The 52,515-nt window shown below is 69.9% G+C and carries 40 protein-coding genes; 16 read left to right on the top strand and 24 right to left on the bottom strand.

What is annotated here, in order from left to right; all coding sequences use genetic code 11:
* Together ACIRDX_RS05000 and ACIRDX_RS04995 are read left to right on the top strand one after the other, a co-directional pair.
* On the top strand, window positions 1-1,143 hold a 1,143-nt coding region (locus ACIRDX_RS05000; protein WP_396624303.1), incomplete at its 5' end, for a peptidoglycan DD-metalloendopeptidase family protein.
* A gap of 212 nt (window positions 1,144-1,355) precedes the next feature.
* Window positions 1,356-3,008 carry a M20/M25/M40 family metallo-hydrolase gene (locus ACIRDX_RS04995; RefSeq protein WP_396624302.1) on the top strand — a complete coding sequence of 551 codons (1,653 nt, stop codon included), beginning with the start codon at window positions 1,356-1,358 and terminating at the stop codon, window positions 3,006-3,008.
* A 353-nt stretch (window positions 3,009-3,361) separates the two neighbouring features.
* Here ACIRDX_RS04995 and ACIRDX_RS04990 read toward each other — a convergent pair whose 3' ends face one another.
* Window positions 3,362-4,339 (bottom strand): sugar phosphate isomerase/epimerase family protein, encoded by a 978-nt coding sequence (locus ACIRDX_RS04990; RefSeq protein WP_396624301.1) that lies wholly within the window; start codon window positions 4,337-4,339, stop codon window positions 3,362-3,364.
* Between the two features lie 55 nt (window positions 4,340-4,394).
* Between ACIRDX_RS04990 and ACIRDX_RS04985 the strand changes: the two genes are divergently transcribed.
* Window positions 4,395-5,501 carry a winged helix DNA-binding domain-containing protein gene (locus ACIRDX_RS04985; RefSeq protein ID WP_396624300.1) on the top strand — a complete coding sequence of 369 codons (1,107 nt, stop codon included), beginning with the start codon at window positions 4,395-4,397 and terminating at the stop codon, window positions 5,499-5,501.
* Window positions 5,502-5,698: 197 nt separating this feature from the next.
* On the opposite strand, the gene ACIRDX_RS04980 is transcribed toward ACIRDX_RS04985, so the two are convergent.
* Entirely contained in the window at window positions 5,699-7,528 is a 1,830-nt protein-coding gene (locus ACIRDX_RS04980; RefSeq protein WP_396624299.1) for a DNA/RNA helicase domain-containing protein, read from the bottom strand.
* A gap of 380 nt (window positions 7,529-7,908) precedes the next feature.
* Window positions 7,909-8,469: a DUF7010 family protein gene (locus tag ACIRDX_RS04975; protein WP_396624298.1), complete on the bottom strand. Its 561-nt coding sequence runs from the start codon at window positions 8,467-8,469 to the stop codon at window positions 7,909-7,911.
* Between the two features lie 121 nt (window positions 8,470-8,590).
* Here ACIRDX_RS04975 and ACIRDX_RS04970 point away from each other — a divergent pair, with 121 nt between their 5' ends.
* From ACIRDX_RS04970 to ggt, 3 genes are all read left to right on the top strand, one after another.
* Window positions 8,591-9,580: an aldo/keto reductase gene (locus tag ACIRDX_RS04970; protein ID WP_396624297.1), complete on the top strand. Its 990-nt coding sequence runs from the start codon at window positions 8,591-8,593 to the stop codon at window positions 9,578-9,580.
* A gap of 225 nt (window positions 9,581-9,805) precedes the next feature.
* On the top strand, window positions 9,806-10,330 hold the full coding sequence (locus ACIRDX_RS04965; protein WP_396624296.1) for a YfiT family bacillithiol transferase: 525 nt from the start codon (window positions 9,806-9,808) through the stop codon (window positions 10,328-10,330).
* Window positions 10,331-10,350: 20 nt separating this feature from the next.
* Complete coding sequence (gene ggt / locus ACIRDX_RS04960; RefSeq protein ID WP_396624304.1) at window positions 10,351-12,045, top strand: gamma-glutamyltransferase; 1,695 nt, start codon at window positions 10,351-10,353, stop codon at window positions 12,043-12,045.
* A 108-nt stretch (window positions 12,046-12,153) separates the two neighbouring features.
* Here ggt and ACIRDX_RS04955 read toward each other — a convergent pair whose 3' ends face one another.
* The 4 genes from ACIRDX_RS04955 to ACIRDX_RS04940 form a co-directional block, all read right to left on the bottom strand.
* The gene (locus ACIRDX_RS04955; RefSeq protein WP_396624295.1) at window positions 12,154-12,576 is read right to left on the bottom strand and encodes an OsmC family protein; all 423 of its coding nucleotides are present in this window, start codon (window positions 12,574-12,576) and stop codon (window positions 12,154-12,156) included.
* Between the two features lie 113 nt (window positions 12,577-12,689).
* On the bottom strand, window positions 12,690-14,168 hold the full coding sequence (locus ACIRDX_RS04950) for a thioredoxin-like domain-containing protein (protein ID WP_396624294.1): 1,479 nt from the start codon (window positions 14,166-14,168) through the stop codon (window positions 12,690-12,692).
* A 177-nt stretch (window positions 14,169-14,345) separates the two neighbouring features.
* Complete coding sequence (gene malQ / locus ACIRDX_RS04945) at window positions 14,346-15,911, bottom strand: 4-alpha-glucanotransferase (protein WP_396624293.1); 1,566 nt, start codon at window positions 15,909-15,911, stop codon at window positions 14,346-14,348.
* A 7-nt stretch (window positions 15,912-15,918) separates the two neighbouring features.
* The gene (locus ACIRDX_RS04940; protein ID WP_396624292.1) at window positions 15,919-17,085 is read right to left on the bottom strand and encodes a pyridoxal phosphate-dependent aminotransferase; all 1,167 of its coding nucleotides are present in this window, start codon (window positions 17,083-17,085) and stop codon (window positions 15,919-15,921) included.
* Window positions 17,086-17,167: 82 nt separating this feature from the next.
* Here ACIRDX_RS04940 and ACIRDX_RS04935 point away from each other — a divergent pair, with 82 nt between their 5' ends.
* Window positions 17,168-17,989: a hypothetical protein gene (locus ACIRDX_RS04935; RefSeq protein WP_396624291.1), complete on the top strand. Its 822-nt coding sequence runs from the start codon at window positions 17,168-17,170 to the stop codon at window positions 17,987-17,989.
* Window positions 17,990-18,061: 72 nt separating this feature from the next.
* Here ACIRDX_RS04935 and ACIRDX_RS04930 read toward each other — a convergent pair whose 3' ends face one another.
* On the bottom strand, window positions 18,062-19,687 hold the full coding sequence (locus ACIRDX_RS04930) for an amidase (RefSeq protein WP_396624290.1): 1,626 nt from the start codon (window positions 19,685-19,687) through the stop codon (window positions 18,062-18,064).
* A gap of 39 nt (window positions 19,688-19,726) precedes the next feature.
* On the opposite strand from ACIRDX_RS04930, the gene ACIRDX_RS04925 reads away from it, so the two are divergent.
* Window positions 19,727-22,156 carry a prolyl oligopeptidase family serine peptidase gene (locus ACIRDX_RS04925; protein ID WP_396624289.1) on the top strand — a complete coding sequence of 810 codons (2,430 nt, stop codon included), beginning with the start codon at window positions 19,727-19,729 and terminating at the stop codon, window positions 22,154-22,156.
* A 77-nt stretch (window positions 22,157-22,233) separates the two neighbouring features.
* On the top strand, window positions 22,234-24,783 hold the full coding sequence (locus tag ACIRDX_RS04920) for a zinc-dependent metalloprotease (protein WP_396624288.1): 2,550 nt from the start codon (window positions 22,234-22,236) through the stop codon (window positions 24,781-24,783).
* A gap of 465 nt (window positions 24,784-25,248) precedes the next feature.
* Here ACIRDX_RS04920 and ACIRDX_RS04915 read toward each other — a convergent pair whose 3' ends face one another.
* The 14 genes from ACIRDX_RS04915 to ACIRDX_RS04850 all read right to left on the bottom strand — a co-directional run bounded on the left by ACIRDX_RS04915 (window position 25,249) and on the right by ACIRDX_RS04850 (window position 43,005).
* On the bottom strand, window positions 25,249-26,562 hold the full coding sequence (locus ACIRDX_RS04915; protein WP_396624287.1) for a hypothetical protein: 1,314 nt from the start codon (window positions 26,560-26,562) through the stop codon (window positions 25,249-25,251).
* A gap of 28 nt (window positions 26,563-26,590) precedes the next feature.
* Window positions 26,591-29,287, bottom strand: a complete 2,697-nt coding sequence (locus ACIRDX_RS04910) for a hypothetical protein (RefSeq protein ID WP_396624286.1) — start codon at window positions 29,285-29,287, stop codon at window positions 26,591-26,593.
* Window positions 29,284-30,408 carry a type II secretion system protein J gene (locus ACIRDX_RS04905; RefSeq protein WP_396624285.1) on the bottom strand — a complete coding sequence of 375 codons (1,125 nt, stop codon included), beginning with the start codon at window positions 30,406-30,408 and terminating at the stop codon, window positions 29,284-29,286. The genes ACIRDX_RS04910 and ACIRDX_RS04905 overlap by 4 nt, the downstream gene beginning before the upstream one ends.
* A gap of 9 nt (window positions 30,409-30,417) precedes the next feature.
* Entirely contained in the window at window positions 30,418-30,999 is a 582-nt protein-coding gene (locus tag ACIRDX_RS04900; protein WP_396624284.1) for a prepilin-type N-terminal cleavage/methylation domain-containing protein, read from the bottom strand.
* A 3-nt stretch (window positions 31,000-31,002) separates the two neighbouring features.
* Window positions 31,003-31,584, bottom strand: a complete 582-nt coding sequence (locus ACIRDX_RS04895) for a Tfp pilus assembly protein FimT/FimU (RefSeq protein WP_396624283.1) — start codon at window positions 31,582-31,584, stop codon at window positions 31,003-31,005.
* A gap of 141 nt (window positions 31,585-31,725) precedes the next feature.
* On the bottom strand, window positions 31,726-33,360 hold the full coding sequence (locus tag ACIRDX_RS04890) for an alpha/beta hydrolase family protein (RefSeq protein ID WP_396624282.1): 1,635 nt from the start codon (window positions 33,358-33,360) through the stop codon (window positions 31,726-31,728).
* A gap of 291 nt (window positions 33,361-33,651) precedes the next feature.
* Entirely contained in the window at window positions 33,652-34,341 is a 690-nt protein-coding gene (locus ACIRDX_RS04885) for a hypothetical protein (protein WP_396624281.1), read from the bottom strand.
* Window positions 34,338-36,032 (bottom strand): sodium:solute symporter, encoded by a 1,695-nt coding sequence (locus tag ACIRDX_RS04880; RefSeq protein WP_396624280.1) that lies wholly within the window; start codon window positions 36,030-36,032, stop codon window positions 34,338-34,340. Before ACIRDX_RS04880 ends, ACIRDX_RS04885 begins: the two co-directional genes overlap by 4 nt.
* 111 nt (window positions 36,033-36,143) lie before the next feature.
* Window positions 36,144-37,601 carry an argininosuccinate lyase gene (argH, locus tag ACIRDX_RS04875; RefSeq protein WP_396624279.1) on the bottom strand — a complete coding sequence of 486 codons (1,458 nt, stop codon included), beginning with the start codon at window positions 37,599-37,601 and terminating at the stop codon, window positions 36,144-36,146.
* 15 nt (window positions 37,602-37,616) lie between these two features.
* Window positions 37,617-38,330 (bottom strand): TVP38/TMEM64 family protein, encoded by a 714-nt coding sequence (locus ACIRDX_RS04870; RefSeq protein WP_396624278.1) that lies wholly within the window; start codon window positions 38,328-38,330, stop codon window positions 37,617-37,619.
* Window positions 38,318-39,790 carry an FAD-containing oxidoreductase gene (locus tag ACIRDX_RS04865; RefSeq protein WP_396624277.1) on the bottom strand — a complete coding sequence of 491 codons (1,473 nt, stop codon included), beginning with the start codon at window positions 39,788-39,790 and terminating at the stop codon, window positions 38,318-38,320. The genes ACIRDX_RS04870 and ACIRDX_RS04865 overlap by 13 nt, the downstream gene beginning before the upstream one ends.
* 169 nt (window positions 39,791-39,959) lie before the next feature.
* A complete protein-coding gene (locus ACIRDX_RS04860) occupies window positions 39,960-41,315 on the bottom strand; it encodes an NCS2 family permease (RefSeq protein WP_396624276.1) in 1,356 nt (451 codons plus the stop codon).
* A complete protein-coding gene (locus ACIRDX_RS04855; protein ID WP_396624275.1) occupies window positions 41,312-42,490 on the bottom strand; it encodes a glycosyltransferase family 4 protein in 1,179 nt (392 codons plus the stop codon). Before ACIRDX_RS04855 ends, ACIRDX_RS04860 begins: the two co-directional genes overlap by 4 nt.
* Window positions 42,487-43,005, bottom strand: a complete 519-nt coding sequence (locus ACIRDX_RS04850) for a hypothetical protein (protein ID WP_396624274.1) — start codon at window positions 43,003-43,005, stop codon at window positions 42,487-42,489. The genes ACIRDX_RS04855 and ACIRDX_RS04850 overlap by 4 nt, the downstream gene beginning before the upstream one ends.
* Window positions 43,006-43,138: 133 nt before the next feature.
* Here ACIRDX_RS04850 and ACIRDX_RS04845 point away from each other — a divergent pair, with 133 nt between their 5' ends.
* The 4 genes from ACIRDX_RS04845 (at window position 43,139) to ACIRDX_RS04830 (ending at window position 47,532) form a co-directional block, all read left to right on the top strand.
* Window positions 43,139-43,798, top strand: a complete 660-nt coding sequence (locus ACIRDX_RS04845; RefSeq protein ID WP_396624273.1) for a VTT domain-containing protein — start codon at window positions 43,139-43,141, stop codon at window positions 43,796-43,798.
* 187 nt (window positions 43,799-43,985) lie between these two features.
* Window positions 43,986-44,693, top strand: a complete 708-nt coding sequence (locus tag ACIRDX_RS04840) for a VTT domain-containing protein (protein ID WP_396624272.1) — start codon at window positions 43,986-43,988, stop codon at window positions 44,691-44,693.
* A gap of 137 nt (window positions 44,694-44,830) precedes the next feature.
* The gene (locus tag ACIRDX_RS04835) at window positions 44,831-45,997 is read left to right on the top strand and encodes a hypothetical protein (protein WP_396624271.1); all 1,167 of its coding nucleotides are present in this window, start codon (window positions 44,831-44,833) and stop codon (window positions 45,995-45,997) included.
* A complete protein-coding gene (locus ACIRDX_RS04830; RefSeq protein ID WP_396624270.1) occupies window positions 45,994-47,532 on the top strand; it encodes a peptide ligase PGM1-related protein in 1,539 nt (512 codons plus the stop codon). The genes ACIRDX_RS04835 and ACIRDX_RS04830 overlap by 4 nt, the downstream gene beginning before the upstream one ends.
* 88 nt (window positions 47,533-47,620) lie before the next feature.
* On the opposite strand, the gene ACIRDX_RS04825 is transcribed toward ACIRDX_RS04830, so the two are convergent.
* Window positions 47,621-48,007: a four helix bundle protein gene (locus ACIRDX_RS04825; RefSeq protein WP_396624269.1), complete on the bottom strand. Its 387-nt coding sequence runs from the start codon at window positions 48,005-48,007 to the stop codon at window positions 47,621-47,623.
* A 95-nt stretch (window positions 48,008-48,102) separates the two neighbouring features.
* Window positions 48,103-49,254 carry an alpha/beta hydrolase gene (locus tag ACIRDX_RS04820; RefSeq protein ID WP_396624268.1) on the bottom strand — a complete coding sequence of 384 codons (1,152 nt, stop codon included), beginning with the start codon at window positions 49,252-49,254 and terminating at the stop codon, window positions 48,103-48,105.
* An 85-nt stretch (window positions 49,255-49,339) separates the two neighbouring features.
* Between ACIRDX_RS04820 and ACIRDX_RS04815 the strand changes: the two genes are divergently transcribed.
* The 3 genes from ACIRDX_RS04815 to ACIRDX_RS04805 all read left to right on the top strand — a co-directional run.
* On the top strand, window positions 49,340-50,191 hold the full coding sequence (locus ACIRDX_RS04815) for a hypothetical protein (RefSeq protein WP_396624267.1): 852 nt from the start codon (window positions 49,340-49,342) through the stop codon (window positions 50,189-50,191).
* 140 nt (window positions 50,192-50,331) lie between these two features.
* Window positions 50,332-51,117, top strand: coding sequence for a 3-ketoacyl-ACP reductase (locus ACIRDX_RS04810; RefSeq protein WP_396624266.1), 786 nt, complete (start codon window positions 50,332-50,334; stop codon window positions 51,115-51,117).
* A 50-nt stretch (window positions 51,118-51,167) separates the two neighbouring features.
* A partial coding sequence (locus ACIRDX_RS04805) for a glycosyl hydrolase (RefSeq protein ID WP_396624265.1) occupies window positions 51,168-52,515 on the top strand: 1,348 nt, incomplete at its 3' end.

Here is a 52,515-nt window from a genome sequence, read left to right as displayed (position 1 = left end):
CTCGCCAGCCTCCTGCGCGCCCACCAGGTCAGCGACGACATCGTCCACCACTTTGTCGAGACCGCGAAGACGCGGTTCGACCTCCGTCGCCTCCGCGCCGATCGCCCGTATCGGCTGCAGGTCGGGCTCGACGGCGCCATTCGCGAGTTCACCTACCAGATCGACGCCGACAAGTTCCTCAAGGTGGTCGGTTTCGACGCCAAGGCGACGCCGGACGCCCTGCCCGAGTACGACGTGCAGGTGGTGCCGTACGAGAAGCACAAGGCGCTGATGTCGGTCCGCGGGGAGATCTCGAAGGAGACCCCGTCGCTCATCGCGGCCGTCAACGAGGCCGGCGAGAGCATCGGCCTCGCGCTCGAGTTCGCGAAGATTTTCGAAGGGGAAGTCGACTTCGGCAACGAACTGCAGCCGGGCGATTCCTTCGAGATCCTGTTCGAGAAGGTCGTCCGTCAGGGCGAGTTCGGCGGCTACGGCGACATCCTGGCGGCCCGGTTCACCACCGGCGGGCGCAGCTTCGAGGCCTTCCGCTACGAAGTGCCCGGCCAGAAGGCCGACTTCTACGACCGCGACGGCCGCTCGATGCGCCGCTTCTTCCTGAAGACGCCGCTGAAGTTCGAGCCGCGCGTCACGTCGGGCTTCTCGTTCCGCCGTGTCCACCCGGTGCTCAAGACCGCCCGCGCACACCGCGGCGTGGATTACGGCGCCCCGAGCGGCGCCCCGGTCCTCTCGGTGGCGAGCGGTACTGTCGTCCGCGCCGGCTGGACGGGTGGCGGCGGCAACTCGGTCTACCTCAAGCACGACAACGGCTACGAGACCCGCTACCTGCACTTCTCGCGCATCGCCCCGGGCCTCCGCGCCGGCATGCGCGTGGCGCAGGGCGAGCTCATCGGGTACGTGGGGTCGACCGGGCTGTCGACCGGCCCGCACCTGCACTACGAGCTCCTGAAGGGCGGCGTCCACGTGAACCCGCTCGACGAGCACCGGAAGCTGCCCCCGGGGCAGCCGATCCCGGCCGGCGCGCTCGCGGCTTACGTCGAGCACCGCGACCGGCAGGCCTACCGGTTCGCCGGCTCACCGGACCGCCCGCTCGGCCGCCTGGCCAAGGCCGTCGCGCCCGCCGCACCGGCCACCGCCGGCAACTGACCGCGCCGACATCTGGGCCGGGTTGGGACAACCGGCCCTACCGTTGCTCACAGGTAGGGCGCGGTGTCTCACCGCGCCGCTGTGCTTTGCGGCCGGATGGAACACCCTGCCCGGCCTTGATCCCATACCAGAGGTAACATCGTCCGTTCGTCCGTCGTCTTTCCGGGATGTCCCGGTGAGCGGGACCGCACGTGTTTCAAGGAGCTGCACCGATGATTAGCCGGACCTTTCTGGCCGACCAGCGCCGCGTGATGATCGCCGCGGCGATGGTGGCCACCACCCTCGTCTCGCCCGCAGCCGCGCAGACGCGTGACCAGGCCGACCTCGACGCCCTGTACCGGATCAAGCAGGAGGGCACCAGCAACTCCAAGGTGATGGAGACGCTGAGCTACCTGACCGACGTCCACGGGCCGCGCCTCACCAACTCGCCGTTGATGTTCCAGGCGTCGGAGTGGGCGCAGCAGCAGCTCAAGGCCTGGGGCCTGGCCAACGTCCACACCGAGAAGTGGGGACCGTTCGGCCGCGGCTGGGTGAACGAGCACACGTCGGTGCGCATGGACGCGCCGCAGCCCTTCGTGATGCTCGCCTACCCCAAGGCGTGGACGCCCGGCACCGACGGCGAGGTGAGCGGCGAGGCCGTGACCGTGTCGATCGAGAAGGATGAGGATTTCGCCAAGTTCAAGGGCACGCTGAAGGGCAAGTTCGTGCTCGTGTCGCCGCAGCGCGACATCGCCGCCTACTTCGAGTCGCCGACGCGCCGCTTCACCGACGAGGGCCTCGAGGAGCTCTCGGAGGAGCAGATCGGTCAGCGGCAGCGCTTCCCGGCGGGCATGAACTTCGGCGCCGCGGCGGCCCTGCGCAAGAAGCGCATGGCCTTCTACAAGGAAGAGGGCGTGCTCGCGGTCGTGGAGATGTCGTCGGGCATGCGCGGCGACAACGGCGCCGTCGTCGCCCAGGGCCCCGGGCCCGGCGAGGGTGACCGCACGGTGGAGGGCCAGGCGCCCCTGCCGCAGGTGGTGCTCGCGGCCGAGCACTACGGCCGCCTCCTGCGCGTGATCGACAAGAAGCTGCCGGTCAAGCTCACGATGAACGTGCGCAACCGGTTCGTCGACACACCGCTCGACAGCCACAACATCATCGCGGAGTTGCCGGGGACCGACAAGGCCGACGAGGTGGTGATGATCGGCGCGCACTTCGACTCGTGGCACACGGGCACGGGCGCGACCGACAACGCCGTGAGCTCGGCCGTCATGATGGAGGCGATGCGCATCCTGCAGGCGTCGGGGCTCAAGACGCGCCGCACCATCCGCATGGGCCTGTGGACGGGCGAGGAACAGGGCCTGCTCGGCTCGCGCGCGTACGTGAAGGAGCACTTCGCCGACCCGCTCGACATGAAGCCGAAGCCGGAGCACGCCAAGCTGTCGGTCTACCTGAACATGGACAATGGCGGCGGCGCGTTCCGCGGCGTCTACCTGCAGGGCAACGAGGCGGCAGCGCCGGTGTTCGAGGCGTGGATGAAGCCGTTCCACAACTTCGGGATGCAGGCCCTCACCATCCGCAACACGGGCGGCACCGACCACCAGGCGTTCGACGGCGTCGGCCTGCCGGGCTTCCAGTTCATCCAGGATCCGCTCGAGTACTCGTCGCGCACGCACCACACCAACCTCGACCTGTACGAGCGCGCGATCCCGAAGGACCTGATGCAGAACGCCATCGTGGTTGCGTCGTTCGCCTACCAGGCCGCCAACCGCGACGCGCTGTTCCCGCGCAAGCCGATGCCGAAGGCCCGCCCGGGCGGGATGCCGGGCATGCCGCCGACGGGCACGCCGGGGACCGCTGCGGCGCGTCCCGTGACGCAGCGCTGAGAATGCTGCGATGCTGCGATGCCGGAATGCCGGCAACGCATCAGTAGGGCGAGGCACAGAGTTCGTAGCCGTCGGACTTGTCCGACGGTCCGTGGCATCGAAGGGCGCGCTCATCACGGGCGCGCCTTTTCTGTTTCCTTGTAATGCCGCGATGCTGCGATGCTGCGATGCCGGGAATGACGGAGAACCAGGCTCGGCGCTTGGGGCTGGGCTGGAGGGCTGGGCGCTCGGCGCTTGGGGCTGGACCTCAGGCTCAGGAAGGTAGGGCCGGGTGTCCCACCCGGCCGCTATCGTGCAGGAGCAGGTCCCGCGCTCGCCCAGCGACTCCCCTCAGGTCGCCGCAGCCCGGGCACTCAGCGCGATGAGCCGATCGCGTCGCGGAGTTCGCCGAAGAGGCGCGTCACTTCCACGCGCGCGTCGTAGCCGCGCCGCCGCATCGACAGCGTCTCGATCGGGACGTACCCGCGATACCGCGACCGCTTGATGATGTCGACGAGCCGCCGCACGTCCGTGCGCGGCGAGTCCATGCTGCTGCCGAGCGTTTCCTTCACCTGCCAGTTCACCGCGTACGGCGCCGCGAGGGCGATGTCGGCGTACGGGTCGGGCGTGAGGTACTTGCCGGTGTCGACGAGGGCAGCACACCACTCGTGATTCACGCGGTCCAGCAGCGCGAGGTGCTGCGGGCCGGTGCTGATGAAGTCGCCGTGGTTCTGCACGGCGACGATGACGCCGAAGCGCTGGCCGTGCACGGCGCACTCGCGCAGCGCGTCGGCCATCCAGTGCTCCACGTCCTCGCGGGTCGCGTTGCCGGAGGCCTGCTGCCAGGTGCGGAACGGCGCCTGCGAGTCGGCGAATGCGCGCACTGTCGGCGCTCCGAGCTTGGCCGCCACCTCGATCCACGTCTTGATGCGCTGCACGCCCTCGGCGCGCACGGCCGGGTCGGCGGCAGTGAAGTCGTTGCGCACGCCGGTGCCGCTGATCGCCAGGCCGCGATCGAAGGCATGACGCTTCAGTCGCACCAGATACGCGTCGTCTGGCGCGGCGGGATAGCCGGGGAAGAAGTAGCCCGTCAGGTCGACCGCGTCGCTGCCCAGTTGGGCGCAGAAGTCGCACACGCCGAAGAGGTCGAGCCCCTGGCTCTTGTCCTTGGCGTTGGCGTTCAGCAGCTCGAGGAAGGAGTAGGCGTTGACGGCGGGCTTGAGGTGCGGTCCTCCGAGACGCGCGATGGGCGGAGCCGGCACGGCGGGCGCGCTGGCGGCGGGCAGACCTGTCGCCGCGGCGACCGGCAGCAGCGCTGCAGACTCGATGAAGGACCGTCGGGTGTGTAGCATCGGGATGCGCCAGTGTAGAGGATTGCGGCGCCGCACACCCGGAGACGCTCGCCCGATGCTGACCGAACGATTGCGTCACCACCTGCTGACCGGCCAGGGCCGGCCCACGCGGCCTGTCGACGTCGTGCGCTGGTTCGGCGCCATGCAGGCGCAGGATTTCGCTGGCGTCCTCTGGGCAATCGCGCAGCGCATGGACCGGCCGGTCACCGAGGCCGACCTGCTCGCCGCGTTCGACGAGGGCGCGTTCGTGCGGACGCACGTCCTCAGGCCTACGTGGCACCTGGTGGCACCGGAGGATCTGCGCTGGATGCTGGCCCTCACGGCGCCGCGTGTCCATGCGGCCAACGCGGCGCGCTACGTCGAACTCGGACTCGACACCCGAACGCGGGCCAGGGCGGAAACGGTACTCGCGAAGGCGCTCGCGGACGGCGCATTCCGCACCCGGCACGAACTGGCCGAGGCCCTGCGCGCGGCAGGCGTTGCGCCCGACGGGCAGCGGCTCCCCCATCTGCTGATGCACGCCGAGCTCGAAGGCCTGATCTGCAGTGGTCCCCGGCGCGGCAAGCAGTTCACGTATACCCTCCTCGACAGCCGCGTGCCCGCATCTGTGATGCCAGGCGCGCCCGGCGACGGGCGTGGTGCCCTGATGCGGCGCTACTTCACCAGCCATGGGCCTGCCACGGCACGCGATGCGGCGTGGTGGTCGGGCCTGACGATGCGCGACGTCCGCGACGGCATTGAGGCGGCCGCGGGCTTCCTCCGCCGCATCGAGGTGGACGGCGAACCGTGCTGGACGGCGAGCGACGACGCCGTTCCGGGGTCGGGCGGGCGCAAGCGCCGAGCCCCCGCGAGGGCCACCGTGCACCTGCTGCCGAACTTCGACGAGTACGCGGTGGCCTACCGCGACCGCACGGCGCTGCTGCATCCATCGACGCCGGTGACGACGGTGGCGCAGTCGGCGCTGCTCTCGCAGCCGCTGGTCGCGGGAGGCGTCCACGCGGGCCGCTGGCGCCGCACGCTCCCGACGCGCCAGGGCGCGCCGGTCGTCGTCGACATGGAGTGGCTCGAACGGCCCACGGAGGAGCAGGCCAGCGATGCGGTGCGCGCCGCCGAGCGCTACGCGGCGTATCTGGACGCGCCGCTGACCGTGTCGGCGCGGTGAGAATGCCGCGATGCCGGGAATGCCGAAAAGGGGGCGCGGGTGGCTGGGGGCTTGGGGCTTGAGGGTCGGCCGGGGAGGGCTAGCTCGTGCCTCGACACCATCAGGGCCAGTTCTCGCAGCCCGCCCGCGGACCTGCGTGGTCAGGTAGGGCCGGCTGTCCCCTTCGACTCCGCTCCGGGCCCGCCAACCCGGCCCCCCTACAGCTGCGTGAAGCCGATGTCGGTGAAGTACTGCCAGGTCTCGTCAAGGCCCTCGAGCGGCGGCACGAAGATTACACAGGCATCACGGCCGCGCGTTAGCAAGACACGGTACGCATTCAAACGAAGCTGCATGGCGTCCTTGACCATCGCGCGACGCTGATACCCGGACGCGAGCGCATTGGACCACATGCCGTCGTACAGGCGCAGGTCGGAGCCCCAGGCCAGCAAGGTGGCGTCGAGTTCCAGGCCCTGAGCCGCGAACTCCGTGACGCACTCTTCCATCAAGCGGCAGCTGCGGCTTGCGTACGCGTCCTCGGCGTCGCCGTACCACGGGCCCACGCGAACACGCTTGGTCGACTGGAAGTCGTTCATCACACCGAACCGCGTCAGGTGCTTGTCCTTTGATGATGCGAGCAGGCCGAACCGTGCCTCGCGGTCGTCTGCGTACCGCTCCCGCAGGTATGCCTTCGCCACGTCGAGCGACCGCGTGATCCGGAAGTTGAACCCGACGTGCTCGAGTCCAGCGGCCTCGGGCTTCAGCATGTCGGACGGAGTAGCCTCGAGGAGACGTGCCACGAACCTGTGCAGGTTCGACGCCTGGTGCTGGCGCAGGGCGTTGTCGAGATTGAGTCCCGGGTGCACCCGGAACGGCACCCGCCCCCCGTCGAACACAGGCTCGACGAGCAGCGGGCCATGCACAGTCCACTCGCCGCTCCGGCTCGAGCCCTCGACCGCGGACCTCCACTGCACGAGGCCGCCCTCCTCACCGACGTGGATCTCCTGGCCAGTGCCGATGAGGCCAAGGACCACGCACCACGTGTTGACGCGGTCCGCAAAATCGATGAAGTGCTCAGGCTCTGATTTGGCCGGCCCGTCATGTTCCGGGTGCTTGAACGCCACCATTTCGGCGTCGAACGCGCGCTGCGCCTCGTCGAAGATCAACACGTGCTCGGGCGGCACGAGGCCGGGCTTGCGTGAGTAGGTCTTCACATAGTCCTTCACGCCACGGACGAAGGTCTTGCCTCCACCTCCCGAGGAGCGGAACTCGTGCTGGAGGACCTCCACAAGAGGGCCGTTGCCACTGAGGAACACGGCCGGCGACGCTGGGCGTCCGTCACCGCGCGGGACGGCAAGGTCGTCAAGAAAGCGCGCATGCGCCGTCTGCAGGCCGACCAGGGTCTTGCCCGCTCCTGGTACGCCAGTGAGCAGCACCAGGTGCCTGGTGCCGGTTGCGGCCGCGTGGTGAATGATCTCGTTGATGGCGTCCAGTGCAGGCTCAGTGTCCGCGTGCGCCTTATGGATGCGTCGAAGCGTTCGCGACTCGAACAGCTCGCGTGCGGCCTCGATCAGGGTCGGCAGTGGACAATAGGCACCCTCGTCGAGGAACTGCTCGCGAGTGAGCACGCTGTCGCCGACGGCCCTTGCCGAGAGCTGCTCAACCAGCGTATCGACAGCGTCCGGCCCGGCCACGTGGACCGTCCCGGCCTCTCGCACGTAGCCGCGGGCCCGGGTAGGAACGAGCACGGCGACAACTTCGCGGTCCCAGCACTCCCGGTGATAGCACTTGAGATCGCGAGCGTAGGCCGCGGCCTGATCGATATCTGCCTGTGACGGCTGTTCCTTGCCCTTCAGTTCAATGACCAGGACGCCGTCACCCACCAGCAGCACCACATCAGGGCGACGAGACTCCAGGGGCAGTTCGTACTCGAGGATGGCTGAGTACTTCTCGGCCAGCCGATCCTTCAGCAGGACCTCGCCGACCTCACGCTGGAGCGGCGGGATTGAATCGGTCCAGGCCCGCATCTGCTCCGGCGACGCGTCTCTCACGAAGGACTGCAGTCGATCACGGATGAGGCCTGGCTCGGCCGCGGAGAACGCGGGGAAGTCAGACTCCCAGCCATAGCGCGCGCGTCGCTCTGTCATGTCGCGCCAGGATACTCACGCCGGACGCACGTCACCAGGAGGTATTTCTTCCCACCTGTGACGATAGGAGAACAGACTGGGTGTTCTACTACAGGGTCGAGGCCAACACCCTGAATTGCATCGTTGGGCCAGGCATGACCGACCGTCGGACAAGTCCGACGGCTACGGACGTCTCAAGCCCACGGAGATGTCCGTGACGAACATCCAGGGGGCGGACGCCTTGCGTGGATGGCTTCGCGGCGAGTGGGCGAAGCCCCTCGCCCGAGCATTTCGAATGTCCAATTTCAAATTGCCACCACACGCGCACGCCAGCGCTGCTCCAGCACCACCATCGTCACGACGTACACCGCGACGATGACGAGCGGGAGCACGACGAAACGCTGGGTCGGGAAGGCGTAGTGCGCGGCGACGAGCGCGAGCGTCCGCACGCCTGCGTGGAAGTAGCCCACCCAGTGCTCGATGAACCACGACACGGGCAGCCACATGAGGCCAGACAGGATCCCCACCGACAGCGGCAGCGACGAGGGCTCGACCATGAAGAACGGGATGGCGATGCCGTAGACGAGCAGCGACATGGCCACCGTGTGGAAGAACAGCGCATCGAAGGCGTTCTTCGGGCGCGTCTTGTCGAGGAAGTCCTCGCCGGTGAGCTTCGAGAGGCCGATGCCGAGGTAGACGATGGAGCCCGTGGCCATGAAGAGCACGAACCACGCCGCACCAGGGACGGCCAGCCCGGCCACGGCCACCACCAGCCACGCGATGGCGCCCGCCAGGGGCATCGCCAGAAAACGACGCGACGCGAAGTCGCGGCGCTGCTCGTCGAGGGACCGCTCGATCTCTGCCATGGAGGCCTCCCTGCACCGTCGCTGGACGGCGGCTCATCGGTAAGTATTGGCGTAGTTTATCGCGTCGCGGCGTCGCCGGTTCCCAACACCGGGTAGCGGCACGGGCAGGTACACTCCGCAGATGCACGAGCGCTCGCTCGGCCCGCCCAGGGTCCCCGTCTCCGCCCTCGGCCTCGGCTGCATGGGCATGTCCGACTTCTACGGCCCGCGCGACGACGCCCAGTCCATCGCGACGATCCATCGGGCCGTGGACCTGGGCGTGACCTTCTTCGACACCGCCGACATGTACGGGCCCTACACCAACGAGCGACTCGTCGGCCAGGCGCTCGCGCCCTACCGCGACCATGTCCTCATCGCCACCAAGTTCGGCATCGTCCGCGACCTGACGGACCCGACCAAGCGTCGCATCGACGGCACGCCCGAGTACGTGAAGGCGAGCTGCGACGGCAGCCTGCAGCGCCTCGGCGTCGATCACATCGACCTGTACTACCAGCACCGCGTCGCGCCGGGCACGCCGATCGAGGAGACGGTCGGCGCGATGGCCGACCTCGTGCACGCCGGCAAGGTGCGCTTCATCGGGCTGTCGGAGGCGAGCGCCGCGACGATCCGTCGCGCCCACGCCGTGCACCCGATCGCCGCGCTGCAGTCGGAGTACTCGCTGTGGAGCCGCGACATCGAGGACGACATCATCCCGACGTGCCGCGAGCTCGGCATCACGGTCGTCCCCTACAGCCCGCTCGGGCGCGGATTCCTCACGGGAGCGATCCGCCGCGTCGAAGACCTCGCCGAAGACGACTTCCGGCGGCGATCGCCACGCTTCCAGGGCGCGAACTTCGCGAAGAACCTGGAGCTCGTGGACGCGGTGGCCGCGATGGCGCAGGACCGCGGCTGCACACCCGCGCAGCTCGCGCTGGCGTGGGTGCTGGCGCAGGGCGACGACATGGTGCCCATCCCCGGCACCCGCAGCATCGCCAGGCTCGAGGAGAACGTCGCCGCAGCCGACGTGCACCTCGACGACGCCGACCTTGCGCGCCTCGCGTCCATCTCACCGAAGGACAAGGTCGCCGGCGAACGCTACACGCCGGATGGCATGGCGTTCGTGAATCGGTAGACAGCCATTCGGAATTCAAAGTTCAGAATTCAGAATTCAGCGCAGCTCGGAGCACGGTCGGGCTGCCGGGAAGATACACCACAGCGGTCAGGGCAGGTCGGATGCGACCAGGAGCTTCTCCTGACCGTGCCCCGGCCCGTGCTGCTCCGCGAAGCGAGGAGGCGTGCGCCCCGCGCTGCATTCTGGACTCTGAATTCTGAATTCCAGCTTGATAGACTCGCCTCCATGTCAGACGCCCTCCGCTATCCCGTGGGCCGCTTCGTGTTCGACGAGCACGGCGGCGCCGATGTGCGCCGCGCGGCCATATCCGCCATCGGCCAGTTCCCGCAGGCCCTGAGGACCGCGGCCACGGCGCTCTCCGAGACGCAGTTGGCCACGCCGTATCGCGAGGGCGGCTGGACCGCGCGTCAGGTGATCCACCATGTGGCCGACAGCCATCTCAACGCCTACATCAGGACGCGCTGGCTGCTCACCGAGGATCGCCCCACGCTGAAGGCGTACGACGAGAAGGCGTGGGCCGAACTGCCCGATGCCGCGTTGTCGCCCATCGAGCCGTCGCTGGCGCTCGTCGAGGCCATCCACCAGCGCTGGGCGACGCTGCTCGAGGCCCTGCCGGACGAGGCCTTCCTGCGCGAGATCGTGCATCCCGAGCGCGGGCCGATGTCGCTCGACAAGCTCGTGCAGATGTACGCCTGGCACGGGCGTCACCACATCGCCCACCTGCAGATCGTCGCCGGGACGCACGCGTGAGCGCGACGACCTCCCCCGTCATGCGCCTTGCGCTGGCCACGGTGCTGGCGCTGGCCTGCGGTGCCTCGACGACGGCCCAGGACCGGCTGTCGGGTCGGCCGTTCGCCTCGCGATCCGAGGTGATTGCGCGCCACGGCATGGTGGCCACCAGCCATCCGTTCGCCACGCAGATCGCACTCGACGTGCTCAAGGCCGGCGGCAACGCCGTGGATGCCGCGATCGCCGCCAACGCGTTCCTCGGGCTCGGCGATCCGGGCAACAGCGGCATGGGCGGCGACCTGTTCGCCATGGTGTGGGACCCGAAGACGCGACAGCCGTATGGGCTCAACGCCTCGGGACGCTCGCCGCGCGGCATGACGCTGGCCGAACTGAAGCGACGCGGGCTGTCGCGGATTCCTGCCAACGGGCCGCTGGCGGTGAGCGTGCCCGGCTGCGTCGACGGCTGGTTCATGCTGCACGCGCGGTTCGGCAGCACGCCGATGGCCCGCCTGCTCGCGCCGACCATCGCGTATGCGCGTGAGGGCTTTCCCGTCGCGCCCGACATCTCGGACGACTCTCGCCTCCGCCTGAGCCAGCGCCTGCCCGGGACACCAGCGGGCAGTTTCGCCAACCTGCGCGCGCTGTACATGCCCGGCGGCCAGTTCCCGGCCAAGGGCGCGCTCTTCCGCAATCCGGACCTCGCCGACAGCCTCGAGCTGATCGCGAAGGGCGGCCGCGACGCCTACTACAAGGGGCCGATCGCCAAGGCCATCGCCACGCACATCCAGGCGCAGGGCGGCTTGCTGTCGGTGGACGACTTCGCGGCGCACACCTCCGACTGGGTGACGCCGGTGAGCACGACCTATCGCGGCCACCGCGTGTGGGAGATGCCGCCCAACACGCAGGGCAGCGCCGTGCTCGAGATGCTGAACGTGCTCGAGGGCGTCGACCTCGCGAAGGCCGGCTTCGGCAGCGCCGACCACGTGCACTGGTTCACCGAGGCCAAGAAGCTCGCCTTCGAGGATCTCGCCGCGGTGTACGCCGATCCGGGCTCGATGAAGGTGCCCGTCGAGAAGCTCCTCACGAAGGAGTACGCGGCGCAGCGGCGCGCGCTCGTGAAGCCGGACGTCGCCGGCGTGTACGACTCGGGCTTCCCGGTCGACAGCCACACGGTGTACCTGACCGTCGCCGACAAGGACGGGATGATGGTGTCGCTCATCCAGAGCAACTCGCTGTCGTTCGGGTCGATGGAAGTGGCGCCAGGCACGGGCTTCGCCCTGCACAACCGCGGCATGTGGTTCGAGCTGCGCGAGGATCACCCCAACGGCTACGCGCCGGGCAAGCGCCCGTTCCACACCATCATCCCCGCGATGGTGACGCGCAACGACGAGCCCTTCCTCAGCTTCGGCCTGATGGGCGGCGACATGCAGCCGCAGGGCCACGTGCAGGTGCTGCTCAACCTGATCGACTTCGGGATGAACCTGCAGGAGGCCGGCGACGCGCCGCGCATCTACCACGTCGGATCGTTCCCGCGCAGCGGTCACGTGCCCAACGTCGGCGAGCTGAACCTGGAGCAGGGCTACCCGGCCGAGACGATCCGGGAGCTGATGCGGCGCGGCCACAAGGTGACGCACGCGTACGGCATGTACGGCGGTTACCAGGCCATCATGCGCAAGGACGGCGTGTACTACGGCGCGTCGGAGAGCAGGAAAGACGGATACGCCGCCGGCTACTGACGCTGCGCGTCAGTAGCCGGCGGAATGCTGCGATGCCGCGAATGCCGACAATGTCGCAAGGTGATTGCCTTCCTGCGACATTCCCGGCATCGCAGCATCGCAGCATTCTCAGACCAGCTTTGCGCTGAGCGTGATCTCGACCGCGCCGAGCGCGCGGCTGATCGGGCAGCCCTTCTTGGCCGCCTCGGCGTACTCGAGGAACGTCGCCTCGTCGATGCCGGGCACCTCGCCCTCGGTCACCAGGTCGATGCGCGTGATGCTGAAGCCCTCGCCCACCTTCTCGAAGTTGACGTTGGCCACCGTGGAGATGCGCGTCGCGTTGATGCCGCCCTTGCCGAGGCCGGCCGACAGCGCCATCGAGAAGCAGCCCGCGTGCGCCGCCGCGACGAGTTCCTCGGGGTTGGTGCCCGTGCCGCTCTCGAAGCGCGACGTGAAGGAGTACTGGCCCTCGTAGGCGCCGCTCCCGAGCTTGACCGTCCCGTTGCCGTCCTTCAGCCCACCGTTCCACTGCGCACTCGACGTACGAATCATGTGTATGTCCTCTCCTGAAAGTCATCCGTCGACGTGAACGTCGACGGCCACGAACCATTGCCTTCGAACCGCAACGCCGGCCGCAGGCGGCCTGCAGCCTGTCGCCGGTGGCCCTACCTGATCTCGAGCGTGCGGACGACGCCAGTCGCCAGGTCCACCACGCGCACCGCGTGGTTGTTGGTGTCGGCCACGTACACGTGCCGCGAGGTCGCCGACAGCCCACCCGGTTCGTAGAAGCACGCGGCACCCGCCGCGCCATCCACGTGCCCGGGGCGCCCGGACCCCACCCAGCTCTGCACCCGACCCGTCGTCGGATCCAGCCGCCGAATCCGATGATTGTACGTGTCGGCCACCAGGATCTGCCCCCCAGCGACCGCCAGCCCGAGCGGGTGCTGGAAGCGGGCCTCGTCGCCCACGCCATCGACGTCGCCGAACTCGAACAGGTCCCCGCCCGCGATGGTCCGCACGGTGTTCTCGGGCGGCAGGGCGACGGCACGCACGATGTTGGCCTCGGCATCGGCCACATACAGCGTGCGATCGGCCAGCGCCAGCCCGGACGGCTGGGCGAATGCGGCAGTATCCACGTGCCCGTCGGCGCGGCCCTCGGCGCCGGTGCCGGCGTAGCGGATCACGAGCCCGCGGTCGGGATCGAGCAGCCAGAGCTGGTGCGGTCCGGCCATGGCGATGAAGAGCAGCCGCCCGTCCCACGCCAGGTCCCACGGCGAGTTCAGCGACGTCTCGAGCGCCGCGCCGCCGTCGGTCTGCTGCCACGTCGACTGCCGCCCCGTGCCCGCGACCGTGCTCACCTGCCCTGACGCAAGGTCGATACGCCGCACCAGGTGGTTGCCGGCATCGGCCACCCACAGCACATCGCCCGCCAGCGCCATCCCCTGCGGCTCCCGGAACTGCGCGTCGCCGGCCGCGCCGTAGTCGCGCCCCGGGATGCCGGAGCCGAACACGCGGCGCAGCCGCCCCTCGAGGTCCGTCTCGACGATCCGGTGGTGCTGCGTGTCGGCGATGAAGAGGCGCCCGCCGGCCTCGTCGGCCAGCACCTTGCCCGGGAACGCGAGTGGCCCGTCGATCGCGCGGTCCTCCGGCGACAGCGGACGCGGCGTGCGGTCGAGCAGCCCTTCCTGCTCGAACACGGCCGCGACGGCCGTGATGACCTCCTCGAGCTGCGCGCCGTGCCCCTCACCGGTCGCGGTGCCGACCACGTAGCCGCGGGGATCGATGAGCACCTGCGTGGGCCAGGCCCGCACGGTGTAGGCCTGCCAGATGTGGAACGCCGCGTCGTTGGCCACCGGATGGCGGATACCCAGACGCTGCAGCGTGCGGCGGATGTTCTCCGTGCTGCGCTCGTTGTCGAACTTGGCGGCGTGGACACCGATCACCACGAGGATGTCGGCGAACTTCGCCTGCAGTCGCTGCAGGTCGGGCAGCACGTGCAGGCAGTTGATGCAGCCGTACGTCCAGAAATCGAGCAGCACGATCTTGCCGCGCAGCTGCGCGAGCGTCAGCGGCTCTGGCGTGTTGAGCCACGCGATGGCGCCGTCGAGTTCCGGCGCGCGAACGGGTCCGATCTCTTCTTCCATGTGTTCGTGATGTGAAATGACGGCGCGGTGGGACACCGCGCCCTACCTCTGTGTGTGCGACGCGACGGATACCGCGCCCCGTCTCTGTGTGTTGGACGCGCCAGACACCGCGCCCCGACCTCTGTGTCGTGACGGTCTCGGAGGTAGGGCCGCGTGTCCCACGCGGCCGCTATCCGATTACCGCTGGGAGGCGTCGATCATCGCGCGCAGCGTGTCGGCGCGCTCGTGGCCCTCGGGATCGTCGAGCAGGCGATCGACGGGAATCGGGCTGGCCCAGCTCCAGTTGTGCGGACCGACGGTCGCCGGCACGTTGATGCGATCGCGCCAGCCGAAGATGTCCTGGAGCGGGAAGATCACGAGGTCCGATCCCGACTCCAGCAGCGTCCCCAGCAGCGCGTCCCGCAACGCATCGTCGTACGGCTGATCGGGGGTGAAGCCGGCGTCGGCCAGCGACGGAATCGCGAGGAACGCCGTCCGTTCCTCCATCGAGGTCGTCTCCCACCAGTCGGCGAGCATGTCGGTGTCGTGCGTGCCCGTGGTGGCCAGCGAGGTGGCCGCGTAGCCGGCGGGATCGTGGAACGGCTGGCCTTCCGCGTGCCAGTTGCGCTCCCAGCGCATCACCTTGTACCCCGGGAGCTGCAAGCGATTCAGCGATGCGCGCACGAAGTCGGGGATGGTGCCGAGGTCCTCGGCGATGAGCGCCGCTCCCGCCGAGGCGAAGGCCTCGACCACTGCCTCGCCGAGCGCGCACTGCTCGGGTTCATCGGCCGGGACGAAGCGCGGGGCCTCGCCGTCGAGCGGTCGCCAGTAGGTGCGATAGAAGCCCACGAGATGGTCGATGCGGAAACCGTCGAACATCGCGGCCATGCGGCGGCCACGCATCCGCAGCCAGCCGAAGTCGTCGGCGCGCATCTCTTCCCACAGGTACACCGGCAGGCCCCAGTCCTGCCCCGTCTCGGAGAAGGCGTCGGGGGGCGTGCCCACGGTGCATTCGCGCGAGAAGAGGTGCTGGTGCGCCCAGACGTCGGCGCTGTCGGCGCTCACCATGAACGGCAGGTCGCCAACCAGGGCGATACCCTCGAGGTCGCGCCGCGCCTGCTCCCACTGGCGCTGCGCCACCCACTGCAGCCAGCAGGTCTCGAGGAGGGCCTCCGCATGCGTGGTGCGGGCCTCGGCCAGCGCATCGGCGTCGTGCGCGGCGAGCCCGGCGGGCCAGTCCCACCACGCCCGTGACTCGTAGTGGTCGTGCAGCACGCGGAACAGCGCGTAGTCGTCGAGCCACCAGGCCTCGTCGGCGATGTAGGCGCGGAGGTCGCGAGCACGGGCGCCGTCGCGCGCCCACTCGGCGTCGCGGAAGTGGAGGAACGCGCGTCGCAGCACCGCCTCCTTCAGCACCATCGCCTCGGCGTAGGGCACCACGGCCGACTCGTTGATGACGGCGAGACGGACGCGCTCGTCGTCCTGTAACGCCGCGTCGCCGAGCGCCGCCACCTCCGGCACATCGTCCACGGCGATGAACAGCGGCTCGATCGCCATGGCACTCAGCGCCGAGTACGGCGACGTCTGGCCGGTCGCCATGTCGTTGACGGGCAGCACCTGCAGCAGACGGAGGCCGGCGGCGCGCAGCCACGGGCCGAGACGAGCCAGGTCGGCGATGTCGCCGGTGCCCCAGCTGCGCGTCGACCGCGCGGAAAAGATCGGGAGGAGCAGGCCGGCACGGCGGCCGAGGGTGGGATGGGGCATGGTCGGTTCAGGCGGGCTGCAGCAGCGGCAACGCGCAGAGGACATCGAGGCCGACACGCATGTCGGCCTCGGGCGTGAGCAGGCTCAGCACCAGGTAGCCGTCGTGCGGCAGGTCGTAGAAGTAACCGGGGTGGACGATCACGTCCTGCGCCAGCATCGCGAGCGCCACGTCGTCGGGCCCGCCGACGCACGGCACGCGGAGCACCACGCTCCAGCCGCCGTCGGGCAGGCGGGCGTCGATGGCCGTGCCGGCGACGCGCGCGACGACCTGCGCCAGGTTGGCGCGCAGCCGGGCCGCGATGGCGGCACGCACGGCGGCGCCCTCGGCGAGCAGCGTCGGTGCGGCCACCTGCACGGGCGTCGACACCGAGAGGTACGTGTCGGCAATCAGTTCGAGCGCGTCGAGTGCGCCGCGCGTCAGGTCGTCCGGTCCGTCGACGGCAATCCACCCCAGCTTGGCCTGGGGCAGGCCGACGAGCTTCGACAGTCCGTTGAGACGAAAGGTGAGCACGCCTGGCAGGTCGGGGATGCGCACGTGGTCGACGCCCGCCGCCAGCGGGTAGGCCGAGAACACCTCGTCGACGATGAGCGCCAGGTCGTGCTCGCGGCACACCGCGGCGATCGCGGCCCACTCGTCCGGGGACGGCACCGACCCGGTGGGGTTGTTGGGCGCGACGAGGACGATGGCGCGCGTCCGCGGCGTGATGCGGTCGCGGAGGTCCCGTTCGTCGAGTTCCCAGCGGCCGGCATCGCGGAAGGTGTACCTGTCGACGACGACCGCGTCGAGGTGCGCGAGGTGCTCGAAGAGCGGGTAGCTGGGACAGGGCACCAGCACGCCGTCACCGGGATTGCAGAGCAGCTTGAACAGGTGCGAATACGCCTCGCTGGTGCTGGCCGTGAGGATCAGCCGGTCCGCGCTCACGGCATCGCCCACCGAGGCATGCCAGGCCGCCACGGCCTCTCGCGCGGCGCCCGAGCCCCGGGGGTCGGGGACGTACCGGAGGGCGTCGACGTTCGACCAGGCGGTGGCCAGCGTTTCCGGATATGCCAGTCCAGCCGCTGTAGGATTGGACAGCGTCAGGTCGACGATCCGTCCGGGGCGCGCGCGCCGGGCCGCCACCGCTGCCGCCAGCGGCGAGGGCACGAGCGAGGACGGCAGCCGGGTCGAGAACATTCGCTTCCGGCAGCTTACCATCCGCGTTCCGACGGCATGGTGACGGGCGAACGAGGGGCCCGCTGGGCCCGGGAGAACGTGCATGCGTTACGTGAAGATGGCTGTGCTGGCCCTCGTCGCCGCCGCGGCGGTCGGGTGTATCTCGATCGACTCGGTCGTCAAGATCAAGGCCGACGGCTCGGGCACGATGGAGCAGACGATGCTCATCAACAGCTCGGCGATGGGGATGATGGGCATGATGGGCGGCGGCGACGCGAAGGCGGCGCCCAAGATCGACCCGGCGACGATCTTCTCGAAGGAGAAGCTGCAGGCCCAGGCGGCCGAACTCGGCGAGGGCGTCACGTTCGTGTCGAGCGAGCCGGTCACCCAGGGCGACATGAAGGGCGTGCGCGCCGTCTACGCCTTCAAGGACTTCAACACGCTCAAGGTAAGCACGGCGCTGCCTGACATGGACCAGGGCGCCGCCAAGGCGACGGGCAAGGGCGAGCCGCTGCCGATCAAGTTCACGCGCGGCGCCGGATCGAGCATGCTGACGATGAACATGCTCGACGAGCTTGCCAAGGCCGACGCGAAGAAGAAGGCCGAGCCCACGAAGACCGCGGGCACGCCGGAGATGCCCAAGGAGATGCTCGCGATGCTCGCGCCCATGTTCAAGGACATGCGCGTGGCGATCGCCGTCGAGCCGGTGGGCACGCTGGTCCGCACCAACGCGACGCACGTGCAGGGCAAGCGCGTCACGCTGTTCGACGTGGCCTTCGGCGAGCTCTTCGCCAATCCCGCCGGGATCGAGACGATGGAGAAGCTCGGGAGCAACCCCTCGCTCACCGAGATTCAGGCGGCCCTGAAGGGCATGAAGGGCATCAAGATCAACGAGGTCGAGAAGCTCGAGATCGAGTTCAGGTAAGAAGAGCGGCTACGGGCTGCGGGCTGCAGGCTACAGGCTACAGGCAGCCTGTAGCCCGTGGCCTGTCGCCTTCTACACCAACGCGCTGGCCGTGTACTGCGGCGCCCGCCGCAGCTTCGTACGCTGCTCGTAGTCGTGGGCGATGCCGATGAGCGTGCCCTCCGACCACGCCGGGCCCGTGAACGACACGCCTACGGGCAGACCTCGCACCAGTCCAGCGGGCACCGTGATGCTCGGGTAGCCAGACACTGCTGCCGGCCCAGAGCTGCCGCCCGTGCCGTAGTCGCCGTTGACGAGGTCGGTCAGCCACGCGGGCCCGCCGCTCGGCGACAGCACCGCATCCACCTTCTTGAGCGCGAACAGCTTGTCGAGGCCCTCGGTGCGCGACAACCGCGCAGCCTTTGCCTTCGCCGCCAGATACGCCTTGTCGGTGAGCGGTCCCTTGGCCTGCGCGGCGATGAAGATGTCCTGGCCGAAGTACGGCATCTCCTCCTTCGCATGCGCCTCGTTGAAGGCGATCAGGTCCTTGAGCGTCTTCATCGGCGCCTTCGGACCGAGTGACGCGAGGTAGGCCTCCACGCCGGCCTTGAACTCGAACAGCATGAGCTCGTACTCGGCCGCGCCGAACTGGCCGCGCGTCGGCAGGTTGGCCTTGTCCACGATGACCGCGCCGGCGCCCTCCAGGGCCGTGATGGCCTCTTCCATCAGGGCGTCGACGCGGGCGTCGAACCCGAAGAAGTTGCGCATGATGCCGATGCGCTTGCCCTGGAGCGCGCCAGGCTGCACGAACTCGCGGTAGTCCTTGGCCCGCTGTTGGGCCTTCGTCGCGGCGTCGCGCGGGTCGGGGCCGGCCATCGCCTGCAGCAGGGCGGCAGCGTCGGCGACGGTACGCGCCATCGGGCCCGCCGTGTCCTGCGTGGACGAGATCGGGATGATGCCGCTGCGGCTGACGAGGCCGACCGTGGGCTTGATGCCGACCAGGCCGCACCGCGACGAGGGGCAGATGATCGACCCGTCGGTCTCGGTGCCGACGGCGATGGCGCACAGGCTGGCCGCTGCCGCCACACCGGACCCGGTGCTCGAGCCGCAGCCGTTCCGGTCGAGCGCATACGGGTTGCGGGTGAGGCCGCCCCGTCCGCTCCAGCCGCTCGTCGAGTGCTCGGAGCGGAAGTTGGCCCACTCGCTGAGGTTCGTCTTGCCGAGGATCACCACGCCCGCCTCGCGGAGGCGCGTGACCAGGCCGGCGTCGCGCAAGGGCCTGGCGTCGACGAGCGCCAGCGACCCGGCGGTCGTCTTCATGCGATCGGCCGTGTCGATGTTGTCCTTGATCAGCACGGGGATGCCGTGGAGCGGTCCGCGCACCTTGCCGGCCTTGCGCTCGATGTCGAGCCGCTCGGCGATGTCGAGCGCATCCGGGTTGAGCTCGATCACGCTGTTGAGCGCCGGGCCCTGCCGGTCGATGGCGTCGATGCGCCGGAGGTAGGCCTGCGTGAGGGCGCGAGCCGTCAGCTGCCCGGACTCGAGCGCGCGGCGCAGGTCGTCGACGTCGCGCTCGGCCACCTCGTCGCCGACCGCGAGGGGGGCACTCGAGACGCGCGGCGGCTCCTGCGCCATGGGCGTCTGGGCGAGCGCGGAGGCGCCTGTCGCGAGTGTGGTGGTGCCGACGACGGTGTGGTGGAGGAACTGCCGACGATCCATGGGCGGATGTTACAATCCCGGCCTCTCCGGAGGCCACTGATGACACGCTCCTGGCTGGGCGCGATGACGCTCACCGCGCTCGCGATCCCGTCCTCGCTCCTGGCGCAGTCCGGGCCAGGCTACCGCGTGCCGCCCGCGCCGATTCCCGCCATCCTCGATGCGGCGCCCGCGCCGACCGCGCAACTGTCGCCCACGGGCGATCGCCTGCTCCTGCTCCACCCACGCGCCATGCCGACGATTGCTGAGCTGGCCGAGCCGGTGCATCGCCTGGCCGGCGTGCGATTCGCCGCCGCGTCGGGCGCGCCTGTGGGTGGCGTCGGGTATGCGGCGCTGTCGGTGGCCGGGCTCGACGGTGGCGCACCGCGCGCGGTGCCTGTGCCGCTGGGCGGTGCCGACCGGATGTTGCCGATCGGGTTCGCGCCGGACGGATCCCGATTCGCCGTCGGGGTCGTGCGCGCCGATCACGTGCAGTTGTGGCTCGTGGACCCGGTGGCCGCCACGGCCAGGCAGATCCCCGACGTCCGTCTCAGCACTCCGCTCGGCATGCAGTGCCACTGGCTTGCCGACAGCACGGCGCTGGCGTGTCTCACGGTGCCGGCCGACCGTGGCGCCATGCCTGCCGCGCCACGGGCTCCCGCCGGGCCGAACGTGCAGGAGACACGCGGCACGCCGGCCCCGGTGCGCACCTATCAGGACCTGCTGACCAGCGCACACGACGAGTCGGTGTTCGCCTGGTACACCACCAGCGTCATCTCGGTGATTCCGGTGGCAGGGGGCGCGCCGCGCACGGTCGGCAGCGCCGGCCTGCACACGATGGTCAGCCCCGCGCCGGGCGGGCGCTTCCTGCTGGTCGAGTCGATCGAGCGGCCGTTCTCGCGGCTGGTGCCCTACGACGATTTCCCCAAGCACGTGCGCGTGATCGACATGACGGGTGCCGAGGTCTACTCGCTCGCGAAGCTCCCGCTGGCCGATGCGGTGCCCATCAACGGCGTGCCCACGGGTCCGCGTCGGTACGACTGGGACCCCACGCAGCCCGCACGCCTGACGTGGATCGAGGCACTCGACGGCGGCAATCCGAAGGCGACGGCCGCCCATCGCGACCAGTTGATGGCGCTCACGGTGCCGAGCCGCATGGCGCCGACGGCCTGGCACCAGACACAGCATCGCTTCATGGGGGTCGCCTGGACCGAGGACGGCCAGGCGCTCGTGACCGAGTACGACCGTCCGACGCGCGGCACGCGGCTGTCGCTCGTCGCACGCGACGGGACCGCCCGCGTGCTGTCGCAGCGATCGACGGAAGACGCCTACGCCCACCCCGGCACGCCGTACCGGCAGCCCGGCAAGGACACGGTGCTGACGCATGCGGGCAGCATCTACCTGCTCGGACAGGGCGCCTCCCCGGAGGGCGACCGCCCGTTCGCCGACCGGCTCGACCTGGCCACCGGCAAGGCCACGCGCCTGTTCCGCAGCAGCGGCGAGCAGTTCGAACAGGTGGTCGCCGTCGTCTCGCGCGACGGCAGCCGCCTGCTGACGCGGCACGAGTCGAAGACCTCGCCGCCCAATTACGTATTGCGGACGCTGGGCGCGGCGGGCGGCGACGGCTCGCGGCTCGCCCTGACCGCGTTCGGCGACCCGGCGCCACAGATGCGTGGCGTGACCAAGGAACGCCTCACCTACACGCGCAAGGACGGCGTCGCGCTGAGCGGCACGCTGTACCTCCCGGCGGGATATACGGCCGGGACGCGCCTGCCGCTGCTGATGTGGGCCTATCCGCAGGAGTTCACGAGCGCGGCGGCCGCTGGGCAGGTGAGCGGGTCGCCGTACCGCTTCGACAGCATCCGGGGGGCGTCGCACCTGCTCCTGCTCACGCAGGGCTACGCCATCCTCGACGACCCCTCGATGCCGATCGTCGGCGCCGGGGAAACGGCCAACGACCACTACGTCGAGCAGTTGGTGGCGAGCGCCGAGGCGGCCGTCGATGCGGTGGTGGCGCGGGGCGTGACCGATCGCGACCGGATTGCGGTCGGCGGGCACAGTTACGGCGCCTTCATGACCGCCAACCTGCTGGCGCACACCGACCTGTTCCGTGCCGGGCTGGCGCGCAGCGGGGCGTACAACCGCACCCTCACGCCGTTCGGCTTCCAGTCGGAGTCGCGGACCTTCTGGGAGGTGCCGGAGGTGTACGCCCGCATGTCGCCGTTCTGGTTCGCCGACCGCATCAAGGAACCGATCCTGCTGACGCACGGCGAGGCCGACAACAACCAGGGCACGTTCCCGATCCAGTCGGAGCGGTTCTACATGGCCCTGAAGGGCCACGGCGCGACGGTGCGGTATGTCACACTGCCGCACGAAGCGCACGGCTACGCCGCGCGCGAGTCGGTGCTGCACACGGTGGCCGAGATGCTCGACTGGCTCGACACGCACGTGAAGCACGCGCCCGCACGTCCGGCGACTTCGGCGAGCCACTGAGTCGCGTCATTCTCTCGTCGCCCCGGGCCAGGCCCGGGGCCGCGCGCGCCGGCCCGTCCGGCGGCGTCACGTCACGCATGCACACCCACACACGCGCCCTGCTGATCACGCTGTCCGTCCTCACCGCCGCCGGCATCGCCTCGCCGGCGGTCGCGCAAACGGCGCCCGCCACGCTGGCGGAGCGCACGAAGGCCTGGACGCGGATGGACGGATTCGTCCCGATGTACTGGGACGAGGCCTCGGGCAAGCTGTACCTCGAGATCACGCGCTTCGATCAGGAGCTCCTCTACCAGGTGTCGCTGCCAGCGGGCCTCGGGTCCAATCCGATCGGCCTCGACCGCGGCCAGCTTGGCGACACGGCCGTGGTGACGTTCCAGCGGGTGGGGCCGAAGGTGCTGCTGACGCAGGCCAACTACCGCTTCCGCGCCATCAGCACCGACGCGGCGGAGCGGCAGGCCGTGGCCGACTCGTTCGCGAGGTCGGTGCTGTGGGGCTTCAAGGTGGAGGCCACCGAGGGAGGGCGCGTGCTGGTGGACGCGACCGACTTCCTGCTCCGCGATGCGCACGGCGTGATCGACCGGCTGCGCAGCGCCAACCAGGGCGCCTATCGCGTCGACCCGACGCGGACGGCGATCTACCTGCCGCGCACGAAGGCGTTCCCGAAGAACTCCGAGATCGAGGCGACGGTCACGCTGATCACCGACGGCTCGCCGGGCGCGCTGGTGCGGCAGGTGGCCCCGACACCCTCGGCGCTCACCGTGCGGCAGCACCATTCGTTCGTGCAGCTGCCGGATCTGGCCACGCACTCGTTCACGCCGCGCGAGGCCGATCCGCGCGCGGGCGGCATCGACCTGATGTTCCACGACTACGCGTCGCCGATCACCGAGCCGATCGAGAAGCACTGGGCGCTGCGGCACCACCTGCAGAAGAAGGATCCGTCGGCGGCCGTGAGCGATGTCGTCGAGCCCATCGTGTACTACGTGGACAACGGCACGCCGGAGCCGATCCGGAGCGCGCTGGTCGAGGGCGCGCAGTGGTGGGCGAAGGCCTTCGAGGCGGCGGGCTTCCGCAACGGCTTCCAGGTGAAGGTGCTGCCGGCCGATGCCGACCCGATGGACCTCCGCTACAACATGATCAACTGGGTGCATCGCTCGACGCGCGGCTGGTCGTATGGCGCCGCCGTCGAGGACCCGCGCACCGGGCAGATCCTCAAGGGCAACGTGAGCCTCGGCTCGCTGCGCGTGCGGCAGGACATCATGCTGGGCACGGGCCTCGTGGCACTGGCCGACAGCGGCGGTCCGGGCGCGCCGCTCGCAGGTGCTCTCGCGTGCGCGGCGGGCGACTCGCCCGATGCCGAGTACCTCGCGGCGCTGGATCCGAGCACCGACGCGACGGCGATGGCGCTCGCGCGCATCCGCCAGCTCTCGGCGCACGAGGTGGGCCACACCCTCGGCTTCACGCACAACTTCGCGGCGAGCACCTACGGCCGCGCGTCGGTGATGGACTACCCGGCGCCGATGGCGAAGATCACCAACGGCAAGGTCGACCTGTCGGAGGCGTATGGCGTGGGCATCGGGGCCTTCGACGAGTTCGCGGTGAAGTACGCCTACAGCCAGTTCGCGCCAGGCGCCAACGAGGCCGCCGAACTCTCGCGCCTCGTGGACGAGGCCACGGCGAAGGGCCTGCTGTTCATCGCCGACACGGACGCGCGGCCGGCTGGCGCCGCGCATCCGCTGGCGAGCCTGTGGGACAACGGCAGCGACCCGGTGGCCAACCTGAAGCACGAGCTCGCCGTGCGTGCGCTGGCCATGGGCACGTTCGACATCGCCAACATTCCCGACGGCCGCTCGCTCAGCTTCCTCGAGCAGCAGTTCCTGCCGCTCTACTTCCACCATCGCTACCAGGTGCAGGCGACGGTGAAGTCGGTGGGCGGGCAGTTCTACACCTATGCCGTGCGCAAGGGCGGTGCGCCTGCGCCGGCCGCGACGCGGATCGTCGCCCCCGAGGTGCAGCGCGCCGCGCTCGACGCGCTGCTCGGCACGCTGTCGCCCGACGTGCTGGTGGTGCCCGATCGCATCCTCGCGCTGCTGCAGCCGAAGACGGAAGCCTTCGGCGGCTACAACACGGAGATGTTCCCGCGCCGCACGGGACTCACCTTCGATCCGGCGTCGGCCGCCGCCATTGCCGCCGACATGACGATCTCCGCGCTGCTGAACCCGGAACGCGCCGCGCGGCTGGTGGAGTTCCACGCACGGGACGCGAAGAACCCGGGCCTGCACGAGGTGATTCAGGCGATTCGCACGGCGCTGCGGCCGGCCAGCGGGCGCGAGGATGCGGCGGCCCTGGCGCAGCGCGCCGCGCAGACGGTGTTCGCCATGCGGCTGATGGAGCTCGGCGCCAACGAGGCGGCCGCGGCCGACGTGCGCGCCATCGCGCAGCAGCAGGTGGCCCAGCTCGCGACGCTCACGGTCGCGCGCGGTGCCTCCGCGGCGGCCAGCCCCGAGTGGACCGCGCACGCCGCGGCGCTGCGCGACATGGTCACGCGCTACCAGGCGCGCCCGTTCTCGCCATACACGCCCCAGAAGCCGCTGCCGACACCGGCAGGGGATCCGATCGGCGGGATGTAGCACAAGGGACGAGGGACACGTACGCAAGAGACAAGGGAGTCACGGGACGAGGGACGAGGGGCTCGAGGGACAAGGGACGAGAAGACCAGTCACCAGGGCGTCGAGGGACAAGTGACGGGGCTCACAAGGGACGAGGGACAAGGCACGCCAGTCGCGAAGGACGGCGCGGGTCAAGCGACGAGGGGCTCGAGGGACAAGGGACGAGAAGACCAGTCACCAGGGCGTCGAGGGACAAGTGACGGGGCTCTCAAAGGGACGAGGGACACGAAGGCTCAGAGCCTGGGCGAGCGCAGCTCATGAAAAGTGGCAGCAACGCTCGGGGCAGGCGATGGGACTCGAGGATCACCTGCTGCAGATCCGGCGCGAGGTGCGCGAGTTGGTTGTCCTCGTCCCTTGTCCCTGCCGCATCTTGTCCCTGTTCCCTTGCCGCCCTTGTCTCTTGCGTACGTGTCCCTTGTCCCTTGTTCAGCTCGCCAGATTCACCCGTCGGATCACCGGCTTCTGCAACGTGTCGAGGGGCGCCGGGACGCCGGGGGCGGTGAAGCGGCGCAGCTGGCTGTTGGCGATGTAGTAGAAGCCGTCGCCGACCACCACGCCCGTCGTCGGTACGTCGTGGTCGGGCAGGTTCGCGTCGAGGACCTCGAGCTGGCGCACGTTGAGTCCGTCCGGGGTGAGGCGCAACCTCACCACCCGCGAGAGACCGGGCAGCCCGTTCTGGATGCCGATGAGATCGCCCCTGTGCGACTCGAGACCATCGAAGCCGACCAGCGTCACCGATGGGGGATGCCCCACGGGTTCGACGGTCCTGGTCGCGAGTGCCACGCGTGACACGCCTTCGAGGTGCGCCACGTACAGGGCTCGGCCGTCCCCGCTCCACGTGAGGCCGGTCGGCCTGAGCTCGGCCCCGATGCGCACGAAGGGGTCGAGGGCCTTCGTGCCCGGACGCCAGCGGTAGATCACGCCGGCCCGTGCATCGGTCATGTAGAGCGCGCCATCGGGCGCCTGCACGATCTCGTCGAGCTGGTGGCCGCCCGCCACGACCGGAGGCGCCGTGCGCGTGACCTGCCGGCCCGACGACAACTGCAGGCGATGCAGGTACGACTGCCCCTCGTCGGCGGCGGCGTACGCCTGCATCTCGGGGCCACCACTGCTCAGCACGTACAGCGCGCCCCGCCGGTTGTCGGCCTCGAGCCCGCGCACGCCGAAGAAGCCCGCCTCACGGAATGTTGCGTAGTCGGCCGCCCTGCCGGTGACTTCGTCGACCACCACGACCTTGCGCTTGTACAGGCTGCCGATGAGGAAGCGGCGCGATCCCCGGTCGTACGTCATCGCCTCCGGGAAGAAGTCGGGCTCGTTCAGGCGGAAGGCCACGACGCTGCGCGCCACGGGCGCCACCAGGGCCTGCAGCTTCTCCTGCCACTCGGGCCAGCGCGGGTCGTCGCGCATCGCCTCGAAGGACGGTGAGATGAGCACATCGGCGGCGATGCCCTTCTCGGCGAGCAGTCCGAGGACGCCGAAGGCCTGGTCGAGTCGGCCGGCACGCACGGCAGCCCGCACCTGCGCGTAGAGAATGTAGGGGTGGTTCGGGGGAGCGCGGCGCGCCGCACGCGCCACGGCCTCGACCGCGGCCGCCACATCGTCGCCGGCCAGCGCCGTGAGGGCCTGCTCGTAGAGCACGACCCACGACGACACGCCCTCGGCGCCTGCGGCCCGGCCGCGTCCCGGAATCCCGGCGCCGAGCAGGGCCATCAGGGCCCGGGCGAACTGGCGGCGGCGCATGCCGCGATTGTATGCGGACCGCGCGACGTCACTGCGTGGGACGCAGCAACTGCCGGAACGTGAGGGTGTTCACGTCGCGGAACATGGGCGTCTCTGGCGGCAGCAGGGCCGGGTCGAGGAACTCCGTGTCGAAGTTGTAGCCGCGGGCCGGCGCCGTGTAGACGTTGTCGCAGCACTTGTACGCGCCCACGCCCTGCCGACTGGTGAAGAAGCTCACGATGGAGCCCCGGTAGTTGAGCGTGGCGCCGTTGAAACTCCAGTCCTCGAGGTAGCGCAGGAAGTTGTGCGCGCCGCCATCGGTGCCGAAGTCGGCGTGGTCGCCGGTGGTTGGCGAGACGCCCGCCCGTGGGAACGCCAGGCCTTTGCCCGCGATGACGCCCACCCGGTACCAGGTCGTGGTGCCCTGATGGATGCGCTGGCCGCTCAGCGGGTGCGCGCCAGTCCAGGACGTGCCGATCCCATGCGGGTTGTTGAACGAGCGGACGTCGTTCCAGTTGTTGGACAGGAGCGTCACGGCGTCGGCAAGGATCGAGGCCGACCGGTGCGTGTCGGGCGCCCCCGGCGCGTGCGCGACGAAGCCCGTGCCGTCGGCGTTGTAGTTGCCCTGCACGTACACGGGGTTCTCGGAGACCACCGCGAGTCCCTGCAGCGTGCCCGGCGCGAAGGGCAGGTTGCCGCGCTGGCCGTTCACGAGCTTGAGCGCACGGCGGAAGAACACGGGGGCATTGCTCCGCGCCACGTTCCAGGGCACGCGATGGATGGGCTGGACCCAGGTCGCCAGCTGATTCACGGAGGGCAGCGCCGGGGCCGCCCCGCCCGGCGCGATGGGATTGACCGGGCGCGCGTTGGCGCCATAGGTCTCCAGCACGCCGTTGCCGTTCATGTCCTCGCCCGGACCGAGCTGCCCGTTGGGCGTACTCGTCGCGTCGGTGTTGATGAAGTCCTCCCAGCCGTACTCGCCCGTCTCGCGATCGTCGGCGGTGCGCGGCTGCCCGTCGGCCCCGAGGTCGCGGTTGCCGCGCCTATCGGAGAAGTAGAAGACGTAGCCGGTGCGCTGCCAGGTGTCGTCGCCCGAGGCGCCGATGGCGCCCTCGATCCAGCGCTTCAGGTTGCGCACGTCGAGTTCGACGTAGTGCATCACGCCGCCGAGGTAGACCTCGGTCTGTCCCGACGCCTCCGTGTCGCGTCGCAGGCCCTCGCGCGCGTCGTAGAGCACGTTGGGCCAGTAGTCGGTGGCCACCGTGCTGCCGATCCCGCAGGGAGGCGCGGTGGCCGGCACGTCGCGCACGCGCTGGAGGCGGATGACGGCATCCTGGTTGGGCTCCGCGCAGCCGAGACCGGCCAGGCTCGGCACGTTGGCCTGCCCCGACGAGAGGTTGCGCCCGGCGATGCCGAGATTGAGGATCTCCGTCGTGACGTCACGCCAGTCCGTGGTCGCAGGGCCGGTCCGCTGCTCGATCTTGATGAAGCCCTCGAGCAGCGGCGTGCCGGCGGCCGACCGGTAGCCATCGGCGAGCACGCCCGACGAGAGCGCGAATCGCGGCAGGGTGCCGGTGGGGTCGTAGCCGAGCGCCACGGCCGCGGCGTAGTCGCCGAGCGGGATCGGCGCCGTGTTCGTGACGGTGGGCAGTTCGGTGATGTCGTCCGCCGTGTCGGAGATCAGGACGCGGATCGAGGCCAGCGTGAAGTAGCGCTGGTCCAGCACGAGGGGCGTGTCGGGCTGGAAGCGATCGGGCCGGCGGACGAGGTCGATGGGGCGCGCCCCGTCGCTGACGAGCGGGAGGTCGAGCCGACGCGCCCCCGTCTCGCCATTGGTGATGGTCCGGTTGTAGGTGCCGACCGAGAGTCCGACCCAGTCCGGGTTGCGTGCCGACCCCGGCCCGCCGAGGACGCTGCCTTCGCACGCGCGGTCGGGGCCGGTGCTGCCGCAGCCGACGGTGCCCAGATTCCGGAACTGGTTGGTGCCGGGCGCGAGCGTGACGCGGACGCGACTGGTGTGCGTGCCCGTGTTGCCGTTCTGCAGCTGCGTGCGCACGACGTCGCGGACGGCGGTCACGCGGTCCGACAGCGTGAGGGTGTTGCCGCCGTCCTGCTTCAGGAACAGGTGCTGGTTCGTGTGGACGCGGCCGCCGAAGTTGAAGTTGGGGCCGGCGAAGAAGGCCAGGTCGTTCTCCGAGAAGATGCCGAACTGGAACACCGGGATGCCGACCGTCTGCATCTCGCGGCGCATGCGCACTTCCCCGCCCGCGATCGATCGCGCCGTCACGGTGATGGCGTAGGGCGTGATGAGGCCGACCAGGCCCTGGTACGGGCCGGACTCGACCTGTGCGGTACGCGTCGCGCCGCGTGCGACGGTGTAGCCAGGGCTGCCCTCGGGCCCCTCGAACACGAAGCCCTCGAGTTCGGGGACGTCCGCCTCGATCGCCTCCAACTGCGCCACCGTCGGGCTGTAGTTGCCGCTGACGAACAGGTCGCCGAGATCGGAGGTGGCCTTCTCCAGCCCGGCGTGCGCGGCGGCGTAGGCCTGCGTCTGGTCGCGTGTGCTGCCCGACGACTGCTGGTCGCCAATCACGACGGCGATGAAGCCGGCCATCACCGCCGACATCAGCATCATCACCATGACGGCCGACAGCAGGGCCATGCCTCGCTCGTCGTGCGCGCGAGACGACCACGCGCCGCGCGACACGGCGACGGCCGAACCAATCCGGACGGGATGCGAAGTCATGAGTACCGATCCACCAGCGCGAGGCTGCGAAGGCTGACCTGGGTGGACAGCACGTTCCTGAAGAAGAGGCCGGTGCTCCGCAGCGGCCGCGCCGACCTGACGGCCATGCGCACGTTGACCTTGCGCACCTGGCCTGGAGAACAGGGCACGGGCGGCGCCGTGCCGAGGTCGGCATCACAGGCGCCATTGCCCGCGACATCGTCGGGCGTCATCGCGACGTCGACCGGGTTCAGGAGGTCGTCGACGATGTCGTAGGTGATCAAGAGCTGCTCGAGCCCGAAGGCCACCACCGTCTCCGGCTGCGCATTGACGCGGCGGATCAGCCTCGAGGCACCGTCCGGTCCCGGCGGCTCGAGGTAGTAGCTGATCATCCTGATGCGGGTGGCCACCGTCGGCACGACGCACTGGGCCGGCTGCTGCGGACACTGCGGGCCGGTGTTCTCGAGGGGCGCCGCCGCCACGTACTGCGGCAGCGTGCCGTCGTCTGCTCCGCGCTGGTTCAGCTCGAGCGGATCACCCTCGTCGAACCGCACCACCTGGCCGTTCACGGCCGTCACGTACACCAGCAGGCTCAGCGACTGCTTGGTGAGCATGATGAGGTCGCCCACCCGCAGGTTGTCGCCCGGCACGTCGGGCTGTCCCGAGATGTCGACATCGGCGACGACCCGCATCGAGGTGTCGTTGAGGGCGGCCAGGCGCACGTGGTCGAAGGCGTTGTCGGCCGCGAGCACGGTGATCATGTCGGTCGGCTGCCCGCCGACGACAGGTCCGAGCCCCGGGCCGACGGTGACGGCCGACAGCGACGTGGCCGCGGGGTCGAACGTGTAGTTGGTGCCGGCCGGTCCCGGGCGAAGGATCGGCAGCGCGCCTCCGCCCGAGGGTACGGCGATGACGCGGCCGGTCGGGAGCCCCTGCCCCACCTGGATCAGGTCCCGCACGATCAGGTCCATCCCCGAGCGCAGGTGCTGGTTCATGCCCGTGACGAGCCGCACGGACTCGTTGGCACGCGTGGCCTCCAGCAGGGCGGCGAAGGCGCCGGCGAGCACGGCCGACATCAGGCCCATCGAGATGACGAGCTCGGTGAGCGAGAAGCCGCGCCGATCCGATCGGGTGGGGCTCATGGCTGGCTCCTACGAGTAATTGGACACGTACGTGACGAGCTGGTAGCGCTGCTGGATGCTGCCCACCCGGTAGGTCACGGTGACGCGAATCTCGCGCAAGGACAGGCTGCGGTCGCAGATCCAGACCTCGCGGTCGTACTCGCGCAGTTCCTGGCGGAAGTCGTCGTTGGTGCCGAAGAGCCCATCGGGGCCGGGGTGCGCCACCCGCTCCAGGGGTCCATCCTCGTCGCCTTCGGTGTTGACCAGGCCGTCCGCGCCGGCCACGTGCAGTCCGTCGGGCTGCTCGCCGTCGACGAACAGGCCGCCCGCGCCGTCCCAGCCGGGCGGCTGGTTCACGCCCGGGCACATGCGCGCGGTCGCGTTGCGGATCTGCCGCCACTCGACCGTGCGCGCATCGCGGGCGGCGTGGACGCTCTCGACGGCCTCCCGGGCCTTCTCGCGAGCCACCAGCCCCGCCGACGAGGTGGAGTTGTGCGCCAGCCCCAGCAGGAAGACCTGCGCGAGCCCGAGCAGGGCGCCGGTCAGCAGGAACATCGCCACCAGCACCTCGATCAGGCTGAATCCCCGTGCATCGTCATGCGTGGTCGTCATGGATCACTCCGCCCAGGCCGTGCCGTTCCACTGCCACTCCCGCAGGAGCGCCGTGGCGCCGAAAAGGGTGACGGCACGGGTGGTCAGCGGCTCGCCTTCCCTGCCGAGGAACACGGTGCCGTTCACGACGTCGCCGTTGGCGTCGACGAGCGTGCCTTCGCTCGTGAAACTCCAGGGGGCGGGTCCGGTGAAGTCGACGGGCACCACCCCGGCCGCGAACGCGTCGGGTGTGTCCGGAAGCCCCGGGATGCGCAGGAACTCCATGCGCTCCGCGAGCAGGGCCTCGCCCACCAGCGTGAGGACGCCCGAGGGCAGGCCTGCCGCAGTGATCTCGCGGCGTCGGCAGGCGATGCGGTTGGCGTCCTCGAAGGCGACCGTCACCAGTCGGCGGTCGGTGACGGCCTGCTCACGACAGGTCCGCAGGACGGCGAGCGCCTGACTCGCGCCCGCGTCGGCGCGCGCCGACGCGAGCGCCGACGGCAGCACCAGCGCCGACATGGCGACGAGGGTGCCGATGATCGCCACGACGATCAGCAGTTCCAGGAGCGTCATGCCCCGGGACGTGGGGCGGGAGTGTATGGACATGGTCGGCACGGCGGCGGGGCTGCCGTGCCGACTCCCAACGCAAGAGGTATACCAACCACTGACAGTGGGAAAATGCTGCAGAACTTTACAGGCGTGCGGGCCTGCTGTCGGACAGAGGTGTCGGGTTTGTCGAGCGACCGACTACTCCTGCAAGTCGGCGGCGGCCTGGGCCTCCTGTGAGCGCGCCCGCACCCAGGCCGTCCGGGCCTCGAAGTACCCGGCGACGAAGCCCCCGAGGGTGGGCTGCTCCTGCCTGCCGCCGGTGATGGCCTCGAAGAAGCCGTGGTTGGCGCGGGCGAACTCGCGGATGGTGACGTTGGCCTTGCCGGCCTCCTGGACCGCCTGCTCCATCCGCGCCCGGTGCACGCGAGGCGGGACCAGCGAGTCCAGTTCGCCGTACAGCACCAGCATCGGCACGCTGAGCTGCTTGAGGATGGGCAGCGGGTCGTACGAGAAGACGTGGTCCCAGTTCCACCGCAGGGACTCGAGCGACGTCGGGGCGTTCACGTAGGAGATCCAGCCGGCGCGCGTCCCCGCGACAATGGCGGCCTCGAGGCGATCCCAGCCCTCACCGGTGCGTGCGACCTCGAACTTCTGGTCCATGAAGGCCACGGCTGCGGCAATCGCCTCACCCTTCTGCCCATCGGCGCGCATGGTGGACTCGACACGGAGGCGCTCGTGCTCCCGCGGGGTCATCACCGGCGCCGATTCGACGACGACGAAGGCGACGTCGGCGGACTTGACGGCGGCCAGCGGCGCGACCCACCCGCCGAGGCTCATGCCGTGCACGCCGATGGCCGAGGGCTGGATCTCCGGCCGCGTCCGCAGGTAGCGCACCCCCGCCAGCGCGTCCTCGGCGAGGTCGTCGAAGGTGGCGCGGGCCCAGCGCCCGCTCGACACGCCCGTGCCGCGCTTGTCGGTGATGAGCACCGCCACGCCGTTGCGCGCGAAGTGGTCGGCAAAGGGGCGGAGTGCGTCGCGCGTGACGGCGCCGGAGCCGTGAATCATCACGATGGCCGGGTGCGGCCCCGGTCCGGCCGGGAGCAGCAGGCTGCCCGCGATGCTGACCGTGCCGTTGGCGTACCTGACGGCGACCTCCCGATAGAACTCCTTGCGACGCGCCTCGACCACCTGACCACGCCGCTCGAACTCGACCCGCGTGGCCACCCCGTCGGCGCCGCGCCGGGCGCGCAGGCGGACCTCGACGGGGAATCCTGTGGAGACCGACGGCCCCGCCACGAACTCGTCGGCGCCCACCGGGAAGAGCATGCCGGTGCGCCCGGACTCGTAGTCGACGTAGATCGGGGCTTCCTGCCCCGGCGCGATCAGCAGCACCTTGCCGGGGGCCCACTCGTAGGTGCCGTAGACGCCAGAGAGTTGCGCCGCCGTCACGTCCGCGAGGCGCAGCAGTTCGAAGCGCGCATACCCGTACCCCTGGCGCACGTTGCCGCGCAGGTGCGCGTCGCCGTCGAACCGGCCTTCAAAGAGCAGGTTGCCCTGCTGGCCGGGTACCTCGAACGTGACCGTGCGGCCCCGCTGGCGAACGGCGTGCAGCGGGATGCCCCCCTCGCCGCGCTGTGGCAGGGCGATGGTGCCCGCGAAGTCCGGGGTGCGCGTGAAGCGCGCGTCGATCACGACGACGCTGTTGCGGTTCTCGAACCCGCCGATCCATCGGCCCTCGAGCACCGGCTCGGCCGCGTGGACCGGCCCGGACCACAGGGCGCCGGACAAGGCGCAGGCACCGATCCCGACTCGCAGCAGGCTGACCTGTCGCATCGCATCCTCCGTGATGAGTGGTGGCAGAGGAGACGGCGCGGGCGAGTGCGTGTTCGAGGATTTACGCGATCAGGGCGGGGCGTGTGATGGTGCGGCGGTGCGCGGGGACGGGCCGCCAGGCATCAGTCATTGGTCATGAGTCATGAGTCATGAGTCATGCAGAAGGGAGAAGGGAGAGGGGAGAGGAAGGGAGGAAGACACGGAAGGTAGGGCCGGCTCTCCGAGCCCGGCCGACACTCCCCGCTCCCCGATACGCGTACCCGGTACCCCGTACCCGGTACCCGGTCCCCGTCAGAAGATGCGATACACGAGGCCGGCGCCGATCATGACGGCGTTGGCATTCTCGGTGACGCGCCGGCCGGAGGCGCCGGATCGGAAGGTGATCTCCGGGTGGACCCAGGCGTAGGCGAGGCTGCCGCGGATGGCCAGCTTCTCGTTGAAGTCGTGCCACACGCTGCCCTGCACGCGCCAGGCGAACGAGATGTTGGCGTCGGCGGTGATGGCGCCACTGCCCAGCGCGAGGTCGGGCTTGATCTCGTCGGCCACCTTGAAGCTGTTGAAGGACGGCCCCGCGGCGAGCGCGACGTCGTAGCTGAGTGGACGACCCGCCCAGGTGCGGCGGACACCGACGAGGATGGGCCGTACCGTGAGCTGCCCCATCGGCGTGGTGGGACGGTTGAGCGCCACGGCGTCGACGTCGCTGCGGAACCAGCCGAACATCGGCGACACGGCCCAGCCGCTCTTGGTGGGCGTTCGAGCCAGCACCCGGAACGGCAGCGGGTTGGACACGTGCCCCGCGGTGGTGAAGACCTTCTCCCAGCCGACGCCGAGCGCGAGGCCCGTCCACGGGCGCTGGCGCTGGACCTTCGTGATCTTCGGGGCCTCGGCGGGTGTCGGCGCTGGCGGGGTCTCCTGCGCTCGCGCCGGGCCGGCCACCATGCAGGCGGCCAGCCACGCCGCCAGGATCACGCAACGCCTCACGAGGCGGGCTCCGGACGCCGGGCGGGCGCCAGCAGGCTCACCAGCGATCCCACGACGACCACGCCGACGGCGCCGATCACGTTGTGCCAGAGGAACGAGATCTCCGGCCGCGTGAACGCCACCGTGGCCACCAGCGTCATCCCGCCGATGAGGCCCACGAACGCGCCGGTGCCCGACGCGCGGCGCGTGAGCATCGCCAGCATGAACACGCCGAGAATCGACCCGTAGAAGAACGACCCGAAGCGGTTGACCACCTCGATGAGCGAGCCGAGGTCGGCCGCGAAGAGGGCGACGATGCAGGTGAACACGCCCCAGAAGGCCGTGGCCAGGCGCGACACGGAGAGGTAGTGCGCATCGGGCGCCTCGGGTCGCACCAGGCGCCGGTAGAAGTCGATCACCGTGGTCGTGGCGAGGGCGTTGAGCTCGGCGGCGATGCTCGACATGGCGGCGGCCATGATCGCGGCCAGGATGATGCCGATGAGGCCGATCGGGAGGCGCGTGGTGACGAATGTTGGGAACACGTAGTTGACGTCGCGATAGCTCCGGTCGCCGGTGGTGTCCTGCACGATGGCGATCGCGTCGCTGCGCACGGCCTTGAGGTCGGCGTCGGCCTTCAGGAACGCGTCCTCGGCCGCGGCGCGCGTCGCCGGCTCGCTGGAAGTGAGGGCCGTGGCGGCATCACGGCGGGCGGCGAAGGCCGCATCGAACCGCTGCTCGGCGGCGGCGTAGGCCCCGGCCTGCGGGCTGGCCTTGACCTTCGCCTCGTGCACCGGGTTGAACAGCATCGGTGGCTGGTTGAACAGGTAGAACACGAACACCAGCACGCCGATCATCAGCACGAGCACCTGGAGCGGAATCTTCCAGTACGCGCTCATGTACAGCGACGAGGTCGCCTCCTGCTCGGATCGGGCGGTGAGGTACCGCTGCACCTGGCTCTGGTCGCAGCCGAAGTACGAGAGCATCAGGAACAGGCCGCCGATCAGGCCCGACCAGAACGTGTACGTCTCGGTCGTGGTGAAGCGGAAGTCGAAGGCCTGCATGCGGCCCGTGGCGCCAGCCACCGACAACGCATCGCCGAGGCTGACGTCCGCGGGCAGGCCGAGCACCAGGGCCACCGCCACCGCCACGAGCCCGAAGACGATGATGTACATCTGCTTGACGTCGGTCCACGTCACGGCCTGCACGCCACCGAGCATCGTGTAGATCGCCGTGGGGATGCCGATCAGCAGCACCGTCAACGTGAGGTTCCACCCCAGGATGATCGAGAGGATCACCGCGGGCGCCGAGATGATCGTGCCGCACGACAGGCCGCGCGAAACCAGGAACAGCGCGCTCGTGAGCGTCCGCGTCTTCAGGTCGAAGCGGCGCTCGAGGTACTCGTAGGCCGTGTAGACCTTGGCGCGATGGAAGAACGGCACGGCCGTGACCGACAGGATCACCATCGCCAGCGGCAGCCCGAAGTAGAACTGCACGAAGCGCAGCCCGTCGGTGTAGCCCTGCCCCGTCGTGCCCACCATGGTGATGGCGCTCAGCTGCGTGGCCATCACCGACAGCCCGACAGCCCACCAGGGATTGCTCCGGTTGCCGAGGAAGTAGCCCTCGATCTCCTTGCTGCCGCGCGTGTGCTCCACGCCAGTCCAGACGATCCAGGCCAGGTAGGCGCCGATGATGAGCCAGTCGATGGGATGCATGGCGCTAGCGGCTGAAGGTCTGCTGCAGCGCGAACAGCGCGAGCAGGGTGATGATCTCGACGACGATCACCGAGATGGCGGACGTGGCGGTCTTCTGGTGCGGGGTGCCGGTCACAGGGCCTCCACCGCCTGGCGCAGGTGGCGCGAGGCGTCGATCAGGGCGTTGCGAGTCGCCGTGGTCCAGGCGCGATCCTCGCCGAGGCTGGCACGCTCCGCCTCGAGGGCGGCCGTGGTCCGCTCCGGCGACGGCCCGCCAGGGGTCCGGCGCACCTCGACGAAGTGCTGCGCGCTGAGCACGTGCTGCAGGTCGGCTTCCGTGTACGCCAGCGTGCGTCCGAGCACCGCTGTCGTGGCGGCGGCGAGCGCGTCGACAAGCGGCGCCTCGGGATTGGCCCGACGCTCGGCGACGAAGCGTGCGGCCACCTCGTGGCTGACGCGGAACGGCAGTGCATGCGAACGGGCCAGCGTGTCGGCCAGCTCGGTCACCGTGGTGCCACCCTCGGCGGCACGTGAGGCCATCTTCGCCTCGTCGAACGTCGCCTGCGACATGGCACCGGCCACCAGGCGGATGGCGCGGATCGCATCGCGGAACGCCGTGGCGACCAGCGGCTGCAGGTCGTCCTCGGTGTCGACGATGTCGCCGAACGGCGTGTTGTGGACGGTCACCGACACGGCCTGCGCCTGCGCGAACGCCTTGCTGCCGAGCGCGCGGGCGTGCTCGAGCGCCACGGGGTTGCGCTTCTGCGGCATGATGCTGCTGCACTGCACGTACCCGTCCGACAGGCGCAGGTACCCGAACTCCGCCGTGCACCACAGCATCAGGTCCTGCACGAACCTGCCCGTCCCCACCAGCAGCACGGCGAGCGCGCTCGTCGACTCCAGCAGGTAGTCCACCGTGGCGATGCTGCCGTAGGTGTTGCCGGTCGGCCCCGAGAACCCGAGCAGCGCCGACGTGCGATCGCGATCGATCGGGAAGCCCGTGCCGGTGATGGCGCACGCGCCGAGCGGGTTGACGTTGACGCTGGCGTAGGCAGCGCGCAGGCGCCGGTGGTCGCGGCCGAGCTGCTCGATCATCGCGAGCAGGTAGTGCGCCACCGTGCTCGGCTGCGCCGGCTGCGTGTGCGTGTGCGCGGCGTACACCGTGTGGATGTGCCGTCCGGCCAGCTCGATCAGGGCCGCCCGCAATTCCTCCACCGCCACCGCCGCCTCGAGCACCGCCTGTCGCAGGCGCATGCGGTACATCGTCATGTCGATGTCGTTGCGGCTGCGCGCGGTGTGGAGCCGGCCCGCGATCTCGTGGCCGCAGGCGTCGACGAGGATCTGCTCCAGGTAGAAGAACAGGTCCTCGTAGGTGCCGTCGTAGGCCACGGTGCGCACCTGATCCTCGTCGATGCGATCGAGGCCCGCCCGAATCAGGCGGGCAGCGTCGCGCGCGACGATGCCCTGCTCGGCGAGCATCACCAGGTGGGCGTAGTCGATGGCGCGGAGCTGGACGAGGAAGAGGCGCTTGGCGTCCTCGAAGATGTCGTTGAGGACGAGGTCGACGTACTCGGGGGCAAACGAGGGCATTTTGCGAAAAGTATTTCACGCCTCCCGGGCGGGGGCGAGGTCGGTGTCTGTCAGTGCGCGGCGCGCGACGGCGGCGACGCGCATGGCCACCAGGACCGCGGCGACCAGCCCGGTGGCCAGGATGGCGTACTGCGCGGGCGAGCGGGGCGGACGGGCTCCGGCGGCGACGGCGGCGACATCGCCGATGACGTGACCGTAGTAGACGTACAGGAACGTGCCCGGCAGCGTCCCGGGCGAGGCCAGCACCATGTCGCGCCAGCGGATGCGCGTCAGGCCCAGCAGGTAGTTGAGCACGGTGAAGGGCACCAGCGGCGTGAGGCGCAGCAGGAACACCATGCGCGTGCCCTCGGCCGACACGGCGCGATCCACGGCCGCGAACCGGGGATGCCCCGCCGCCCAGGCCTCGACCCACGGGCGGGCGACATGACGCGCCACGAGGAAGGCCAGCGACGACCCCACCGTGGACGCGCAGAACACCACCGGCACGCCCGGCCACAGGCCGAACAGCGCGCCTGCGGTGAGCGTGAGCAGCGAGCCCGGCACCGCGAACGGCACCGCGAGGGCGTAGATCGCGCCGAACACGACCGGGGCCAGCCACCCGAGTCCGCGCACCCAGAGCAGCAGCGACGCGACGTGGTGCACCTGACTGCGCGCGACCAGGACGCCCGCCACGAGCAGGGCAAGTCCCAGGGCCGCGCGCAGTGCCGCGCCGCGTGTCAGCGGCGCCACGCGAGCCACCGTTCGAACAGCCCGCGCACCGCCGGCGTGAGCCGCCCCCGGTTGTGGAGATCCCCGGCCTTCCTGATGGCCTCGGCGCGGGTGGGATAGGGATGCACGATGGTGGCGAGTTGGGCCAGCGTCACCCGCCGCGCCACGAGCACGGCCACCTCGCCGATGAGGTCGCCTGCGTCGCGGCCGACGATCGTGCCCCCGACCACCAGGCCCCCGCGGGCGTGGATACGGACGCCCCCCTGCCGCTCATCGTCGGTCCGCGCCCGATCGACGTCGGTCCAGGGCACCTCGTGCGTGACGATGCCGGCCCCCGACGTCTCGCCCACGTGCGCCACCTCGGGGTCCGTGTAGGTGCAGCGGGGAATGGCGCTGGTCGAGACGGTCTTCCGCCCGAGGAACAGCGCGTTCTGGATGACGGCGCGCGCGCTGGCGTCGGCCGCGTGCGTGAACGCCTGCGGCAGGCACACGTCGCCGGCGGCATAGATCGCGGGATTGCTCGTGCGCAAGTGTTCGTCCACGGTCACGCCGCTGGCCGTGACCGCCACGCCGGCCGCCTCGAGACCGAGCCCCTCGATGTTGGGCTGCCGCCCGGCCGCGACGAGCACGGCGTCGACGTCGACCACCGCGGCACCAGCCTCGCCGTGGATACGGACGCGGTGGGCCCCGTCTGGCGCGCCGCCGGCCTCGATCCGCAGGATCCGGCTGCGCGTGTGCACCGCCATGCCCTCGGCCAGGAGCGCCGCGTGGATCGTCGCCGCGGCGTCGGCCGACTCGCGCGCCAGCAGCGTGGGGTTGGACTGCACCAGCGTCACGTGCGTGCCCAGCCGCTGGAAGGCCTGCCCGAGTTCGCAGCCGATGGGGCCACCGCCGATCACGAGCAGCCGCGCGGGCTGCGCGTCGATCTCGAAGATCGACTCGTTGGTGTGCGGATGCACGTCGGCGAGCCCGGGGATGTCGGGCATCTTCGGGCGGGCGCCGGTGGCGATGACCGCCCGGGCGAACCTGAGCGGGCCGCCAGCCACCTCCACCGTGTCGCGGCTCGTGAAGCGCGCCTCGCCGAGGAAGACGTCGACGCCGAGGCCCGTGAACCGCGCCGCCGAGTCGTGCGGGCTGATGGCCTGCCGCACCGCGCGCACCCGCGCCATCACCGCCGGGAAGTCGATGCGGTCCAGCGTCGCGTGCACGCCGAGGCGCGCGGCCTCGCGCACCGCGTGCGCGGCATGGGCCGCTCGCAGCAGCGCCTTGGACGGCACGCAGCCCACGTTCAGGCAGTCGCCGCCGAGCGCGCGCCGCTCCACCAGCGCGACCTTCGCGCCCAGCCCGGCCGCGCCCGCCGCACACACCAGCCCGGCCGTGCCGCCGCCGATGACCACGAGGTTGTACCGCGACGCCGGCACCGGATTGCGGTGCGAGGGCGGGAACACCTGTGCGGCGAGCTGTGGGTCAGGCCTGAACATGGCAATTTGAAATTTGAAATTCGAAATTCTCGGCGGCTTGGCCTTCGGCCTTCGCCGCTTGAGCGTCGATGGCGTTCGAACTCGGAGAACCGGCCCGACCTTGTGACTGCTGGTGATGGCGAGCGGCCGGCAGGCCCTCGCCCGTGAATTTCAAATGTCCAATTTCAAATTACCCGTGCAGATACAGCAGCCCCGTCGCCAACGCGCCAAGGCCGTAGTTCCACGCAGTGAGCTCGCGGGCGCGGCCGGCGACGACGAACGCCACCACGTAGGCGACGAGTCCCCACAGCAGGCCCTGCGTGATCGACAGCGTGAGCGGAATCAGCACGAGCGTGAGGAACGCCGGCACCATCTCCTCGAGCACGCCGAACGGGAGCGTCCGGCTCGTGCGGAACATGAGCACGCCGACAAGAATCAGCACCGGTGCGGTCGCATACGACGGCACCGCCGCCGCGACGGGTGCCAGGAACAACGCCGGCAGGAAGCACAGCCCGGCGACGATGGCCGTGAGGCCGGTCCGACCGCCCGCATTGATGCCAGCCGCACTTTCGACGTAGGCGGTCCCCGAGGAGGTCCCGAGCAGACCCGCGCCGAGGGTCGCCCACGCATCCACGACGAGTCCCTGCCGCAAGCGCAGGGGGCGGCCGTTCTCGTCCGTGTAGCCGGTCGCCTCCGCCACGCCCATGAAGGTGCTCAACGAGTCGAAGAGATCGGTGAATAGCACGGCGATGATCGACGGCCACAGGGCCGGCGCGAGCGCGCCCCACACGTCGAGCTTGAACGTCACGGCCGTGAAGTCGGGCCGGCTCACCCACGATGGCGGCGTGATGAACCCGAAGCCCCACGCCAGCATCGTCACCGTCACCATGCTCGCGAGGAAGGCCACGGCGTATCCGCGCGCCATCAGCGCCACCGCGATCACGAGGCCCAGCACGGCGAGGAGCACCTGCGGCGTGATCGGCCCGGGCCGCACGATGGTGATCGGATCGGCGGCGATGATGCCGGCCCCCTTGAGGCCGACCAACGTGATCAGCAGGCCGATGCCGCACGCCATCGCCGTTCGCAACGACGCGGGGATGGCCGTCGCCACGCGCTCCCGGATCGGCGTGAGCGAGATCGCCAGGAAGAGCACGCCGGCCCAGAACACCATGCCGAGCGCCGTCTGCCATGGCACCTTCTGGCCGACCACGATGGTGTAGGCGAAGAAGGCATTGAGCCCCATCCCCGGCGCCACCGCGAACGGCAGGCGCGCGTACGCCCCCATCAGGATGGTGAGCGCGGCGCACAACAGCACCGTCGCCGTGAGCACGCCGTCGAACGGCATGCCCGTGCCGTCGCTGAGGATGGCCGGGTTGACGACGATGATGTAGGCGGTGGCGAGGAAGGTGGTGAGCCCGGCGACCACCTCCGTGCGCGTGTCGCTGGCTGCGCCCGGGCCTCGCGAGCCCGGCCCGTCGGCAGGGTGGCGCCCCGTCGGATCCAGGTAGGGCCGGCTCTCCGAGCCCGGCCTGTCGGCCGCGCTCACTTGTCGGCCACCCGTGCCAGAAAGGGCTCGAGCGTCGCCATCACGCGGGGCCACCGGTACCAGGTCTCCACGTAGGCGCGGCCCTGCGCGCCGAGCCGCAGGGCGACGTCCTCGTCGGTGGCCAGCAGCGACAGCCCCTCGACGAACTCGTTGGCATGGTGGTAGTAGAGTCCGCCGTTGGCGCGGAGGGTCTGCCCCTTCAGCACCTTGCAGCCGCCGTTCACGAGCGCGGGCACGCCATGGTTCCACGCCTCGAGGAGCACCAGGCTGAGGCTCTCGTACGGCGACGGCATGATCAGCGTCCGCGCGCTGCCGAGCAGCGTCTCGCGCAGGTGTTCAGGCACGAACCCGAGCGGACGGATCTGCGGGTGGCTCGGCACTTCCATGAACTCGGGTCCGGCGAGCACGAGGGGCAGCGTCGGCCGCCCCTGCTCGACGTAGTGCAGGTAGTGCCGGAACAGCGTGTCGCAGCCCTTGTTCTTCTCGAGCCGTCCCAGGTAGAGCGCGTAGGGGAAGCTCACGCCCATGTTCTCGAGCTCGCCCCGCAACTCGGGGTGGGGCAGCTCGGCGGGTGCCAGGCCGGATCCGATCACGCACGAAGGCGGCAGCGGGCCCTTGGCGCGACTGGCGACGAGGTCGCGCTCCTCCTCGGTCAGGAACACGATGCCGGCCGGCTGCGTGAAGAAATCGCCGAGCACGTCGAGCCAGATCGTCGGGTCTTCCTCGGCGGTGGGCACGAGGATCGCCCTGTCGCGCACCAGCGGCAGGCCGAAGTAACTGGGGTAGTAGCGGTACGACCAGAACAGCACGAGGTCGTACGACGCCCCCTCGGCGCGCAGGTGCTCGAGCAGGCCCGGCACGGTCGGCCCGTTCTCCTCGAACCACGCGTGCTGCTGCTCGGTGGTCGAGCGGCGCCCGAACACTTCGTGGCTCAGATCGGCGAACCGATGCAGGTGCCGCGGATGCGTCGTCGGGAAGCGGCGAATGGCCACCCGTCCGAGCTGACTCGCGCCGGGCGGATACGCATTGCGCCACGTGAGGTAGTCCTTGGCGCAGCTCGTGAGGACGGTGACGTCGTGATGCTCGGCCAGGCGCTCGGCAATCGCCCGGCAGTGCGCCTCGGCCCCGCCGGTGACGTCCGCGCCGTAGCGCTGGACCACGCAGGCGAGCTTCACGAACGCGCCTCCGGGTCGGGCGTCGGCGTGCGCTCGCGCTCGAGGGCCTCGACGCGCGCGGTGAGCCGCGCATGCTCGATCGCCAGTTGCTGCAGGCAGGCCATGAGCACGAAGTTGAGGCGTTCCTGCCTGGCGAAGTTCTCGCGGCTGTAGTCGTAGAGCCAGCGCGTGACCGGCAGCACCAGCTTCTGCTTGAGCCAGACGATGGCGCCGCCGGCGATCGGCCGATGGCTCGAGAGCCGCAGCGACGGATTCACCCGCCAGTCGTCCTCGTCGTCGAGCAGTTCGGGGAGCAGGAGGAGGGGGCGGTCGCGCTGCTCGAGCGCCCGCTCGAGGAGTTGCTCGGCGGCCAGGAAGACCGCCTCGTCCTCGAACTCCCGGACGCCGCTCCTGACCAGGCGCGAGCGGACCTCGGCGCGCACACGGGCCCGGACCTCGGCCATCAGGTCCTCGGTGGCAGTCCACGGCCGGTCCGCGGGGGCGGGCGCTGGAGACGGGTGATCTGGCGTGGTCACGGCAAGTCCCTGTTGCGCGACAGTTTAGCCCTATTCTCTGGCGGGTGGTCGGGTGCCGGGTTGGGCGTTCGACCCGCCCGTCCCGTATCCTTGACCTTCGGCCGTGCCCGCCCGGGACCGACCGCCCTGCCGCATGGAACTGATCGCCGAACTCCTCAACTGGCTCCGCACGCTGCACAGCGACGAGGGCGTGCGCGCCCTGATCGCCTGGGGCGGACTGGGTGTCCTCGTGGCCATCGTCTTCGCGGAGACCGGCCTGCTCGCGGGGTTCTTCCTGCCCGGCGACTCGCTGCTCGTGACGGCGGGCGTGGTGTGCTCGGGCGCGTTCCCGGGGCTCCCGCCGCTGAACATCTGGCTCACCAACCTGCTGCTCGTGGCGGCGGCCGTCATCGGCGACCAGGTAGGGTACGGCCTGGGCATGAAGGCGGGCCGGGCCATCTACAACCGGCCAGACAGCCGGTTCTTCAAGAAGAAGTACCTGTACGAAGCGCAGGAGTTGTACGCCACCAAGGGTGGATCGTCGCTGATCGTGGCGCGGTTCGTCCCGGTGATGCGCACGTTCGTGCCGTTCATCGCGGGCGTCGCCCAGATGCCGTACCGCAGCTTCGTGGCCTACAACGTGATCGGCGGCGTGCTGTGGGTGACCAGCCTGCTGTGGATCGGCTACCTGCTCGGACTCAGCCCGCTCGCCAAGCAGGCGCACCATGTCATCCTGCTGGTCATCATCGTCTCGGTGCTGCCGCTCGGGTGGGAGATCCTGAAGCGCTGGCGACAGTCCACGGGACGGGGCTGACGGAACCGATACCGGGTACGGGGTACCGGGTACGGGGTACCGGGTACGGGGTACACGGCTCAGGGCTCAGGGCTCAGGGCTCAGAAAGCATGCTGACGGTGCAGCCCGGGCGGCTCGGGGCTTGGGGCTCGTCTCAGGGCTCAGACAGCAGTCTGCGGCCTGATCCTGTAGCCTTGAGCCTCCCTCGATGAACCAGCCCCCCACCGGCTCGACGGCCGCACGACGACTGGCGCCGCTGGCGATCATCTCGCTGGCGCTGCCGCCGATTGGCGCCGCGCTGCTGCTCGGGTACGTCTCCCGTATCGGGCCGTGGCTGCAGGGACTCGGCGGCGAGGGGGTGGCGCTCTACATCGCCGGCTTCGCGTTGCTGGGCGGCTTTGCGCTCCTGCCCACCTACGCGCCGGCGCTGCTCGGCGGCTGGGCGTTCGGCGACCGCATCGGCATCCCGGCCGCCCTGGCCGGCTTCGTGTTGGCCTCGGGCATCAACTACGCCTGGGCGCGGCGATGGTCGGTAGCGCATGCGGCGCAGGTGCTGGCCGAGCGTCCCCGGTGGCTGGCCATCAGGAACGCGCTCGTGGGCCGGTCCTGGTGGAAGACCCTCTTCGTGGTGACCCTCGTGCGGGTGCCGCCCAACTCGCCGTTCGCCCTCAGCAACGCAGCCCTGGCTGCCGCCCGCGTGCCGATCGGCGCGTACCTGCTGGGCACACTGGTGGGCCTGGCTCCCCGCACGGCCGTGGCCGTCAAGGCCGGCACGCATCTGTCCACACTCGATTTCAGCCAGCGCGACGCGTTCGGCTCGGCCGCGATCGCCATCGGCCTCTCGGTGATGGTCCTCGGCATCCTGGGCTGGCTGGCCCGCCGGGCCCTCGACTCCGCGATCGGGGCGCCAGAGTAGGTCCGGGCACCTCGAGGCCATCCCTGTCCCTTCATCCTTCTGGCCGTCATGAGGCATGGGGCATGACGTGATGCCCAATTCCCCTGTCGTGTACGATCGCTCCGTTCCACCCCTGTTCCCTGGACGCCCGAGAGACCGTGCCCTTCGACTGCCGCCATCAGTACGCTCACGGGCATGACGCCTGCGTTGCCGACTGCCCCACGCGGCACCCGGCAAGCGGCTTCCTCTACCAGCGCGTGAACACGCGCGACGACGCGCCGCAGGCCGACGCATCGACCATCGAGGTGGCGGTGCTGGACATGAACCACGGCTGGCCCAACCTCGGGCACGCGGCGGTCATCCGGTCGCTCCGGCAGGTGGTGTGCGACCTGCGCGATGCGCTCGACGCCGCCGGCCTGCGCGTCCGGGTCTCGTCCTACGACGTGCGACGACACGGCGGCACGCCGGCCCTCGACACGGACCGCGGCCTGCTCTGCATCGGCACCGGCGGCCCGGGCCACCTCGATCCCCGTCGCAACGACGGCTGCGACCCGGGCAGCCAGGGCATCGCCGAGGATCCGGCCTGGGAGCCCGAGGTGTTCGCCCTGTTCGACCAGTTGCGCGCGCACCCCGAAGGCGTCCTCCTGGGCATCTGCCACACCTTCGGCATCATGTGCCGCTGGCTCGGCGTGGCCGACGCTCACCTGCGTGGTCCCGAGAAGGGCGGCAAGAGCGCGGGCATCATGGAGAACGCGCTCACGGCCGACGCGCAGGCCCACCCGTGGTTCCGCCACCTCTGCACGCAGGCCGGTCCCTCGCAGCGCATCGCGGTGCTCGACAGCCGCCTGTACGACCTGCTGCCGTCCGGGCCGCTGCCCGCGCCACTGCTGGCGCTCGGCCACGAGACGCTCGGCCTCGGCGGCGCCGTCGGGCCGGCGCTCACGATGCTCGAAGTGGCGAGCGATCCCGACGACGGGATGCCCCGGGTGTTGGGCGTGAACCATCATCCCGAGATCGTCAACCGCCCGCGGCAGCTGTCGCTGCTGCGGCGGCGCCACGAGGCGGGCAAGATCGACGCGCGCTGGTACGAGGAACGTCGGCGCACGCTGATGGAGACCCTCGACGAGCAGCACGGCGAGGCGCAGCTCGCCCTCACGTCGAGCTTCTCCCTGCACGGTCCTCTCCGCTATCACCTGCTGCGGCGCCTGCGCCTGGCGGCCGAATCGCTCGGGCGTCCCTGGCCGCTGCACGAACGCACCACGCCCCTCGCCATGCTCGCCACCGGCGAGGTCCTGTCCCTCGACGAACTCGGAGCCGCGCTGTGATCCCGCAGCCGCCATTTGCCGCCACGCTGTCGCCGGAAGAGGAACTGCGCCGCTTCGAGGAGCTGAAGCCGCGCCTGAACCAGGTGTGGGACGTGCTGATGCGCACGGCCGACCAGCCGGGTACGTCGGTGGTCGTGCCGTCGCTCACGCTGGACCAGGACGAGCTGCGCAAGCTCGATGGCGCGACGTTCTACGAAGAGCGCCTGCTGTTCCTGCTGATCCGCCTCCGCAACCCGCGCGCCCACGTCGTGTACGTGACGTCGCAGCCGGTGCACCCGCTCATCCTCGACTACTACCTGCACCTGCTCGCAGGCGTCCCGGCCAGCCACGCGCGGGCGCGGCTGACGATGCTGTGCACGTACGACACGTCGCCGCGCGCGCTCACGCAGAAGATCCTGGAGCGGCCGCGCCTCATCGAGCGCATCAGGCAGGCGATTCCCGACCCGTCGCGCGCCTACCTCACGATCTTCAACTCGACGCCGCTCGAGCGGAAGCTGTCGGTGCTGCTCGGCATTCCGCTCAACGGGCTGGACCCGACGCTGAACTATCTCGGCACCAAGTCGGGCAGCCGCAAGGTGTTCCGCGAGGCCGGCGTCGAGTTGCCCGAGGGCTTCGAGGACCTCACCGGCGAGGCCGACGTCGAGGACGCGCTCGTCGAGCTCGCGCATCGCCGGCCGGGCCTGCGCAAGGCGGTCGTGAAGCTGAACGAGAGCTTCTCGGGCGAAGGCAACGCCATCTTCCGTTTCCCCGAACAGGCCGACGATCGGCAGGCGATCCGCAAGGCGCTGCGGACCCTCGAGTTCGCGGTGCCGTGGGAGACGCACCACAACTACTTCCAGAAGTTCACGCGCATGGGCGGGATCGTCGAGGAGTTCGTCGACGCGGCGATCAAGGTGTCGCCGTCGGCGCAGCTGCGCACGAGCCCGACCGGCGAGGTGCTGCCCACCTCCACGCACGACCAGATCCTCGGCGGGCCGTCGGGCCAGGTCTACCAGGGCTGCAGCTTCCCCGCGCACGAGGACTACCGGATGGCGATCCAGTACCGGAGCATCCTCGTGGGGCAGGTGCTGGCCCGGCAGGGCGTGGTGAGTCGCTTCGGCGTCGACTTCCTCGCCTACCGCGACTCGGTCGACGAGGCGTGGAAGCTGACGGCGCTGGAGATCAACCTGCGCGTGCTCGGCACGACGCACCCGTTCCTCGCGCTGCAGTTCCTCACCGGCGGCACGCTCGATCCCGACTCGGGTCAGTTCGTGTCGCTGAGCGGCCGCCCGAAGTACTACATGGCGACCGACAACCTCCGGGCCGCGACCTACCGTGGCGTCCTCCCCGAGGACCTGATCGACATCGTCACCGACAACGGCCTGCACTACTCGCACCGCACGGAATCAGGCGTGCTGTTCCACCTGATCGGGGCGCTGTCGGAGTACGGCAAACTCGGGCTGACGGTGATCGCGGGCAGTCCCGACGAAGTCGAGGACCTCTACGCGCGCACCCTCGATGTGCTCGCGCGCGAGACAGGGATAGGGCACGGATAGAGCCAAGGGAAGAAGAGCAGAAGAGTAGAAGGTAAGAAGGCAGAGCGGGAAGGCGGAAGGCAGGGCAAGGAAGAAGGAAAAGAAGGGATCACGGGAGTTCCCGGAGTCGCCTGATCGAGGCGGAGAGGATGGCGACGAGTTCGTTGGCTTCGCCCAGGAGCCAGGAGATGTCGCTGTCCGGGGCGCACAGGCGGGACTGATCGATCAGGCCGAGCCAGTACACCACCTCACGAGCCTCACGAAGGGCGCCCGCCCTCAGGGCGATCAGGTGCCGGCGGGTCATTGCAGAATCTGCTTCCGCCGCGTGCGCGCCAATCGCAGTTCCTGCACGCAGCGCCTGCTGCAACAACGAGTGCGGAATCACGCCGCGCTTGCGCTCGATGGCCGTAAAGCGCAGCAAACGCCCTGAAAACACCGACGACCGCTGAACAAGATCCCTCCGACGCGTCTGCATGACGTTCTGTTTCCACAGCACACGCCATGCCACTTCCCCCCTTCAGTCCTTCCTTCCCTTGCAGTCCTTCCTTTCCTTCCCGCTCTGCCTTCTTTCCTTCTACTCTTCTACTCTTCTTACCTTGTCCAGACGTACTCCAGTGCTGTGGGTAGCGTCTGTGCCTTGACTGCCCTGTCGCAGTGGCCAGCGTTGCGCACGAACATGAACTGGTACGGGTAGCCCTTCGCAGTGAGCGCCTGCGCCATGCGCTCGTTGGCCTCGACCCAGTCGTGCATCTGGTCGCGCATCACGTTGGGGTTGTACAGGTCGCGATCGCCCACGTGCATCCAGATGCGCAGGGGCTTGCGCGGCGTGTTCGGGATCAGCGTCGTGTGATAGCCCCACGCGCCCTGCGGCGTATCCGGGTTCCACGGCCACTGCTGATTGACGTAGGTGCCGGAGTAGCCGAGCACGCGGTGATACAGGTCCGTGCGATACCACGCCATCGAGAGCGCGGCCGCCGCGCCGGAGCTGCACCCCATCGTCGCCCGCTGGTCGGGGTCCCTCGTGAGCCGCACGTTGAAGCGCTTCTCCACCTGCGGCAGCACGTCCTTCTCGATGAACTCGGCGTAGCGGCCCGAGAGCGTGTCGTACTCGCGCCCGCGCTGGCTGCCCTGCGCGTCGCCGCCGCCGTTGGCCACGGCGATGCCGATCATCACCGGCAGCCGCTTCTGCGCGATCAGGTTCTCGAGCGTGGTGAAGAGCATCGGGTCTGGCCCGTCGGCGCCGACGATGAAAGGGGCAACGGTTCCGGGGACGTACTGCGCCGGCACGAACACGGTGACCTTCCGCGTCCACGGCGCAGGCCGGCTCGTGGGCACGTCGAGCTTCGCGGGGTTCGCCGGATCGGGCGTGCCGAACGTGCCGGGATCGCGTGCGATGCCATCCGGATACACCGTGCTCTCCGCAGACGTGATCGTGAACTCGTGCGTCGTCCCCTTCGGCACATCGTCGCGCGCGATCGTCTCGGGCGCGGCCGTGTGCGTGGGCCCGATGATGAAGTTGCCGTCCTGGGTGGGGCGCGGCAGCGTCCCGTCCGGAAGCTCGGTGCCGGTAACCAGCCGCAACCCGGGCCGTGTCGGCGGCGTTGGCCGCGGCCGCGGCGCCTCGGCAGCCACGGGCGCTGGCTGTGCCGGAGCGGCCTGCTGGGGCGGTGCCTGGGTGTGCAGCCCCGCGCCAATTGCCATCACGGCCGCGGCGATGCCTGCAGCCACCTCTCGCGTTCCCATCACTAATCTCCTCGCGCTTGCACCGGTCCTCGCGTGTGGCGCAGAGTGTGTGCGGCCACGCCGTTCCAACGCAAGGGGCTGACGCATGACGCGACTTGCTCGGGCTCTTCTCGCCGGCTGCCTGCCGGTGCTCGCCTCCTCCCCATTGCTGGCGCATCCCGCCGTGAGCGTGGTGGTCGACAAGGGCGGCACCGTCTACTACAGCGACACTGAACGCGTGTGGACCATCGCGCCAGACGGCACGCGGCGCGTCGCAGTGCCAGACGTGCACACGCACGAACTGTGGCTCGATGACGACGGGACGCTGTACGGCGAGCACCTCTGGTACGACGGCGAGGCCGCCAACACCTGGGGCCACCGTGTGTGGAAGCGCGCGCCCAACGGCGCGGTGAGTGTCGTCATCCCGAATCGCAAGGGGTTCCTGCAGGACCATCGCGACTTCACCTTCGCGCGCGATGCACAGCGGCACCTCTACTGGGTGGAAGGGTCTCGGCCCGCGCGCGTGATGACGCGGGCCACGCCCGGTGCGTCGCCCGAGGTGCTGGCGACGATGGCGTTCACCAACCAGTCGTGGCTGTCGGTGACACGCGACGGCACCTGCTACGTGAGTGAGGGCGGCGTGGTGTGGCGCATCCGCAGGGGCGCGGCGGCTGAACGGCTCCCGGACGCCCTGAGCCGGAGCCGCGAGCGCCTCGCCGTGATGGGCATGGCCAGCGGTCCCGATGGCGCGTTGTACGTAGCGGCCTACGAGGACGGCGCGGTGCGTCGACTCTCGCTGTCGGGGCAGGTGACCACGGTGGCCACCACGCCACGCGACTGGAAGCCGACGGGCGTCGCGGTCGCACCAGACGGCGCCTTGTGGGTGCTGGAGGCGTCGTCGACCAACGCCCAGCGCGTCCGCCGGATCGCCCCGGATGGCTCGTCGCGCATCTTCTGACACGGTCTCCGGCCTGCTCAGGCGGTGCCTTCCTTCATCCCTTCCGTCCTTCATCCTTCCGTTCTTCGTCCTTCCCGCTCTGCCTTCTTTCCTTCTGCTCTCCTACTCTTCTGCTCTTTCCGTGCGGTAAAGTTCTGCCCGTGATTCCTGTTGTCCTGGTGACCGGCGCAAGCCGTGGGCTCGGTCGTGGCATCGCCATCGAGGCGGCCGCGGCCGGGTGTTCCGTGGCGATCAACTACGCGAGCAATGCGGCAGCGGCGCACGAGACCGTGGAGCTGTGCACTGCGGCGGCCACGCGACCGGAGCAGCGCTTCGTGCCGATGAAGGGCGATATCGGCAATCCCGACGATCGTGCGGGGCTGCTGGCGCACACGCTCGACACCTTCGGGCGCCTCGATGCGCTGGTGAACAACGCCGGCATGGCGCCACGCGTGCGGGCCGACGTCACCGAGATGACGGAGGCCTCGTTCGAGGAGCTGATCCGCATCAACCTCCAGGGGCCGTTCTTCCTCACGCAGGCCGTCGCGAACCACTGGCTCGCGAAGGGCTATGCCCCGGCGCTCGAGGGCGGCTTCAAGGTGCTGTTCATCACGTCGATCTCGGCCGACACCGCATCCATCAACCGCGGCGAGTACTGCATCTCGAAGGCCGGCCTGGCGATGGCCTCGCAGCTGTGGGCCGTGCGTCTCGCGGCAGACGACGTGCAGGTGCTCGAACTGCGCCCGGGGATCATGGCCACCGACATGACCGCCGGCGTGAAGGGCAAGTACGACGCGCTGCTGGCCGAGGGCCTCGTGCCGCAGCGCCGCTGGGGGACCCCCGAGGACGTCGGCAAGGCCGTCCGCGCGGTCCTCTCGGGCGCGTTCCCGTTCACGACCGGCGACGTGATCCACCTCGACGGCGGCTTCCACATCCGTCGGCTGTAGCGACGCCCCGCTGTCCCCACTGCCGACCGCCGACTGCCGACTGCCGAATCATGATCCGACTCGACCAACGCCTCACGCCCAAGTCCCTGCTCCCCGCCATCGACCGCATGTTCGACCTGTCTGGCCGCAAGGTCGGGCTGATCGAGAAGGTGTGGAACCCCGCCGATGGCACCCCCGTGTTCACCGTGCGCGGCAAGTACACGTCGCGCGGCTGGACCGAGTGGACGCAGGGCTTCCAGTTCGGCTCCGCGATCCTGCAGTACGACGCGACGGGCGATGCCGCCATGCTCGACATCGGGCGCAAGGCGACTGTCGCGCTGATGGCCAGCCACGTCAGCCACGTCGGCGTGCACGACCACGGCTTCAACAACGTGTCGACGTACGGCAACCTGCTGCGCCTGGCGCGCGAGGGCCGGATCGACGCCAGCGAGTGGGAGATCGCGTTCTACGAGCTCGCGCTGAAGGTGTCGGGCGCGGTGCAGGCGGCGCGCTGGACGGAACTGCCTGAGGGACTCGGCTACATCCACTCCTTCAACGGGCCGCACTCGCTGTTTGCCGACACGATGCGATCGCTGCGCTCGCTGGCTGTCGGCCATCGCCTGGGTCACGTGCTGATGGGCGAGCGCGATCGGAAGTTCTCGCTGCTCGGTCGGCTGATCCAGCATGCCGACACCAACGCGCGCTTCGTCGTCTACTTCGGCAAGGGGCGCGACGCGTACGACATCCGCGGACGCGTGGTGCACGAGGCCGTCTTCAACGTGAAGGACGGCTCGTTCCGCTGCCCGTCGACGCAGCAGGGCTATTCGCCGTTCAGCACGTGGACGCGCGGCCTCGCGTGGGTGATCACCGGGTACGCCGAGCAGCTCGAGTTCCTGTCCACCTGCGCACCCGAGGAGTTCGAGCCGTACGGCGGCAAGAAGGCCGTGCTCCGCCGTTACCTCGACGCCGCCCGCGCCACCGCCGACTTCTATCTCGCGCACACGCCGACGTGCGGCGTGCCGTACTGGGACACCGGCGCGCCAGGGCTCGCGCACCTCGGCGACTATCTCGCTCACCCCGCCGACCCGTACAACGACCACGAACCGGTGGACAGCTCCGCGGCCGCGATCGCGGCGCAGGGTTTGATCAGGCTGGGGCTGTATCTCGGCGGGAAGGACGACGCGGAGGGCAAGCGCTATCTTGCCGCGGGCCTCACGGTGACGCGGACGCTGCTCGACGAGCCGTACCTGTCGACGTCGCGCACCCACCAGGGCCTGCTGCTGCACGCGGTCTATCACCGGCCCAACGGCTGGGACCACATCCCGAAGGGGCAGGCCATCCCGTGCGGCGAGTCGTGCATGTGGGGCGACTACCACCTGCGCGAGCTCGGCCTGCTGGTGCGTCGCCTCGCGCTGAAGC

This window comes from Luteitalea sp. (assembly GCF_044337415.1).
Taxonomy (GTDB): Bacteria; Acidobacteriota; Vicinamibacteria; order Vicinamibacterales; family Vicinamibacteraceae; genus Luteitalea.
This window is presented reverse-complemented; position numbering and strand designations above follow the sequence as displayed.

Bases quoted from the DNA above. Each gene is read 5' to 3' on its own strand.
- ACIRDX_RS04920 (WP_396624288.1), top strand. From the start codon at position 22,234: ATGCACACCCACACACGCGCCCTGCTGATCACGCTGTCCGTCCTCACC.
- ACIRDX_RS04815 (WP_396624267.1), top strand. From the start codon at position 49,340: ATGACGCGACTTGCTCGGGCTCTTCTCGCCGGCTGCCTGCCGGTGCTC.
- malQ (WP_396624293.1), bottom strand. From the start codon at position 15,911: ATGCCCCATCCCACCCTCGGCCGCCGTGCCGGCCTGCTCCTCCCGATC.
- ACIRDX_RS04925 (WP_396624289.1), top strand. From the start codon at position 19,727: ATGACACGCTCCTGGCTGGGCGCGATGACGCTCACCGCGCTCGCGATC.
- ACIRDX_RS04900 (WP_396624284.1), bottom strand. From the start codon at position 30,999: ATGACGACCACGCATGACGATGCACGGGGATTCAGCCTGATCGAGGTG.
- ACIRDX_RS04950 (WP_396624294.1), bottom strand. From the start codon at position 14,168: ATGGAAGAAGAGATCGGACCCGTTCGCGCGCCGGAACTCGACGGCGCC.
- ACIRDX_RS04910 (WP_396624286.1), bottom strand. From the start codon at position 29,287: ATGACTTCGCATCCCGTCCGGATTGGTTCGGCCGTCGCCGTGTCGCGC.
- ACIRDX_RS04940 (WP_396624292.1), bottom strand. From the start codon at position 17,085: ATGTTCTCGACCCGGCTGCCGTCCTCGCTCGTGCCCTCGCCGCTGGCG.
- ACIRDX_RS04845 (WP_396624273.1), top strand. From the start codon at position 43,139: ATGGAACTGATCGCCGAACTCCTCAACTGGCTCCGCACGCTGCACAGC.
- ACIRDX_RS04820 (WP_396624268.1), bottom strand. From the start codon at position 49,254: ATGGGAACGCGAGAGGTGGCTGCAGGCATCGCCGCGGCCGTGATGGCA.
- argH (WP_396624279.1), bottom strand. From the start codon at position 37,601: ATGCCCTCGTTTGCCCCCGAGTACGTCGACCTCGTCCTCAACGACATC.
- ACIRDX_RS04880 (WP_396624280.1), bottom strand. From the start codon at position 36,032: ATGCATCCCATCGACTGGCTCATCATCGGCGCCTACCTGGCCTGGATC.
- ACIRDX_RS04915 (WP_396624287.1), bottom strand. From the start codon at position 26,562: ATGCGCCGCCGCCAGTTCGCCCGGGCCCTGATGGCCCTGCTCGGCGCC.
- ACIRDX_RS04890 (WP_396624282.1), bottom strand. From the start codon at position 33,360: ATGCGACAGGTCAGCCTGCTGCGAGTCGGGATCGGTGCCTGCGCCTTG.
- ACIRDX_RS04970 (WP_396624297.1), top strand. From the start codon at position 8,591: ATGCACGAGCGCTCGCTCGGCCCGCCCAGGGTCCCCGTCTCCGCCCTC.
- ACIRDX_RS04975 (WP_396624298.1), bottom strand. From the start codon at position 8,469: ATGGCAGAGATCGAGCGGTCCCTCGACGAGCAGCGCCGCGACTTCGCG.
- ACIRDX_RS04990 (WP_396624301.1), bottom strand. From the start codon at position 4,339: ATGCTACACACCCGACGGTCCTTCATCGAGTCTGCAGCGCTGCTGCCG.
- ACIRDX_RS04955 (WP_396624295.1), bottom strand. From the start codon at position 12,576: ATGATTCGTACGTCGAGTGCGCAGTGGAACGGTGGGCTGAAGGACGGC.
- ACIRDX_RS04935 (WP_396624291.1), top strand. From the start codon at position 17,168: ATGCGTTACGTGAAGATGGCTGTGCTGGCCCTCGTCGCCGCCGCGGCG.
- ACIRDX_RS04895 (WP_396624283.1), bottom strand. From the start codon at position 31,584: ATGTCCATACACTCCCGCCCCACGTCCCGGGGCATGACGCTCCTGGAA.
- ACIRDX_RS04865 (WP_396624277.1), bottom strand. From the start codon at position 39,790: ATGTTCAGGCCTGACCCACAGCTCGCCGCACAGGTGTTCCCGCCCTCG.
- ACIRDX_RS04995 (WP_396624302.1), top strand. From the start codon at position 1,356: ATGATTAGCCGGACCTTTCTGGCCGACCAGCGCCGCGTGATGATCGCC.
- ACIRDX_RS04965 (WP_396624296.1), top strand. From the start codon at position 9,806: ATGTCAGACGCCCTCCGCTATCCCGTGGGCCGCTTCGTGTTCGACGAG.
- ggt (WP_396624304.1), top strand. From the start codon at position 10,351: ATGCGCCTTGCGCTGGCCACGGTGCTGGCGCTGGCCTGCGGTGCCTCG.
- ACIRDX_RS04930 (WP_396624290.1), bottom strand. From the start codon at position 19,687: ATGGATCGTCGGCAGTTCCTCCACCACACCGTCGTCGGCACCACCACA.
- ACIRDX_RS04840 (WP_396624272.1), top strand. From the start codon at position 43,986: ATGAACCAGCCCCCCACCGGCTCGACGGCCGCACGACGACTGGCGCCG.
- ACIRDX_RS04905 (WP_396624285.1), bottom strand. From the start codon at position 30,408: ATGAGCCCCACCCGATCGGATCGGCGCGGCTTCTCGCTCACCGAGCTC.
- ACIRDX_RS04985 (WP_396624300.1), top strand. From the start codon at position 4,395: ATGCTGACCGAACGATTGCGTCACCACCTGCTGACCGGCCAGGGCCGG.